The 50,203-nt window shown below is 72.2% G+C and carries 51 protein-coding genes; 20 read left to right on the plus strand and 31 right to left on the minus strand.

The features are described 5' to 3' along the window. Window positions 1-1,262, minus strand: a 1,262-nt coding sequence (locus R7226_RS15775) for a glycoside hydrolase family 43 protein (protein WP_318598144.1), incomplete at its 3' end; no start/stop codon positions are given. 67 nt (window positions 1,263-1,329) lie between these two features. Beyond that, a complete protein-coding gene (locus R7226_RS15780; protein ID WP_318598145.1) occupies window positions 1,330-2,157 on the minus strand; it encodes a class I SAM-dependent methyltransferase in 828 nt (275 codons plus the stop codon). Between the two features lie 173 nt (window positions 2,158-2,330). On the opposite strand from R7226_RS15780, the gene R7226_RS15785 reads away from it, so the two are divergent. Beyond that, window positions 2,331-2,867, plus strand: a complete 537-nt coding sequence (locus R7226_RS15785; protein WP_318598146.1) for a hypothetical protein — start codon at window positions 2,331-2,333, stop codon at window positions 2,865-2,867. Window positions 2,868-3,000: 133 nt separating this feature from the next. Then, window positions 3,001-3,426, plus strand: a complete 426-nt coding sequence (locus tag R7226_RS15790; RefSeq protein WP_318598147.1) for a hypothetical protein — start codon at window positions 3,001-3,003, stop codon at window positions 3,424-3,426. Between the two features lie 8 nt (window positions 3,427-3,434). Here the strand turns inward: R7226_RS15790 and R7226_RS15795 are convergent, their stop codons facing one another. Continuing rightward, window positions 3,435-4,037, minus strand: coding sequence for a DUF1707 SHOCT-like domain-containing protein (locus R7226_RS15795; RefSeq protein ID WP_318598148.1), 603 nt, complete (start codon window positions 4,035-4,037; stop codon window positions 3,435-3,437). A gap of 77 nt (window positions 4,038-4,114) precedes the next feature. On the opposite strand from R7226_RS15795, the gene R7226_RS15800 reads away from it, so the two are divergent. From R7226_RS15800 to R7226_RS15815, 4 genes are all read left to right on the plus strand, one after another. Next, complete coding sequence (locus R7226_RS15800; protein WP_318598150.1) at window positions 4,115-4,624, plus strand: OsmC family protein; 510 nt, start codon at window positions 4,115-4,117, stop codon at window positions 4,622-4,624. A gap of 101 nt (window positions 4,625-4,725) precedes the next feature. Further along, window positions 4,726-6,054 (plus strand): calcium-binding protein, encoded by a 1,329-nt coding sequence (locus tag R7226_RS15805; protein WP_318598151.1) that lies wholly within the window; start codon window positions 4,726-4,728, stop codon window positions 6,052-6,054. Window positions 6,055-6,168: 114 nt separating this feature from the next. Beyond that, the gene (locus tag R7226_RS15810; protein WP_318598152.1) at window positions 6,169-7,530 is read left to right on the plus strand and encodes a hypothetical protein; all 1,362 of its coding nucleotides are present in this window, start codon (window positions 6,169-6,171) and stop codon (window positions 7,528-7,530) included. 82 nt (window positions 7,531-7,612) lie between these two features. After that, window positions 7,613-8,524 (plus strand): alpha/beta fold hydrolase, encoded by a 912-nt coding sequence (locus R7226_RS15815; protein WP_318598153.1) that lies wholly within the window; start codon window positions 7,613-7,615, stop codon window positions 8,522-8,524. On the opposite strand, the gene R7226_RS15820 is transcribed toward R7226_RS15815, so the two are convergent. From R7226_RS15820 to R7226_RS15830, 3 genes are all read right to left on the minus strand, one after another. After that, the gene (locus R7226_RS15820) at window positions 8,478-10,250 is read right to left on the minus strand and encodes a hypothetical protein (RefSeq protein ID WP_318598154.1); all 1,773 of its coding nucleotides are present in this window, start codon (window positions 10,248-10,250) and stop codon (window positions 8,478-8,480) included. The genes R7226_RS15815 and R7226_RS15820 overlap by 47 nt on opposite strands. Window positions 10,251-10,335: 85 nt before the next feature. Then, window positions 10,336-12,201 (minus strand): translational GTPase TypA, encoded by a 1,866-nt coding sequence (typA, locus tag R7226_RS15825; protein ID WP_318598155.1) that lies wholly within the window; start codon window positions 12,199-12,201, stop codon window positions 10,336-10,338. A gap of 258 nt (window positions 12,202-12,459) precedes the next feature. Then, window positions 12,460-13,191, minus strand: a complete 732-nt coding sequence (locus R7226_RS15830) for a potassium channel family protein (RefSeq protein WP_318598156.1) — start codon at window positions 13,189-13,191, stop codon at window positions 12,460-12,462. A 40-nt stretch (window positions 13,192-13,231) separates the two neighbouring features. On the opposite strand from R7226_RS15830, the gene R7226_RS15835 reads away from it, so the two are divergent. Together R7226_RS15835 and R7226_RS15840 are read left to right on the plus strand one after the other, a co-directional pair. Then, window positions 13,232-13,726, plus strand: coding sequence for a flavin reductase family protein (locus R7226_RS15835; protein WP_318598157.1), 495 nt, complete (start codon window positions 13,232-13,234; stop codon window positions 13,724-13,726). A gap of 138 nt (window positions 13,727-13,864) precedes the next feature. Then, window positions 13,865-14,419: a hypothetical protein gene (locus R7226_RS15840; protein ID WP_318598158.1), complete on the plus strand. Its 555-nt coding sequence runs from the start codon at window positions 13,865-13,867 to the stop codon at window positions 14,417-14,419. On the opposite strand, the gene R7226_RS15845 is transcribed toward R7226_RS15840, so the two are convergent. After that, window positions 14,420-16,888 carry a methyl-accepting chemotaxis protein gene (locus R7226_RS15845; RefSeq protein ID WP_318598159.1) on the minus strand — a complete coding sequence of 823 codons (2,469 nt, stop codon included), beginning with the start codon at window positions 16,886-16,888 and terminating at the stop codon, window positions 14,420-14,422. It abuts the gene before it with no gap. Window positions 16,889-17,146: 258 nt separating this feature from the next. Here R7226_RS15845 and R7226_RS15850 point away from each other — a divergent pair, with 258 nt between their 5' ends. The 3 genes from R7226_RS15850 to R7226_RS15860 are packed head-to-tail and all read left to right on the plus strand — an operon-like array spanning window position 17,147 to window position 19,839. Further along, window positions 17,147-18,025 carry an ABC transporter substrate-binding protein gene (locus R7226_RS15850; RefSeq protein ID WP_318598160.1) on the plus strand — a complete coding sequence of 293 codons (879 nt, stop codon included), beginning with the start codon at window positions 17,147-17,149 and terminating at the stop codon, window positions 18,023-18,025. A 21-nt stretch (window positions 18,026-18,046) separates the two neighbouring features. Then, entirely contained in the window at window positions 18,047-19,066 is a 1,020-nt protein-coding gene (locus R7226_RS15855; protein WP_404827858.1) for an amino acid ABC transporter permease, read from the plus strand. A gap of 20 nt (window positions 19,067-19,086) precedes the next feature. Further along, entirely contained in the window at window positions 19,087-19,839 is a 753-nt protein-coding gene (locus R7226_RS15860) for an amino acid ABC transporter ATP-binding protein (RefSeq protein WP_404827859.1), read from the plus strand. Window positions 19,840-19,865: 26 nt separating this feature from the next. On the opposite strand, the gene R7226_RS15865 is transcribed toward R7226_RS15860, so the two are convergent. After that, on the minus strand, window positions 19,866-20,198 hold the full coding sequence (locus tag R7226_RS15865; RefSeq protein ID WP_318598163.1) for an SHOCT domain-containing protein: 333 nt from the start codon (window positions 20,196-20,198) through the stop codon (window positions 19,866-19,868). 262 nt (window positions 20,199-20,460) lie between these two features. Between R7226_RS15865 and R7226_RS15870 the strand changes: the two genes are divergently transcribed. Continuing rightward, entirely contained in the window at window positions 20,461-21,054 is a 594-nt protein-coding gene (locus R7226_RS15870) for a PadR family transcriptional regulator (RefSeq protein ID WP_318598164.1), read from the plus strand. Between the two features lie 43 nt (window positions 21,055-21,097). Here R7226_RS15870 and R7226_RS15875 read toward each other — a convergent pair whose 3' ends face one another. The 5 genes from R7226_RS15875 to R7226_RS15895 form a co-directional block, all read right to left on the minus strand. After that, a complete protein-coding gene (locus R7226_RS15875) occupies window positions 21,098-21,571 on the minus strand; it encodes a nucleoside deaminase (protein ID WP_318598165.1) in 474 nt (157 codons plus the stop codon). Window positions 21,572-21,667: 96 nt separating this feature from the next. Continuing rightward, window positions 21,668-22,672, minus strand: a complete 1,005-nt coding sequence (locus tag R7226_RS15880; RefSeq protein ID WP_318598167.1) for a hypothetical protein — start codon at window positions 22,670-22,672, stop codon at window positions 21,668-21,670. A 70-nt stretch (window positions 22,673-22,742) separates the two neighbouring features. Further along, window positions 22,743-23,825, minus strand: coding sequence for a flippase-like domain-containing protein (locus R7226_RS15885; RefSeq protein WP_318598168.1), 1,083 nt, complete (start codon window positions 23,823-23,825; stop codon window positions 22,743-22,745). Window positions 23,826-23,915: 90 nt separating this feature from the next. Next, complete coding sequence (locus R7226_RS15890; RefSeq protein WP_318598170.1) at window positions 23,916-24,851, minus strand: hypothetical protein; 936 nt, start codon at window positions 24,849-24,851, stop codon at window positions 23,916-23,918. After that, window positions 24,848-25,516 carry an RNA polymerase sigma factor gene (locus R7226_RS15895; RefSeq protein WP_318598171.1) on the minus strand — a complete coding sequence of 223 codons (669 nt, stop codon included), beginning with the start codon at window positions 25,514-25,516 and terminating at the stop codon, window positions 24,848-24,850. Before R7226_RS15895 ends, R7226_RS15890 begins: the two co-directional genes overlap by 4 nt. A 167-nt stretch (window positions 25,517-25,683) precedes the next feature. On the opposite strand from R7226_RS15895, the gene R7226_RS15900 reads away from it, so the two are divergent. Then, window positions 25,684-26,670, plus strand: a complete 987-nt coding sequence (locus tag R7226_RS15900; RefSeq protein ID WP_318598173.1) for a zinc-binding dehydrogenase — start codon at window positions 25,684-25,686, stop codon at window positions 26,668-26,670. A 51-nt stretch (window positions 26,671-26,721) separates the two neighbouring features. Here the strand turns inward: R7226_RS15900 and R7226_RS15905 are convergent, their stop codons facing one another. The 7 genes from R7226_RS15905 to R7226_RS15935 all read right to left on the minus strand — a co-directional run bounded on the left by R7226_RS15905 (window position 26,722) and on the right by R7226_RS15935 (window position 33,584). Further along, complete coding sequence (locus R7226_RS15905; protein WP_318598174.1) at window positions 26,722-27,597, minus strand: amidohydrolase family protein; 876 nt, start codon at window positions 27,595-27,597, stop codon at window positions 26,722-26,724. Beyond that, window positions 27,594-29,171, minus strand: a complete 1,578-nt coding sequence (locus tag R7226_RS15910) for a class I adenylate-forming enzyme family protein (protein ID WP_318598175.1) — start codon at window positions 29,169-29,171, stop codon at window positions 27,594-27,596. Before R7226_RS15910 ends, R7226_RS15905 begins: the two co-directional genes overlap by 4 nt. Window positions 29,172-29,259: 88 nt before the next feature. Continuing rightward, complete coding sequence (locus R7226_RS15915) at window positions 29,260-30,300, minus strand: phosphotransferase family protein (protein ID WP_318598176.1); 1,041 nt, start codon at window positions 30,298-30,300, stop codon at window positions 29,260-29,262. Next, on the minus strand, window positions 30,297-31,112 hold the full coding sequence (locus R7226_RS15920; protein WP_318598177.1) for an SDR family oxidoreductase: 816 nt from the start codon (window positions 31,110-31,112) through the stop codon (window positions 30,297-30,299). The genes R7226_RS15915 and R7226_RS15920 overlap by 4 nt, the downstream gene beginning before the upstream one ends. Then, complete coding sequence (locus tag R7226_RS15925) at window positions 31,109-32,335, minus strand: acyl-CoA dehydrogenase family protein (RefSeq protein ID WP_318598178.1); 1,227 nt, start codon at window positions 32,333-32,335, stop codon at window positions 31,109-31,111. The genes R7226_RS15920 and R7226_RS15925 overlap by 4 nt, the downstream gene beginning before the upstream one ends. Beyond that, the gene (locus R7226_RS15930; protein ID WP_318598179.1) at window positions 32,332-33,210 is read right to left on the minus strand and encodes an enoyl-CoA hydratase-related protein; all 879 of its coding nucleotides are present in this window, start codon (window positions 33,208-33,210) and stop codon (window positions 32,332-32,334) included. The genes R7226_RS15925 and R7226_RS15930 overlap by 4 nt, the downstream gene beginning before the upstream one ends. Then, a complete protein-coding gene (locus R7226_RS15935; protein WP_318598180.1) occupies window positions 33,207-33,584 on the minus strand; it encodes a RidA family protein in 378 nt (125 codons plus the stop codon). Before R7226_RS15935 ends, R7226_RS15930 begins: the two co-directional genes overlap by 4 nt. A 154-nt stretch (window positions 33,585-33,738) precedes the next feature. Here R7226_RS15935 and R7226_RS15940 point away from each other — a divergent pair, with 154 nt between their 5' ends. Genes R7226_RS15940 through R7226_RS15950 form a run of 3 tightly spaced genes read left to right on the plus strand, consistent with a single transcriptional unit; the run spans window position 33,739 to window position 36,369 of the window. Continuing rightward, a complete protein-coding gene (locus R7226_RS15940; RefSeq protein WP_318598181.1) occupies window positions 33,739-34,539 on the plus strand; it encodes an enoyl-CoA hydratase/isomerase family protein in 801 nt (266 codons plus the stop codon). Between the two features lie 46 nt (window positions 34,540-34,585). Further along, entirely contained in the window at window positions 34,586-35,590 is a 1,005-nt protein-coding gene (locus R7226_RS15945) for an arginase family protein (RefSeq protein ID WP_318598182.1), read from the plus strand. Continuing rightward, complete coding sequence (locus R7226_RS15950; RefSeq protein WP_318598183.1) at window positions 35,587-36,369, plus strand: SDR family NAD(P)-dependent oxidoreductase; 783 nt, start codon at window positions 35,587-35,589, stop codon at window positions 36,367-36,369. Before R7226_RS15945 ends, R7226_RS15950 begins: the two co-directional genes overlap by 4 nt. Before the next feature lie 80 nt (window positions 36,370-36,449). Here the strand turns inward: R7226_RS15950 and R7226_RS15955 are convergent, their stop codons facing one another. The 9 genes from R7226_RS15955 to R7226_RS15995 form a co-directional block, all read right to left on the minus strand. Continuing rightward, entirely contained in the window at window positions 36,450-37,250 is an 801-nt protein-coding gene (locus R7226_RS15955; protein WP_318598184.1) for a DUF1828 domain-containing protein, read from the minus strand. Further along, window positions 37,247-37,723 (minus strand): hypothetical protein, encoded by a 477-nt coding sequence (locus R7226_RS15960; RefSeq protein ID WP_318598185.1) that lies wholly within the window; start codon window positions 37,721-37,723, stop codon window positions 37,247-37,249. Before R7226_RS15960 ends, R7226_RS15955 begins: the two co-directional genes overlap by 4 nt. Before the next feature lie 103 nt (window positions 37,724-37,826). Beyond that, entirely contained in the window at window positions 37,827-39,032 is a 1,206-nt protein-coding gene (locus tag R7226_RS15965) for an MFS transporter (RefSeq protein WP_318598186.1), read from the minus strand. Window positions 39,033-39,099: 67 nt separating this feature from the next. Next, window positions 39,100-40,323 carry a formamidase gene (gene fmdA, locus R7226_RS15970; protein WP_318598187.1) on the minus strand — a complete coding sequence of 408 codons (1,224 nt, stop codon included), beginning with the start codon at window positions 40,321-40,323 and terminating at the stop codon, window positions 39,100-39,102. A gap of 120 nt (window positions 40,324-40,443) precedes the next feature. Next, a complete protein-coding gene (locus tag R7226_RS15975) occupies window positions 40,444-41,199 on the minus strand; it encodes a creatininase family protein (protein ID WP_318598188.1) in 756 nt (251 codons plus the stop codon). Window positions 41,200-41,253: 54 nt separating this feature from the next. Beyond that, complete coding sequence (locus R7226_RS15980; protein WP_318598189.1) at window positions 41,254-42,111, minus strand: ABC transporter permease; 858 nt, start codon at window positions 42,109-42,111, stop codon at window positions 41,254-41,256. Continuing rightward, a complete protein-coding gene (locus tag R7226_RS15985; RefSeq protein ID WP_318598190.1) occupies window positions 42,108-42,947 on the minus strand; it encodes an ABC transporter ATP-binding protein in 840 nt (279 codons plus the stop codon). Before R7226_RS15985 ends, R7226_RS15980 begins: the two co-directional genes overlap by 4 nt. Beyond that, window positions 42,947-44,062 (minus strand): ABC transporter substrate-binding protein, encoded by a 1,116-nt coding sequence (locus R7226_RS15990; RefSeq protein WP_318598191.1) that lies wholly within the window; start codon window positions 44,060-44,062, stop codon window positions 42,947-42,949. Before R7226_RS15990 ends, R7226_RS15985 begins: the two co-directional genes overlap by 1 nt. Before the next feature lie 192 nt (window positions 44,063-44,254). After that, the gene (locus tag R7226_RS15995) at window positions 44,255-44,971 is read right to left on the minus strand and encodes a TetR/AcrR family transcriptional regulator (protein ID WP_318598192.1); all 717 of its coding nucleotides are present in this window, start codon (window positions 44,969-44,971) and stop codon (window positions 44,255-44,257) included. A 105-nt stretch (window positions 44,972-45,076) separates the two neighbouring features. On the opposite strand from R7226_RS15995, the gene fabG reads away from it, so the two are divergent. Genes fabG through R7226_RS16015 form a run of 4 tightly spaced genes read left to right on the plus strand, consistent with a single transcriptional unit; the run spans window position 45,077 to window position 48,727 of the window. Continuing rightward, window positions 45,077-45,838 (plus strand): 3-oxoacyl-ACP reductase FabG, encoded by a 762-nt coding sequence (gene fabG, locus R7226_RS16000; RefSeq protein ID WP_318598193.1) that lies wholly within the window; start codon window positions 45,077-45,079, stop codon window positions 45,836-45,838. Beyond that, entirely contained in the window at window positions 45,838-47,007 is a 1,170-nt protein-coding gene (locus R7226_RS16005; RefSeq protein ID WP_318598194.1) for an acyl-CoA dehydrogenase family protein, read from the plus strand. Before fabG ends, R7226_RS16005 begins: the two co-directional genes overlap by 1 nt. Beyond that, complete coding sequence (locus R7226_RS16010) at window positions 47,004-47,543, plus strand: MaoC family dehydratase (protein WP_318598195.1); 540 nt, start codon at window positions 47,004-47,006, stop codon at window positions 47,541-47,543. Before R7226_RS16005 ends, R7226_RS16010 begins: the two co-directional genes overlap by 4 nt. Then, complete coding sequence (locus tag R7226_RS16015; protein WP_318598196.1) at window positions 47,540-48,727, plus strand: acyl-CoA dehydrogenase family protein; 1,188 nt, start codon at window positions 47,540-47,542, stop codon at window positions 48,725-48,727. Before R7226_RS16010 ends, R7226_RS16015 begins: the two co-directional genes overlap by 4 nt. 76 nt (window positions 48,728-48,803) lie before the next feature. Here R7226_RS16015 and R7226_RS16020 read toward each other — a convergent pair whose 3' ends face one another. Next, window positions 48,804-49,604 (minus strand): SDR family NAD(P)-dependent oxidoreductase, encoded by an 801-nt coding sequence (locus R7226_RS16020; RefSeq protein WP_318598197.1) that lies wholly within the window; start codon window positions 49,602-49,604, stop codon window positions 48,804-48,806. Further along, window positions 49,601-50,203 (minus strand): SDR family NAD(P)-dependent oxidoreductase (locus R7226_RS16025; protein WP_318598198.1); only part of this gene is annotated, 603 nt, incomplete at its 5' end. The genes R7226_RS16020 and R7226_RS16025, both read right to left, overlap by 4 nt.

Genomic DNA, 50,203 nt, shown 5'->3' on the forward strand with positions numbered 1-50,203 from the left:
CGCAGGTGCAGCTCGTACCGCCCCGCGCGCGGCAGCCGCACCCGCAGCGGCGGCAGCGCGCGCGTGCCGCGTCCGGCGCGGTCGCCGCGCCCGCCGCGCTCGCCCACCCGCACGACGACCCCTCTGTACCCGACCATCCGGCGATCGCTCACGACCCGCGCCCGCGCAACACCGCCGAGGGCCCGCTCCACCTGCACCGCGACGGTGCCGTCGCCGCCGGGCGCGGCGAGATCGGCGTCGAGCGCGACCGGTCTGCCGAAGCGCGGCGTGTCGTCGTCGTTCCACCGAAACGGCTGCGCGCGGGTCGTGCGCAGGCCGCCGGTGAAGCAGCCTCTCTCGTCCTCGGTCGCGTGGTAGACCATCCACGCCTCGCGCCCGTCGGGCGAGCGGAAGAAGGAGCCGTGACCTGGCCCGAAGACGCCGGCCGACGGCGCCGCCGCGAAGACCGGCCGCGGGCTCTTCGCCGCCTGCCAGGTCGCCGGGTCGAGCAGGTCGGCGGTGCGCGGGACGGTCAGGCGGCCGAGCGTGTAGGCGCCGGTCCCGCACCAGCTGGCCGAGTAGACCACGTGCAGGCTGTCGTTCCGCAGCAGCACCTGCGGCCCCTCGTTGATCGGGAACGAGACGCGCTCCCATGGCAGCGTCGGCCGCGAGATCTCGACCGGCTCGCCCGCGACCGTCCACGGGTCCGACAGCGGCGCGACGAACAGCGCCGTCGAGATCGGCGAGGCGCCGCCGGAGTAGATCAGGTGCAGCCGGCCGCCGACCGACGCGATCGTCCCGTCGATCGCGAACGGCTGCGGCAGCCGCAGCCGCGCCTTGAAGCGGTACGGCCCGTCGGGGTCGTCGGCAGCGCTCTCCAGCACGTACATGCGATGGCTGCTGCCGTCGCGCTCGTTGGCGGCGTAGTAGACGTACCAGCGCGGCCCGGCGGGGCCATCGAGGCGGTGGATCTCCGGCGCCCACAGCGCGCAGCAGCGGTCGGCCGGCTCGGGCCGCCCGGCCGGCGGCCACAGCCGCCGCGGCTCCGCCGCCGCCAGCCCGGCGAGCGTGCGCGCGCTGCGCAGCTCGATGTGGTCGGTGCTCGTGTACGTCAGCCAGTAGCGGCCGTCGTGGCGGAAGATCCACGGGTCCGGCGTGTCGTCGCCGGCGGCCGTCTCGGGGACGACGGGGTTGCGGAACGACGTGCCGGGGGCGGCGGACACCGCGGGCGCTGCCGCGAGCAGCAGCGCGAACGCGGCGAGGAGGAGCGAGAGGCGGCGCATGGCGCGCACGCTACGGCGCGCGCGCCAAGTCTGTCAAGGGCTCTTTCCAGAATCAGCCACCACGTGCTCAGGTGCGCGTGCCGACCGCCAGCAGGTACTCCAGCTCGAACCGCGCCGGACCACCCTCAGCTCCGCGGTTCCACTCCTGCACGAACCGCGAGAAGGTCGCCGCGAACTCATCCTCGCGGCCGTTTCTGCGCGCGTTCGCCTCGGCCGCGATCGTCGGCCCGTAGTACCCGCGGAAATGGCCGGCGAACTCCTCCGGCTGCTCGAACGCGTCGACTTCCAGCAGCCCGTGCGCCAGCGATCCGAACGTCACCCTGTCGCCGAACAGCTCGCGCAGGTGAGCCTCGCTGCCCCACAGCGGCGGCGGCTGCGCACCGGGCGGCGGGGGCGGCGCGAACGGGCCGATCGTCTTCAGCAGGTTGCCGATCTGCCCCTCCGGCGTCCAGCTCAACAGGCCGATCGTCCCGCCCGGCCGGCAGACCCGCACCAGCTCGCTCGCCGACCGCTCGTGGTGCGGCGCGAACATCACGCCGATCGCGGAGATCACGACGTCGAAGGAGCCGTCGGCGAACGGCAGCCGCTCGGCGTCGGCCTCGACCCAATCCAGATCCGCCCCGAGCGCCTCGGCCCGTGCGCGCCCGGCCTCCAGCAGCTCCGGCGTCAAGTCGCTGGCGGTCACTCTCGCGCCGGCCAGCGCCGCCGGAATCGCCGCGTTGCCGGTGCCGGCGGCGACGTCGAGCACGTCCATCCCCGGCCCGATCCCACAGGCCTCGACCAGCCGCGGCCCGAGCGGCGTCAGGAAGGTCTCGACCATCGCGGGGTAGTCGCCTGACGCCCACATCTTGCGGTGACGGCCCTTCAGCTCACTGTCCACATCGGTCGACGCCATCAGCGTCTCCTCTCGGTCGTGTCGTGATTCCCAGTGCGACGATGCGTGCTCTTGTGGTGTTTCGAACCGTATCCGTTGCGCCAAGCGCAAGCCGGTATGAAGTGCGCGAGCCGGCCGTAATGTCGCCGAGCGTGCCGGCAGAGAACGGGCGTACCCCACGAGAAAGGGCCTCCATGGTCTCCCGTCTGTTCCTCGCCGGCGCCTGCGCGCTCGGGCTCGCAGCCACATCGGCCGGCTCGGCCGTCGCCGACGTCGGACCCGTCCCAACGGCCAGACCGCAGCTGTACATCCCCGCCTCGGTCCAGGTCTGGAGCCCGGCCGGCCTCGTGCGCACGATCGACTGCCCCACGCTGACGGCCGATCCGACTTGTGACCCGGGCCAGTGGCCGGCCAACATCGACGTGCACGTCAACGGCGACGGCGGCTATCGCCTGCTGGCCAGAAACGGCAGCTGGTTCCAGCTGGGCGGCAACCAGGCGACGGTCGACGCGATCGACGCGGCCGACGCCGCCGGCGGCCCCGGCGCCGCGAAGGTCGTGGGCGGCCTCGAGGAACTCGACCCGTGGACGCCGTCGGGCGCGGCCGCTGGCGCGAGAGCGGCGAAGCAGGCGAAGAGAGCGGCCAGAAGAGCGGCGAAGAGAAGCGGCAAGAGAGCGGCGAAGAGAGGCGGCGCGACCGTCGCGCGCGGCAACGGCGGCGCGCAGGGCTGACGCGAGGGATCCCACGGGTCGGCGGAGGGGCAATGCGCGCCGACCCGGGGGCCCGTCGCGGGAGAACCACCCGCGACCGAACGCTCCGCGCTGGTCTTGGACCGGTGCAAACACCCGGAAGAAAGGGGCCATCATGGTCTTCCGTCTGTTCCTCGCGGGCGCCTGCGCGCTCGCACTGGCAACCGCGTCCGCCGGCTCGGCGCTCGCCGACGTCGCACCGCCCACGCGGGCCGCGTCGGCCGAGTTGACGCTCTCCATCCCCGCCGCCGTCCAGGTCTGGACCCCGGCCGGCTTCGTCTACACGATTCCCTGTCGCAGACTGTCGACGCACCCGGCCTGCGATCCCGGCCAGTGGCCGGGCAACACCCGCCTCCTCCTGAAGGAGTACGGCGGCTATCGGTTCCTCGCCAGAAGCGGCCGCTGGTTCGAGTACGGCGGCACCGAGGCGACCGTCGAGACGATCGAGCGCGTCGACGCCGAGGGCGGCCCGGGCGCGACCGACGTGATCCAGGACCCGTCCGAGCTCGACCCCTGGGACCCGCGCGGCGCGGTTCGCTGAGGCGTCGCTCAGCGCGACAGCAGCGCCTGCGCGAGCCGCTCGCGCAGGCGTCTGGCGCGCACGCGCACGTCGCCGACGACCGTGCTGCCGGTCAGCACGATCCGCGGCGCGCCGGCCGGCGCCTGCATCCCGGCGTCCTGCTTCACCTCGCCGAGGAAGGTGCGGCTGCGGACCTCGACGATGACGCCCTCGGGCACCAGCAGCTCGACGTCGCCGACAACGGTGCCGGCGTCGATCGTGATCTCGCCGGCCGGCACGCGCGCCTCGCGCAGGTCGAGCTTGATGTCGCCGAAGACGGTGCGCCATCTGCTCGACGCCGGCAGCTGCCAGGCGCCCGCGCGGCGGTGGTCGCCGAAGACCGACGAGGTGCTCACCGGCGCCGTCACGACCGTCGCGCCGGCCGCGCCGCCGCCGCTCGCCGCCAGCTCGCCGGCCGGCGGCAGGTCGCCCGTCAGCCGCGCCAGCTCGCCGCGCGTGCGCGCGCCGCTGGCGGCCTCGATCCGGTCGCTCAGCTCCTCCAGCGTCAAGCGCCCCTCGCCGGCCGCGCTGCGCAGCCGCTCGACCGTCTGCTCGCGCTCGGCGTCGGAGGCGCGGACCTCGGGCTCGCTCATCCCGCCGACACTAGCGCGCCGCCGGCGCGCCCGATGTGCGGCTGGCCGCACCCGAGCTGGCGGCGTACGCTGCGCGGATGGACAGAGATCAGCTGCGCAGCGTGCAGGGCCCGCTGAAGGAGCGCTACCGCGACGAGCCGGAGGCGGCGGTCGTGACGCTGTCGGCCAGCGGGCAGCTCGGCGAGGGCGTCTCGTGCTCGGTCGACAGCGGCCGCGCGCTCGCGGCCGCCGGCCTCCATCCCGCCAGCGGCGGCGACGGCACGCTGCTGTGCTCGGGCGACATGCTGCTGGAGGCGCTCGTCGCCTGCGCGGGCGTGACGCTGCGCGCGGTCGCGACCTCGCTCGGGATCGCGGTCGAGGGCGGCACGGTGCGCGCGGAGGGCGAGCTGGACTTTCGCGGCACGCTCGCCGTCGACCGCGACGCGCCGGTCGGCTTCCGCGCGATCCGGCTCGAGTTCGCGCTCGACAGCGACGCCGACGCGGAGCAGGTGGCGACGCTGCTGAAGCTGACCGAGCGCTACTGCGTCGTGCTGCAGACGATCGCGAGCGGCGTCAGGCCGACCGCGACGATCGCGACGAACGTTTGAGCCGCCGCGCGGCGACGCGCTGACACCCTCCCCCATTGGTCAGGGACCCGCCTCCCATTCGGCCGATGTCGCGTCTCACCGGCAGCCGTAGCGTCGGAGGCATGAGACTGCACAGACCCGTCATCGTCCTCGCTGCCGCGCTGGCACTCGCGGCCACGGGCGCCGGCAGCGCGCAGGCCGCGCAGCTGGTGCGCGAGGGCTCGACGCTGATCCTCCGCGGCGCCCCCGGCGAGAGAAACTACTTCGGCGTCGGCGACGACCAGTTCACGACGACGAGAATCCACTTCAGCGATCGCGGCGGCTACCCGATCACCGCCGATCCCGCGCTCGGCTGCGAGTCCTCCTCGACCGGGTTCGGCGCCTTCAGCGACTGCCCCTACGCGGGCATCACCGAGGTGCGCCTGGAGGGCGCCGACGGCGACGACGAGCTCGACATCAGCTGGGACGAGCTGCCGACGACGATCAGATACGTCTTCGACGGCGGCCCCGGCAGAGATGACCTCGAAGGGCCGACCTGGCCGGTCTTCGGGATGACGCTGCTCGGCGGCGACGGTGACGACGACATCCGCGGCGGACAGGGCGACGACCAGCTCGACGGCGGCGCCGGCAACGACCTCGTCGACGGCAACGACGGCAACGACGGCGTGTTCGGCGGCGAGGGCGACGACACCGTCAGCGGCGGGCGCAGACTCAGCACCGACGTCGTCGACGGCGGGCCGGGCTACGACTCCAGCCTCGCCGACTGGTACGACCAGAACGCCGGTGACCTGCCGATCGTCGTCACGCTCGACGGCGTCGCCAACGACGGCCGCGCCGGCGAGAACGACAACGTGCTCGGGATCGAGAAGATCCGCACCGCCCTCATCGCGAGACTGGTCGCCGGCGCCGATCCGGTCGAGTTCGAGATCGAGAAGAGCATGTCGGGCGGCTCGACGCTGATCGGCAGCCCCGGCAACGACCGCCTCGCCGGCTACTCCGGCAACGACACGATCGACGGCCGCGGAGGCCGCGACGCGATCGCCGGCTACCTCGGCAACGACACGATCGAGGCGCGCGACGGCGCCGCCGACACGATCGACTGCGGCGACGGCGTCGACACCGTCTACGTCGACCCGATCGACGTCACGAGCAAGTGCGAGACGGTGATCGGCGCGGGCAGCCCGCCGCCCGACGTCAGACCCGGCGACAGAAACCCGCCGCCGAGAAGCGACAGAAGAGCCCCCAGAGCGCGCGCGGCCTGCCGCGTCCCGGCGATCAGACGCGGCAGCACCGTCGCCGCCGCGCGCAAGGCGCTGAAGCGCGCGAAGTGCGCGAGCCCGAAGCTGAAGAAGGTCCGCTCCGGTGTCCGCAGAGGCCGCGTCGTGAAGGTCACGCCGAAGGCCAGAAGCCGCACGAGAGCGGCCGTCACGATCTGGATCTCGCGCGGCTGAGCGGGCGCGTCCCCGTCATCGGCCGCAGGTAGCCGGGCGCTCTCCCATCGGTCGGGCCAGCCCGATGCCTTCGGCCGATGGTGGGGGCGCGAACGCGGCCGTAGCGTCGACGGCATGCATCTGCGCAAACCGCTTCTCGTCCTCAGCGCGGCCGTCGCGGTCGCCGCGGCCGGCGCCGGCAGCGCGCAGGCCACCCAGGTCGTGCGCGAGGGCACGGCCCTGGTCTTCCGCGCCGACCCGGGCGAGAGAAACCACCTCGGCCTCAACGACGACGCCTTCTCCACCACCCGCGTCACCTTCGGCGACCGCGGCCGCTACGGCATCACCGCCGATCCCGCGCTCGACTGCCAGGTCACGCAGACCGGCTTCGGCTCGTTCGCCACCTGCCCCTTCGCCGGCGTCACCGAGATCCGCCTCGAAGGCGGCGACGGCGACGACGAGCTGGACATCAGCTGGGACGAGCTGCCGACCGAGATCGCCTACGTGCTCGACGGCGGCCCCGGCAGAGACGACCTCGAAGGGCCGACGTGGCCGGGGCTCGGCGTCGCGCTGCTCGGCGGCGAGGGCGACGACGACGTCTACGGCGGTCAGGGACCCGACCTGCTCGACGGCGGTCCCGGCAACGACGTCGTCGACGGCAACGACGGCGACGACCTCGTCCATGGCGGCGATGGCGACGACACCGTCAGCGGCGGCCGCCGCTTCAGCAGCGACCTGATCGACGGCGGCCCCGGCTTCGACCAGAGCATCTCCGACTGGAACGACAACACGGCCGAGCCGCAGCCGATCGCCGTCTCGCTCGACGGCGTCGCCAACGACGGTCGCGACGACGAGAACGACAACGCGACCGGGATCGAGCGGATCCGCAGCGCGCAGGTCGCGCTGCTGGTCGCCGGCCCGACTCCGGTCGAGTTCGAGATCGAGAAGAGCCGCTGGGGCGACTCGAAGCTGATCGGCTCGCCCGGCGACGACCGCCTCGCCAGCTACATCGGCAACGACACGATCGACGGTCGCGGCGGCCGCGACGTGATCTTCAGCCACTCCGGCAACGACACGATCGAGGCGCGCGACGGCGCCGCCGACACGATCGACTGCAGCGAGGGCAGCGACACCGCCTACGTCGACCCGATCGACACCGTCAGCAACTGCGAGACGGTGATCGGCGGCCTGCCGCCCGAGAGAAGACCGGACACGAGAGCGCCGGACACCAGAGTGCCCGACACGAGAGTTCCGGACAGAAGAGGCGACACGCCGAGAAGAGACGGCGGCAGAGCCCGCGCCGCCTGCCGCGTCCCGGCGATCAGACGCGGCAGCACCGTCGCCGCCGCGCGCAAGGCGCTCGCCAAGGCGAGATGCGCGAGACCGAAGCTGAAGCAGGTCCGCTCCGGCGTTCGCAGAGGCCGCGTCGTGAAGGTCACGCCGAAGGCCAGAAGCCGCACCAGAGCGGCCGTCACGCTGTTCGTCTCGCGCGGCTGAGCCGACCCTGCCCCGCCGTCCCGCCCCCGCCGCCGCGCCGCCCGCCCCACCCGGGGCGGGCGGCGCCGGTAGGCTGGCGCGCATGAGCGAGCGCCTGTACGACGCCGGCCGCGGCGTGACGATCTGCGCCGAGGGCTTCGGCGACCCGGCCGACCCGCCCGTGCTGCTGGTGATGGGCCTCGGCATGCAGATGATCCGCTGGCACGAGTCGTTCATCGCCGACCTGACGCGCCGCGGCCTCTACGTGATCCGCTTCGACAACCGCGACAGCGGCCGCTCGACCTGCTTCCCGGAGATACCGCTGCCGACGCCGCCGCAACTGCTGCGCCGCCGCTTCGACGCGCGGCAGTACACGCTCGCGGAGATGGCGCAGGACACCATCGGGCTGCTCGACGCGCTCGGCTTGGAGCGCGTCCACGTCGTCGGCGCCTCAATGGGCGGGATGATCGCGCAGGTGCTGGCGATCGACCACCCGCGGCGGCTCCGCTCGCTGACGTCGATCATGTCGAGCCCGGGCAGCCGCTGGAACGGCCAGCCGGCGCTGAAGACCTATCCGATCCTGCTCAGAAGAGCCCCGAGCGGCCTCGACGGCTACCTCTCGCAGCAGGTCGCCGTGCAGCGCGCGATCGGCTCCCCCGGCGTCCCGCCCGACGATCCGATCTTCCTCGACATCGCGCGCCGCGCCTACGAGCGAAACCCCGACCCGACCGGCCGCGGCCGCCAGCTCGCGGCGATCCTCGCCTCCGGCGACCGCACGCGCGCGCTGCGCACCGTCGCAACCCCCTCACTCGTGATCCACGGCGCCGCCGACCGCATGATCGCGCTCTCCGGCGGCCGCGCGACGGCGCGCGCGATCCCCGGCGCCGAGCTGCACGTGGTGCCGGGGATGGGTCACGACCTGCCGCGCCAGAACTGGGACGAGGTGCTGGGCGCGATCGCCCACCACGTCAACGAGGTCGAGCGCGACCTCTCGCCACCGCTCTCGCGACGCTGAAGCGCACGCGCGCCGGCGCCGATCTGTTCGCCGCCGCGTCGGTCGCGACGACCGTCGCGCGGTAGGCGCCGGGCTTCAGCGCGCCGCTGCCGAGGCGGCCGCCGAAGGCGATCGAGACCGCCCCCGCGTTCAGCGCGACCGGCCTCAGCGCACCGGCCGCGACCCATCGCGCCGGCACCGCTCCACGGCCTCTGCGCGCTCTGATGGCGGGCACGCGCCGCTCGATCGCGATCCGCACGCTCGCGCGCTCGGAGAGCGTGAAGCGGAAGGCGACCGGGCGCGTGGCGGCCCCTCTGCGCGGCCGTCTTGTCACGAGCGCGAGCCCGGAGAGCTGCGGCGCGATGGTGTCCGGTCCGGGACCGCAGAAGCACTGCGGCGGGATCCGGGGCGGCGGGGGCGGCGGGAAGCAGTCGCAGCGGGGCGTCGGATCGGGCGGATCGAGGAGATCGGGGACGAATGCCCCGGCGTACGGCTCGTGATCGATGCGATCCTTGCCGTCGAGGTCGCGTCCGATGCCGTCCAGCAGCGCCCGGCCGCCGATCGCCGCCGCGGGCGAGCCGCCGCGGACGTGGAAGTCGCCTGCCCCGGCATCGAGGAACAGCGGGTCGCCGGAGCGGTTGCCCTCGGACAGGTCGAGCGTCCGTCTCGCGGTCACCGCCGGGTCGGTCGCATCGACGATCGCCGCCGCGCTCGTGTCGAGCAGCGAGTAGGAGATCTCCGTCGCCAGGTCACCGCCCCAGCTCTCCTGGCGCACGCTGACCGGGAAGCCCCACGCGATCACGTGGCGTGCCGTCAACCTGGTCGCGACCGGGCCGGGGTTGCCGCCGATCGCCAGCGCCGCGCTGCCGGTCTGCCCGCTGCCGACGACCGTCACGCGATCGAGCGTCAGCGCGGCCGGATCGGGCGCCCGCCCGGAGTGGACCGACACCGCGGCCGGCGCGTCGCCGTCGTCCGCCGGCAGCGCCCGCAGCAGCGCGTCGCTCAGCGTGAAGCTGCCGTCGCCGACGACGAGCGGCCGCTGCGCGGTGATCCGCAGGCGATCGGCCGTCACGAGCACCGGCGCGCCCGGGTCGTCGGTCTCCGGGTCACTGGAGAGCCCGTTCCGCGCCGTGATCGTGACGCCGGAGAGCGTCGCGGCTCCGCCGACCCGCAGCGCGTCGGCGTCGGCGTCCGGGTCGAAGTCGATCTCGACGTCCTGCAGCAGTCCTCTCCGCAGCAGGATCCCCTGCCCTTGGCCGTCGTCGGCTCCCGGACCGAAGGTCGCCCCGACCGCGTCGACGGTCACGCGGACGACCGCCGCGTCGTAGGCGTCGATCCCCTCCATCGTCGCCGGGCCGCTGGTGACCGCGGAGGCCAGCCGCACCGTCAGGTCGGAGAGGTGCGAGAAGCGCCCCTGGACGACCCGCCGCGTGGAGCCGTCGTCAGGCAGCGGGCTGGTCGTGAGGATCGTCTGGTCGCGGCCGGCGCCGCGCACCGCCGTGTCGGCGGCAGCGACGGTCAGCCCGTCGCTGCCGACGTCGAAGGTGCCGGCGGCGAGCGCGACGACGTCGGCGCCGGGCGCGGCGTCGGCGGCGTCGACCGCCTGCTGCGGCGTCGCGTACGCGGCGTCGCAGAGGCCGCCGTGGCCGAGCGGCGCGCAGAGGGTCGCGGCGCCGGCGCCGGCCGGCAGCGCGAGCAGTGAGACGACGGCCGCCGGCAGCGCGCGACGGGAGATCAGTTGGCGCATGGGCGTCACTCTAGGGCACCCCCGCCGCTGCCGGAACGGGGGTTTCCCCGAGCTTCACAGGCGCGGGCCCCAAGGGGCCCGCCCGCTATCTCGCCTCAGCCGCCGAGAGGCGGTCGCGGGCGCGACCGCGCGCCATCTTCTGGCGCGTCGTCTGGTCGAGGTAGACCTTGCGCATGCGCACGGCCGCCGGCGTCACCTCGACGCACTCGTCCTCGCGCACGAACTCCAGCGCCTGGTCGAGCGAGAGGATCTTCGGCGGCACCAGCCGCTCCAGCTCGTCAGCGGTCGAGGAGCGGATGTTGTTGAGCTTCTTCTCGCGCACGGCGTTGACGTCGAGGTCCTCCTGGCGCGCGTTCTCGCCGACGATCATGCCCTCATAGACCTCGACACCGGGCCCGACGAAGAGGATCCCGCGCTCCTGCAGGCCGAACAGCGCGAACGAGGCGACTCTGCCGGAGCGGTCGGCGACGAGCGAGCCGGAGGGGCGCGTGCGGATCTCGCCGTGCCACGGCTCCCAGCCCTCGAAGACGTGGTTGATGATCCCGGTGCCGCGCGTCTCCGTCAGGAACTCCGTGCGGAAGCCGATCAGGCCGCGGGCCGGCACGACGTAGTCCATCCGGACCCAGCCGGTGCCGTGGTTGATCATCTGCTCCATGCGGCCTCTGCGCAGCGCGAGCAGCTGGGTGACGACGCCGACGTAGTCCTCGGGGATGTCGATCGTCATCCGCTCCATCGGCTCGCACAGTCTGCCGTCGATCTCCTTCGTGACGACCTGCGGCTTGCCGACGGTCAGCTCGTAGCCCTCGCGCCGCATCAGCTCGACGAGCACGGCCAGCTGCAGCTCGCCGCGGCCCTGGACCTCCCACGTGTCCGGGCGCTCGGTCGGCAGCACGCGCAGCGACACGTTGCCGACCAGCTCGGCGTCGAGGCGGTTCTTGATCAGGCGGGCGGTGATCTTGTTGCCCTTCTCCTGACCGGCGAGCGGCGAGTTGTTGACGCCGATCGTGACCGACAGCGACGGGTCGTCGACGTGGATCACCGGCAGCGGGCGGGGATCCTCGGGGTCGGCGAGCGTCTCGCCGATCGTCACCTCGGCGAGGCCGGCGATCGCGATGATCTCGCCCGGCCCGGCCTCGTTCGCCTCGACGCGCTCGAGTGCGTCGGTGATGAAGAGGTCGGTGATTCTGACTCTCTCTATCGAGCCGTCGGTGCGGCACCAAGCGATCTGCTGGCCGCGTCTGATGACGCCGTGGCGCACGCGCGCCAGCGCGATGCGGCCGAGATAGGGAGATGCGTCGAGGTTCGTGACGAGCGCTTGAAGCGGGTGGTCTTCCTCGTATCTCGGCGCCGGGATGCGCTCGACGATCAGGTCCAGCAGCGGTCTCAGGTCTTCGCCGTCGACCGGGTTCTCGGGGTCGAAGTCGACCGACGCCCAGCCGTCCTTGGCGTTCGTGTAGACGATCGGGAACTCGATCTGCGACTCGTCGGCGTCGAGGTCGAGGAACAGCTCGTAGACCTCGTCGACGACCTCTCTGATGCGGGCGTCGGGGCGGTCGACCTTGTTGATCACGAGGATCACCGGCAGCCGCGCCTGCAGCGCCTTGCGCAGCACGAAGCGCGTCTGCGGCAGCGGGCCCTCGGAGGAGTCGACGAGCAGCAGCACGCCGTCGACCATTGTCAGACCGCGCTCCACCTCGCCGCCGAAGTCGGCGTGGCCGGGTGTGTCGATGATGTTGACCTTCACATCGCCGTACTGGACGGCGGTGTTCTTCGCGAGGATCGTGATGCCCTTCTCGCGTTCGAGGTCCATCGAGTCCATGACGCGCTCTGCGACGTCCTGGTTGGAGCGGAACGCGCCCGACTGCCACAGGAGCTTGTCGACGAGCGTCGTCTTCCCGTGGTCGACGTGGGCGACGATCGCGACGTTGCGGAGATCTGAACGAATAGCCATGGCGACCGGCCAGGATAGAGAGTCGGCGGCGGCCGCACCGATCCGCGGCGCGAACGGGCGCCCCGGTCCGCGCGCGGACCGGGCGGTGTGCGACCGCTCCGGGGCGGGCAGACCAACAGTGACCCCGGACGCTCCCATTGGGTTCATGAACGACGGCGGAGACGCCGGAACCGGAGCGCGAGGGTCATTGCGCGGGCGTGGTTGCGACGCCCGCGCTGCAGTTCCATGTTGCGAGCGCAGGCGGTGTCCGCAGTGCCTTCACCGTCTGCGCGTTCGCAGCGCCAGCTCGATCCGCTCCAGCCGCGCGGCGACCTCGCGCAGCTCGTGACGCAGCTCGTCCTCGCCGGCGTCGATCTCCTGGATGTCCTGGTCGACCTCGTGCGCGATGAAGCGCTCGGCGATCGCGCCGACCAGCAGCGTGCCGAAGCCGACGCCGACGACCATCACGAAGATGCCGATCGCTCTGCCGGCGACGGTCGTCGGATAGACGTCGCCGTAGCCGACCGTCGTCATCGTCTCGACCGCCCACCAGATCCCCTCCCACTCGCTCGCGCGGTGCTCGGCCGCGGCGAAGGCGGTGCCGCCGCCGATCAGCGTGAGGAAGGCGAGCAGCCCGCCGTAGCGGACGCCGTCGAGCGAGAAGACGCGGCGCGCCAGCGGCGCCAGGCGCAGCAGCCGCAGCACGCGCAGCAGCCGCAGCAGGCGCGCGGCGGCGAGGCTCGAGGGCAGCATCGGCGGGCTCAGCAGCGTCGCGGCGACGTCGATCGGGTGATCGCGCAGCCAGCGCTTCTTGTCGGGCACGATCGAGAGCATCACGACCAGCTCGAGCAGGAAGACGAGCCAGGTGCCCCAGTCGAGCACCGCCTCGACGGTGTCCCACGGCGCGCCGAGGTCGGCCTGGTCGAGCACCAGCATCGGGATCACCAGCACGGCCGCGATCAGCAGCGGGATCTCGAACCGCTTCGCCCAGCGTTCGCTGCGTTCGTCCACGGGGGCGTGTTCGACGCGGTCGCGGGTATCACCTCCAGCGATGTCCGAGCCGCTGCAGCGAACGTTCGCGCGCCTGTTCGCCGACGCCGACACGGCGATGTACATCGTCACCGCGGAGGGCGGCGGCGAGCGCGCCGGCTGCCTGATCGGCTTCGCGACGCAGACGTCGGTCTCGCCCCCGCGCTTCCTCGCCTGCCTCTCGCGCGAGAACCACACGTACAAGGTCGCCTGCCAGGCCGAGACGCTGATCGTGCACGTCGTCGATGAGGACGCCGCCGACCTCGCGGAGCTGTTCGGCGGCGCCAGCGGCGACGACCTCGACAAGTTCGCGCGGGTGGAATGGAGACGCGGGCCGCACGGCGCGCCGCGGCTGGAGCGGCTGGAGACGTGGTTCGCCGGACGGGTGCTGGAGCGGATCGCGCTCGGCGACCACGTCGGCTTCCTGCTGGAGCCGCTCGACGGCTCCGTCCACCGCGGCGCGAGACCGCTGCGCTTCCACCGCGCGCGGGCGATCGAGCCCGGCCACGCGCCCTGATCCCGCGTCCCCGCGGCGCGCGGACGGGGGATCCCCCTGACATGACCCTGGTCTTGCCCGGATCTGTCGTTTTGGGGATGACGCAGGCGTTTTCGGCGCCTACGATCGGCCGCCCCGCGACACAGGAAAAGGACCAGGATGGGACTCCTCGACAAGGCGGTCAAGCTCGCCTCGACCGCCAAGGACCAGTACGAAGAGCTGCGCAGCACGCGCGACGAGATGTCGGTCAAGCCCGTGGCCGTCAGCGCGCTCGACGAGCACCAGCAGAGCGTCCTGCGCCGGGCGATGGCGCACGGCGCGCCCGACCCCGCCGCGCTGCTCTCGCGCGCCGAGGCATCCCACGTGCTCGGCGTCGAGCTGGGCGAGGGCCGGCTGATCTACGACGACAGCTCGATCGGCCTCGAGTTCGCCGCCGCCGGCCGCCGTACCGACCGCTGGTCGGTCGGCGTCAGCGCCTGGCACGGCGACGGCGACGGCTTCTTCCCGCGCGAGCAGTACCAGTTCATCGCCGAGCACGTCGAGGGCGCGACGCTCGACGGCCTCGGCCAGGCGGCCGTCTGGAGCGGCAGCGTGCTGTACGTGCTCGCCGAGCCGCTGCTGTTCCACGTCGAGGTGCGCACGCCGGCCGGCAACGACCACCGGCCCGAGGCCTCCGCCGTCGCCCGCCGCGTGCTCGCGCGCGTCGAGGGCTGACTACGCCAGCGTGAAGCGGGCGGCGAGCTGCTGCAACGTCTCGGCGGTGCGGGCCAGCTCGGCCGCCGAGGCGGCGATCTCCTGCGTCGAGGCGCTCGTCTGCTGCGTCGAGGCGGAGACCTGCTCGGTCGCGGCCGAGGTCTCCTCCGCGATCGCCGCGACCGCGCGGATCTCGTCGCGCACGCGGCCGCCGGAGGACTCGATCAGGCGCACCGCCTGCTCGATCTCCGCGACGCGCCCGTGCACGTCCTCGACGCTCGCGCGGATGCGGCGGAAGCTCTCGCGCGCCTGACCGACCGTCTCGACGCCGGCCTCGGTGCGCGCGCCGCCCTCCTCGACGGCCGTCACCGCGGTGGCCGTGCCGCGGCTGATCTCGTCGATCAGCTCGGCGATCGAACCGGCCGCCTGGCGCGACTCCTCGGCCAGCTTGCGCACCTCCTCGGCGACGACCGCGAAGCCGCGCCCCTGCTCGCCGGCCCGCGCCGCCTCGATCGCGGCGTTCAGCGCCAGCAGGTTCGTCTGCTCCGCGATCCCGCCGATCGTCTCCACGATCGAGCCGATCCGCTCCGACTTCGCGCCCAGCTCGCGGATCGCGACGGTCGCGTCCTGCGAGGAGCTGCGCACTTGCTCCATCGCGCCGGTCGCCTGCTCGACGGCGTCGGCGCCCTCCTGCGCGAGCGTGCGCGCCTGCTCGACGGCGGCGTTGGTCGCCTGCGCGCTGGCGGTCGAGCTGGCGACCGCCTCGAACACCTCTCTGTTGGCGGCGCGGGTCGTGCCGACCGTCGTCACCTGGCGCTCGGCGCCCTGCGCGACCTCGGCGATCGCGCCGGCGATCTCGTTGACGGCGCGACCGGCCTCCTCGGAGGTCGAGGCCATCTGGCGCGAGGCGGCCGAGACCTCACCGGAGGTGCGCGTGATCTCGTCGAGCATCCCCGACAGCTGGCGGCGCATCGCCTCGTAGCTGACGACCGAGGAGCCGGCCCGCTCCAGCATCCCGTCGAAGATCTCCGCCAGCCGCCCGGCCTCGCGGCCCACGGGTATGTCGAGCGGCGTCGTCGAGACCTCGGCGGCGCGCGTGAGGTCGCCGTCGGCCATCGCTCTGAGGCCGTCGTCGAGCTGCGCGAGGTCGCGCTGCTCGAGGCTGTCCATCCGCGCCGTCAGCGCCTCCAGGCAGGACTGCTCGCCGAGCGCGGCGCGCAGCTCGCTCGACATGTGGTCGAAGGCGTGGCCGAGCACGTCCTGGTCGGAGGCCGGTCTGACGCGCTCGGAGAGGTCCCCGCCGGCCATCTGGTCGGCGACGCCGGCGAGCCGCCGCAGGTAGGCGACCATCTCGCCGAAGGCGTCGGCCATCTGCCCCAGCTCATCGCGCGAGCGGACGGGCACGTCGATGTCGAGGTCGCCGCGGCTGATCTGCTCGGCGGCCGCGGCCGCCTCGCGGATCGGGCGCGACAGCCGCGCGGCGATCAGCCACACGACCAGCGCGCACAGCAGCAGCGCGACCAGGCCGCCGATCAGCAGCAGCGTGCGCAGCGAATGCGCCTGCGCGAGGATCTCGTCCTTCGGCGCGACGGTCACGAAGCCCCAGCCGCCGGTCGCGACCGGCGCGGTGAACATCACGACCTGCTCGCCGGTGCGCGGGTCGGTCGTCTCGATCCGCGCCCGTCTGCCGGCGGCGACCGCCGCCTGCACCCGCGCGAGGTCTGAGTTGCCGTTTCTCTCGCCCCACTCCGCGAGCGTCGTCGCGCCGATCAGTCTCGCGTTCGGGTGCGAGACGAACGTGCCTCTGGAGGAGACGACGAAGGCGTAGCCGCTGTCGAGGAATCTGACGCCGCCGATCGCTCTGTCGAGGTCGGTCAGCAGCATGTCGACCGAGGCCGAGCCGACGAATCTGCCGTCGCGCAGGACCGGCGAGGCGTACGAGGTGATCAGCACGCCCTCGAACAGGTACGGCTCGACGACGCCGTCTCTGAGCGTGTCGCGCGGCATCGTCCAGTACGCCTCGTTCTCGTCGAGCACGGGGCTGAGCTGGATTCTGCCGGTGAGGCGGTCCCAGTACGGCGCGAAGCGGCCGTCTCTGGTGGAGGCCGGCGCGTCGCGGTTGGCGGCGTCGGCGCCGTCGAAGGCGTCCGCGACATAGGCGAGGTAGGCGCCGCCGATGCCGGGATTGCGCTCGAGGATCTGCTTCAGCTGCGCGATCACCTCGGCCCGGTCACCGGAGCGGTTGGCCGAGCCGAGCGTCGCGATCGAGCGCGCAAGCGCCGCGTTCGCGCTCGCCTGCGCCTCGAACGCGTTCGCCTCGCGCCCGGCCAGCTCGGCGGCGGTCTCGTAGACCGCCTCCTGCTGGGAGTCGGTCACGCGCTGCACGGCGATCAGCGTGAGGCCGCCGATCGCGAGCGCGACGACGGGCAGGATCGTGGCGAGCAGCTTGGCGCGAACCGAGCGCGGGGCGACCTTCGACAGACCTCTCATGGACGCGTTGATCGGCGGCGCGAGCGTTCGCTTGAACGCGTCAGTTCGGAGGATCAACACACTGAATCAGCGCCGATTCCTAACCGACTGCTAACACTCGATGTGGTCGAGGGGATTGCGCAGTACACGTGGCGGAAATGGAACCTCCGAGGTGCGACTTCCGTCAGATGTACGGTGGTCGTGAGAGGTGCAGCATGTCGGTCCCCATCGACCCGTGAGGTATGCATGAAGCTGTCGTTTTCGCGGCCGTTCACTCTGTTGGCCGCGGTTCTCCTGATCGCCTTCGCCGCGTTCGCCGCCGGTTGCGGCTCCGATGACGACGACGGTGGCAGCGCGTCGACGTCGGCGCCGGCGCCGGCCGCCACCGGCGAGGCTCCCGCCACCGGATCGATCGCCGTCCCCGACGAGATCAGAAGCAAGGGCACGCTGGTCGTCGCCACCGATCCGACCTACGCGCCGAACGAATTCGTCGACAGAGACGGCAGAACGATCGTCGGCATGGACATCGACCTGATCAACGCGATCGCCGAGCATCTCGGTCTCAGAGCCGAGGTCCAGAAGGCGACCTTCGACGCGATCATCCCCGGCCTCGCCGCGAGAAGATTCGACGTCGGCATCTCGTCGTTCACCGACACGAGAGAGCGTGAGCAGACGGTCGACTTCGTCACCTACTTCAGCGCCGGCACCTCCTTCTACATCAGAAGAGGCGGCCCGGACATCGCGACGCTCGAAGACGTCTGCGGCGAGAAGGTCGCCGTCGAGAAGGGCACGACGCAGGCCGACGACGTCAGAAGACAGAACGAGAGCTGCGACACGCCCGCCGAGCTGCAGGTCTATCCCGACCAGAACGGCGCCAACCTGGCGATCCAGAGCGGCCGCGCCGACGTCGGCATGGCCGACTCGCCGGTCGCCGCGTACATCGTGCAGCAGTCGGGCGGCACGTTCGAGCTCGACGGCGAGCCCTACGGCACCGCCCCGTACGGGATCGCGCTGCCGAAGGAGAGCGGCCTCGCCGAGCCGGTCCTGGAGGCCGTCAGAGCGATGATCGCCGATGGCACCTACGACGAGATCCTCAGAAGATGGGGCGTCGAGCAGGGCGCGATCGACGATCCGAGAATCAACGGCGCGATCAACTAGAGCGAACCACCGGAGCTGAACCTGTCCACGTCAGATCCCGAGCCCGCCGGCGGCACACCGGCGGGCTCGGCCGCACCCACCGCGGGGCCGCCGCCGGAAGCGATCACGGCGATCCCCGTCCGTCACTACGGCCGCTGGATCACGGCGTTCGTGGTGCTGCTGGTCGTCGCCTCGCTCGTCCGCTCGGTCGTCACCAACGAGCGCTTCGAGTGGGACGTCGTCGGCGACTACCTCTTCAACGACCGCATCCTCGACGGGCTCGTGCTGACGCTTCAGCTGACCGTCGCGGCGATGGCCGCCGGCGTCCTGATCGGCGTCCTGCTGGCCGTCATGCGGCTCTCCCCCAACCCGCTCGTCTCCGGTGCCAGCGGCTTCTACATCTGGCTCTTCCGCGGCACGCCGGTGCTCGTCCAGCTGCTGTTCTGGAACTTCATAGCGGCGCTCTACCCGACGATCGACCTGGGGATCCCGTTCCTCGCGCCCGATCTCATAAGCCTCGACGCCAACACGGCGATCACGCCGTTCATCGTCGCGCTGCTCGGCCTCGGCCTCAACGAGGGCGCCTACATGGCCGAGATCGTCCGCGCCGGCGTGCTGTCGGTGCCGGAGGGCCAGGGCCACGCCGCGCAGGCGCTCGGGATGACGCGGCTGCAGACGATGCGGCGGATCGTGCTGCCGCAGGCGATGCGCGTGATCATCCCGCCGACCGGCAACGAGACGATCTCGATGTTGAAGACGACCTCGCTGGTGTCGGTGATCGCCTACGCCGACCTGCTCTACGCCGCGCAGCTGATCTACTCGGAGAACTACAGAACGATCCCGCTGCTGATCGTGGCGTCGATCTGGTACCTCGTGATGACGACGATCCTGTCGATCGGCCAGTACTACCTGGAGCGCCGCTACGGCCGCGGCAGCGCCCGCGAGCTGCCGCTGACGCCGTGGCAGCGCGTCAAGCGCGTGCTCGTGCCGCAGCATGCCGAGCCGGCGACGATCCCCCAGCGGGCGCCTGAGAGCGGCGCCGGAGGAGGTGGCGGCGCATGAGCGCGACGACGAGACCGCCGATGGTCCTCGCCGAATCGGTGCACAAGCGGTTCGGCCGCCTGGAGGTGCTCCAGGGCGTCTCGCTGACGGTCCAGCCGGGCGAGGTGACGTGCATCATCGGCCCGTCGGGGTCGGGCAAGTCGACCTTCCTGCGCTGCGTCAACCACCTCGAGCAGATCGACGCCGGCCGCCTCTCGGTCGACGGCGAGCTGGTCGGCTACCGCCAGCAGGGCGACAAGCTCTACGAGCTGAGAGAGGGCGAGGTCGCGCGCAAGCGGGCCGACATCGGGATGGTCTTCCAGCACTTCAACCTGTTCGGCCACATGACGGCGCTGCAGAACGTCTGCGAGGCGCCGGTGCAGGTGAAGGGGGTCGGGCGCAGACAAGCACGCGAGCACGGCGCTGCGCTGCTGGAGCGGGTCGGGCTCGGCGACAAGCTCGGCGCCTACCCGTCGCAGCTCTCCGGCGGGCAGCAGCAGCGCGTCGCGATCGCCCGCGCGCTGGCGATGAGACCGAAGCTGATGCTGTTCGACGAGCCGACCTCGGCGCTCGACCCGGAGCTGGTCGGCGACGTGCTGAAGGTGATGCGCGAGCTCGCCGAGGAAGGCATGACGATGCTCGTCGTGACGCACGAGATGGGCTTCGCGCGCGAGGTCGCCGACACCGTCGTCTTCATGGACGGCGGCACGATCGTCGAGGCCGGCACGCCCGCCCAGCTGCTCGCCAACCCGCGCGAGCCGCGCACGCGCGACTTCCTCTCGAAGGTGCTGTAGAACGCGGGGCGCGCTCGGCGGCGGCTTCAGCCGTCGCCGAGGATGCGGCGCTTCTGCTCGGCGAACTCGGCCTCGGTCAGCACGCCCTGCTCACGCAGGCGCTGGAGCCGTTCGAGGCGTGAGAGCGTCTCCTCGGCGTCGTCGGCGGCGGCCGGCGGCGTCATGAAGGCCGCGTCGAACAGCGGCGCGATACCGGAGGCGTCACCGGCCGCGAGCTGGTCGAGGTCGATCCCCAGCGCGCGCAGCTTCGCGCGCTGCTCGTCGCTGACGTTCGAGATGTCGCCGACGATCTCGACCGACGTGCCGCCGACGACGGTCTCGGGCGTCTGCCCACGGCGCAGCTTGTCGAACAGGCCCACGGCGCGATCCTATCGACCGCGCCGGGCAGTGTTCCACCGTTTCGGCCCGCTCCGATCGACCGGTTTTCCCTTCTGCCGATAGGCTCGCGTGGTTACCCCTTTCGACCGGTCATCTAACCCACCCCTAGCCACGACTACTGTGCACACGCGCTCCTCAGCTCTGAATAGCTGCGCATGAACGTCCACGGTCGCCTAGGATCACGCCCGTGCCGCCATCGGGGGAAAGCCGGTCGATCGCCGTCAGGAGGGTCGGGCGATGTCGATGAAGTTCGCAGTGCTTGGAATGCTGATCGAGCGCCGAGGCTATGGATACGACCTCGCCAACCGGCTCCAGAGCCGGCTCGGGCCGGGCTTCAGAGCCGCCTTCGGGGCCGTCTACGTGTCGCTCGACCAGCTCGCCAAGGAGCAGCTCGTCGCCGAGGCCAAGCGGGTCCAGGTCGGGCGCCAGGTGAAGGTCTACTACGAGGCGACGCCCGCGGGCATCGAGCGCTTCGACGCCTGGATGCGCGAGGCCCCCAGCCGCGAGCCGCTGCGCGGCGAGCTGTACCTGAAGCTCGCCGTCGCCCACGGCAGCCACCTGTCGATGCTGCGCGACGAGCTGGAGCGGCTAGAGCGCGAGTGCCTGCGCGACCTCGAAGCGCAGACGAGCGCGATCGACCAGCTCGACCCCGGCGCCCCCGGCGTGCGCTGGGACGACGCCGTCCGCTGGCTGGCGGACGCCGCCGTCGTCGAGCGGCTCCATGGCGACCTGCGCTGGATCCGCATGGCCATCCGGATGATCGCCAGCGTCGCCGACGACGGCACCGTGCCACAGGCCGCGATGGCGCAGGCAGCGGCGCTCGCGTCGGCGGCGTAGCGCTCACGCGACGCGACGGCGTGTGCGCGGCGCGGCGTAGCGGTCACGCCCAGTAGCCGGCGTGCGCGGCGCGCGCCTCCTGCTCCAGCAGCGGGCCGCGCACCGCGACCGGCCGCGAGGCGCGCGCGAAGACCTCACGCGCCGGCAGCGCGAGCTGTGCATGGCGCGAGCCCTGCAGCTCCGCGAGCGTGGTGCCGCTGAGCGCGAAGACGAGCGTGCCGAGGCCGGCCCAGACGAGCGCCGCCGAGCACATCGCGCAGTTCTCGCAGCTCGTGTACATGGTCGTCAGGCGCGCGACCTCGGGGTCGAGGTGGCGCCCGGCCCAGACGGCCAGCTTCAGCTCCGGATGGGCGCTGAGGTCGCGGTCGGTCACGACCGTGTTGCGCGCCTCCGCCAGCAGCACGCCGCCCGCGCCGACCAACAGCGAGCCGAACGGCTCGTCACCGCCGGCGCGCGCCTGCTCGGCGAGCGTGATCGCCCGGCGCAGCCAGCGCACGTCGTTGTCGCGCGCAGTCACTGCGCTGCTGGTACCCCGCGCGGCCGGCGACGAACCGGTCTCCGGCGCTTTGGCTCAGCGCGTCGCGTCGTCGAGCCGGTCGTCCGGCCCCCACGGCTAGCGCGTCGCGTCGTCGAGCCGGTGCTGCGCGATGTAGGCGGCGATCAGCGCCTGCGCCGCCGCGGTCGCGAGCCGGTCCTCCAACATCGGCACGCCCGGCGCGTCGGCGGCGTCGCGCAGCTCGTCGAGCCACAGCGCGGCGAAGCTGAGCGCGACCGAGCGCACGAGCGTCAGCGTGCCGCGCTCGTCGAAGCTGGTCGGGTCGGCGGCGAGACCGCCGACGGTCACCTTCTCGGCCGCCAGGTCGAGCACCCCGCGCCAGCGCTCGGCGTGGTCCTCGCGCTGCTCGTAGAGGTCGTGCGCGCAGACGATCGCCGCCGCCACCTCCAGCCACAGCGCGCGCAGCCACGGCAGCTCCTCCGCCCCCTGCGGGTGCTGGAGGATCTGCTCGATCTGCCAGGTCGCCTGCTCGACGTGAGCGAGCGTCGCGCCCGGCTGCTCGTAGACACCGACGCCGAAGTCGGGCGAGCGAGCGCCGAGCAGCCCCGCGGCCTCCTCCAGCAGCGGCGTCAGCGCCGCGCGCGCCGCGATCGCCTCCTCCAGGCTGGTCGTGCCGGCGAGCTGGTGGATCGCGACCAGCTCGGCGACCGACAGCGCGACCGTGTGCGCGCCGATCACCGCGTCGGGGCCGATCGCGGCGGAGAACATCGCCACGCGCGCGTCCAGCTCGGCCGGGCGCGGGCGCGGGCTGGCGCTGCCGAGGCGGCGGTCGCGCTCCCAGCGCCGCAGCGGCCGCTCCAGGCGGCGCAGCCAGGCGTAGTCGCGCAGGTCGGCGTCGCGCTCGGCGTTGACGGTGCGCGCGACGGTCAGCAGCCGCGCGATCAGCGCGACGCGCTGGTCGGCGTCGCCGTTGAAGGTGAGGTCGACCACGTCGCCGAGGTACTGCTCCAACTGCTCGCCCGAGATCCCCGGCGCGGGCGGAGCGGTCTGCTCCATCGCGTCGGCGATAGCGCGCAGCAGCGCCTCTATCTGCTGGTCTGTCGTCGTGAGGTCGGGGGGCAACTCTGATGGGGTCCGCACAGCGATCCTCAGCGGATGATGACCGCTCTGCCGGCTGGCCAGTCGCGCGGCCTCAACAGGGGGTGAAGATGTCCTCGTGATCGCGCGCCAGCGTGCGGCGCAGCGACACGAACGCGAACGCGCCACCGATCAGCGGCAGCCAGAAGAGGATCACGCGATAGACCAGCACCGCGGCGGCCGTCGCGGCGGCCGGCGCGCCGAAGACGATCAGCGTGCCGATCAGGCCGCCGTCGATCCCGCCGATGCCACCGGGGATCGGCAGCAGCCCGCCGAGCTGCCCGATCAGGTAGCCGAGCAGGATGATCGAGATGTCGATGTTCGCGCCGAAGGCGTGGAAGGTCGCCCACAGGACGGCGTTGTCCCACGCCCAGTAGCCGAGCGCGCCGACGATCACGAGCGGATCGCCGCCCTTGACGATCTCGACCGACTCGCGCGTGCCGGCGATCACGCTGCGACGGGCGGCCGCGATCCCGCGCTTCAGTCTCGACGCCTCCGGCGGCGCCGGCCGGCCCTCGCCGAGGCGCGGCAGCAGCAGGATCGCGCTGATCACCAGCAGCGACAGCGCGGCCGGGAAGGCCGTCAGCCACAGCGACAGGTCGGGGCCGAAGAGGCCGAGCGCGACCGCGATGCCGATCACCGCGACGGCGACGAAGTTGACGCTGCTCTTGATCAGGAAGAACGCAACCGAGCGACGTGCGACGCGCTCGGGCGACATCCCGCCCTGCACGAGCGCCCACGCGCCGAGCGCGAGGCCGGCGGCGCCGCTGGCCGGGACGATCGAGCCCATCGCCAGCTCCGACCAGCCGATCTGCGACGCCGTCTTCCACGGCATCTGCCGGCAGAAGACCGGCCGGAACATCAGCACGTAGGAGATGCACGACAGCAGCTCGAACCCGACCGCGACCGCGATCCACGCGGGCTTGGCGTCGCCGAGGTGTCTGCGCACCTCGCCGAGGCCCGGCGCCAGCAGCGCGACCAGCACCAGGACGCCGATGATCGCCGCGACCTGGATCGCGTGGCGGATCAGCCGGCGCGGCTCGAACTCGCTCGGCAGGGCCGTGCGTTGGCGCGAGTCGCGCGCGGTGCCGTGTGTGGTCGACGTCGCCAGTTCGGTGGGGGGAGGCGGCGGAGTCACGCATAAATTGTTGCACGCGCATACAAATCGCTGTCAGCGCGCTGCCTGCCGGCGGCCGGCCGCGGTCACGCGCCCTCCCACATGGCGCGCTCACCCGGTCGGCCCGCGGACCTTCAGCCGCGCGCGGTTCTCCTCGGTGTCGGCCAGCACCTGCCGCTTCAGGATCCGCTCCTCGAAGAAGCTCTCGTACGGCACGCCGTCGACGTCGCTGTCGCCCCAGGAGTGCTGCGTCTGCTTCAACGGCGCATAGGTGGCAGCATCGACGAACAGCTGCTTGTAGCCGTGATGGGGCGGCTGGTCGATGCTGTCGACTCTGAGCAGATAGGCGCGGCGGCCGTCGACTTCGGCCTCGCCCACCAGCGCGACGTGCCGCCCTCTGCCCGCCTGGGCGCGGCGCAGGATCTGCGCGGCGCGCAGCGACATCGAGTCGGCGACCATGCGCGAGCGGCGTCTGGTCAGCTCCCACTCTGGCGACCTGGGGTTCCGCGCCGCCCACTCGTCGGTCCACCAGTCGCCGTCGGCGCGGTAGGACGCGGTGTCGATGGGCGGCGGATAGTCCCCGTTCGTCTTCGTGATCCGCGAACGGAACTCCAGCACGCGGCCCCGTCTGTCGAGCCGGATCCACTGCGTCCGCCGCTGCTCGACGACGCCGTACAGTCTGCCGTCGGAGTAGCTGATGTGGCTGACGTCGCTCGTGACCTGGAGGATCTTGCCGTCGGGCAGGTCGGAGGCGTGAGCGGCCTGCGCGATCACACGCTCGACGCCGGGCAGCGCGGCCGTCACCGGCCCGCCGCCGCCTCCACCCGAGAGCCCGATCGCGAGCGCCCCGAGGAAGGCCGCGAGCCCGCCGCCGACCCCCGTGCGGGCATGGCGGCGCGCCTGGCGCCGGCGGCGGGCGGCGGTCACGCTGTCGCGGTCGCGCCGGCCCTGCTGCTCGTCGCTCGGCTGAGCGGCGCGATCGCCGGCCTGCGCCGCGGCGGGATCGGCCGCGCGCAGACGCACCATCAGGTCGTCGGTCTCGCTCATCGCGACACCTCCAGGTTCGGGATGGCGGCCATTGGCGGCGCGGGTTGCGCGATCTGCGGCGCGGTCTGCGCGATGGCGGGCGCGGCCTGCGCGACGTGGTGCGCATCGTGCTCGGAACGCGGCGCGAGCGGCGCGGCGGCCTCCTGCCCCTCCCCCGCCTCCAGCTCGGCCAGCGTCTTGCGCAGCCGCAGCCGCGCACGCGACAGCCGTACCGCGAACGTCGCGCGGGTGCAGCCGGCGGCGCGAGCGGCGTCGGCGTGCTCCAGCCCCTCCCATGCGACCAGCCGGATCGCCTCGCGCTCCTGCTCGGTCAGCGTCGCGAAGGCGCGCGCCAGCGATGGATCGCCGTGGACCTGCTCGGCCGGGTCCGACCCCGCCTCGGTCGTGCTGCCGGCGACCTTCTGGAGCAGCGCGCTGCGGCGCGCGTGGCTGCGGCGATGGCCGTGCACCACCCGCCGCGCGACCGCGTACAGCCACGGCAGCGGATCGGCCTCGCGCGGCAGCTTGCGCCACGCGATCGCGAACGTCTCGGCGACGACGTCGTCGACAGCGTCGGGCTCGACGCGCCGCGCGGCATAGGCGCGGATCGCCGGCGCATGCTGGTCGTAGACGGCCCAGCGGCCGGCATCCGAGCGGCGCGCTGGGGTGCGGTTGAGGAGCGTCACAGAGGCCTTCTGCCGGCGGGCCGGGCGAAATTACGTCGCCGACCCCCCGTGCGCACCCGGGGTTTCCCGCGTCAGCGCGTGAGGGGGTCGCACCCCGCGCCGCCGCACCCGGCCGTCTCGGCGCCACCCCTTGACTTCAACCACGCTTGAAGACATACGGTGGCGCGATGCACGCCATCCGCCTCCATGCCTTCGGCCCGCCCGAGAACCTCCGCTACGAATCGCTCGCCGATCCCGAGCCCGGCTTCGGCGAGGTCCGCGTCGCCGTCGGCGGCGCCGGGGTCCACCTGCTCGACACCAGCCTGCGCGCCGGCACGGTCGGCCCGCCGCTGCCGCTGCCGGCCCTCCCCCACGTGCCCGGGCGCGAGGTCGCGGGCGTCGTCGAGCAGCTCGGCGACGGCGTCGCGCGCGAGTGGCTCGGCCGCCGCGTCGTCGCCCACCTCGGCCGCGAGCCGCGCCACGGCGGCTACGCCAGCGCGACCGTCGCAGCGGCCGACGCGCTCCACGCGCTCCCCGACGCGCTCGACGACGCTCACGCCGTCGCGATGATCGGCACCGGCCGCACGGCGCTGGCGATCCTCGAGGTCGCGCAGCTGCGAGCCGACGACGTGGTGCTCGTGACCGCCGCCGCCGGCGGTCTCGGCAGCCTGCTCGTGCAGGCCGGCCTGCGCGCCGACGCGCTCGTCGTCGCCGTCGCGGGCGGCGCCGAGAAGGTCGCGCGAGCGGAGCGGCAGGGCGCCGCGATCGCCGTCGACTACACGCAGCCCGACTGGGCCGACCAGGTCCGCGAGCAGCTCGGCGACTTCGAGCTGACCGTGGTCTTCGACGGCGTCGGCGGCACGCTCGGCAAGACCGCGATGGGGCTGCTCGCCCCCGGCGGACGCCACATCCTCTTCGGCTACTCCTCAGGCACGCCGACCGAGGTCACGACCGCCGACCTCTACAGAGGCGGCCTGACCGTCAGCTCAGCGGTCGGACCGGCGATCGCCAGACGCCCCGGCGGCCTGCGCGGCCTCGAACGCGACGCGCTCGCCGCCGCCGCGCGCGGCGAGCTGATCCCGGCGGTGCAGACCTTCCCGCTCAGCGAGGCCGCCGCCGCGCACGCCGCTCTGGAGGCCCGCGCGACGGCCGGGAAGGTGGTGCTGGTGCCGTGAACAGGGTCGATCTCGGGGCGATATCCGCCCCGAGATTGCACCTGTTCGCCGCTACGCGGCCACCTCGCGCGACATCACGCGGTCGAGCAGGCGCTCGGCGTTGCCGCCGAGGTAGGCCTCCAGCGAGCGCTCGCGCAGGCCGAGCAGCCTTACCTCTTCGAGCACACGGTCGTATCTCATCATCGGCCAGTCGGTGCCGAAGAGGATCTTCTCGTGCAGGACCTTGTCCATGAACTTCGGCATGTCGCCCCAGCCGCCGCCGCTGCCCTCGGCGATGTACTTGGGCGCGATCGCGCCGAACTCGAGGTAGACGTTTCTGTGCTTCCACGCGACCGCGACCATCTCGTGCACCCACGGCCAGCCGCCGTGGTGGCAGACCATCATCAGGTCGGGGAAGTGACAGGCGACCTGGTCGAACAGGAACGGGCGCTCGTGGCGCAGCGGGCCGTGCGAGGAGAAGTTGATCCCCGTGTGCAGCCCGATCGGGATGCCGAGCCGCGAGCAGGTCGCATAGACCGGGTAGCAGCGCGCGTCGATCGGCGATATGTCGAGGAAGCCGGGCTCGAAGATGATCCCGCGCAGCCCGAGGTCGTGGTAGCAGCGCTCGATCTCGGCGACGGCCTCCATCGGTCTGCGCGGGTCGACGAGCCCCCAGCCGGCGACGAACTCCTCCGGGTACGCCTGCAGCAGCTCGTACACGCGGTCGTTCCACTGCGACGGCAGGCCGAACTCGTGCTCGGCCTGCAGGATGCTGGGGCCGACGCCGGCGGCGCGCTTCTCCGCCAGCAGCTGCTCCAGCGTCGCCGCTGAGGCGCCGCCGTTGCCGTAGACCTCGCCGTAGCGGGCGTACTCCGGCGGCAGCTCCGGATACGACGAGCTGTCGTCGTCGCGGACCGGGACCTTGATGCGGATGTCGATGATCTTCATCGGGCGCTCCCTGCGCTCGCGGCCTCACGGTCCCAGGCATCGGCGGGGACCTCGCCGCGCGGCAGCTGCTGCTTGGCGACGCGCATCGACGGCGTGCGCGGGAAGTCCTCCGCGCGCAGCAGCAGATAGCGCGGCACCTTGTGCTTCGCCAGCCGCTCCGCGGCGTGGTCGACCAGCGCGACCCGCAGCGCGTCGAGATCGCCGGCGGCGGCCGCCTCGGGCGCGAGGTAGACGTGCGCCAGCACCTCCTCGCCGCGCAGCGTGTCGGCGACCGGCACGACGGCCGCGTCGATCACCGCCGGGTGGCTGCGCAGCACCTCCTCGACCTCGCCGGCGGAGATGTTCTCGCCGGCGCGGCGGACGATGTCCTTCTTGCGCCCGAGAAAGGTGAACCAGCCATCGGCGTCGACCTGCATCAGGTCGCCGGTGCGGAACCAGCCGTCGGGGTCGACCGCCTCGGCGGTCGCCTCGGGCCGGTTGAGGTAGCCGGACATGATGAACGGCGCGCGCACGAACAGCTCACCGGGCGTGCCGGCGGGGACCTCGCTGCCGTCCTCCGCGAGCAGTCTCGTCTCGACGTCGGTGCGGGCCGTGCCCATGATGCCGCTGCCGGTCATCCGCTCGGCGTCGGCGAGCGGCGTGGCGATCAGGCCGCCGGTCTCGGTCAGACCGTAGGTGTCGGTCCACGGCATGCCCCAGCGGTCGGTCATCTCGCGGTGCAGCGCGGCGTCGATCGCGACCTGGATGCCGTAGCGGACTCTGTGCGAGCGCTCCAGCTCCGAGGGCGGCGCCGACAGCAGCAGCGCCGGGATCGAGCCGATCGTGAACAGCTGCGTGACGTCGTTGTCGTTGACGACTCTCCAGAAGCGCGAGACGCTGAAGCGGCGCATCACGACCAGCCCGACGCCGGCTTCGAGCGACGTCAGCAGCTGCCACGACGGGTCGTTGTAGAAGAACTTCAGGCAGCAGAGGATGCGGTCGCCGGTCTCGAGGCCGCGCTCGTGGCGGTAGCCGTCGACCAGCCGGCGCCAGTAGCGGTGGTCGACCATGCAGCCCTTCGGGGCGCCGGTCGTGCCGGAGGTGTAGTAGACGTTGGTGATCGCGGCCGGGTCGAGGTCAAGCCCGGCGAACGTCAGCGGCTCCGCGCCGCTGTAGGCGTCGAGGCCGCCTGGCTCACCGTCGGCGACGGCGATCCGCTCGCGCAGCGCCGGCAGCTCGGAATCGAGCCGCGCGAGCCGCGCGATCGCGTCGCCGTCGCCGATGAAGGCGACCGCGCCGGAGTCGGTCAGGACGTGCGTGAGGTCGTGGTCGCCGGCCTCCGGGTTGAGCGCGACGAAGACGCCGCCGACGGCCGCGGTGGCGAACCACGCGACCATGAACTCGGTCCGGTTGGCCATCATCGCGGCGACCATCTCACCGGGTCTGACGACCCCTCTGAGGTAGCCGGCGAAGCGCTCGGCGCGCGCGAGCAGCTCCCCGCGCGAGACGGTCAGGCCGTCCTCGAAGATCAGCGCGGGCCCATCCGGATCGGTCGCGCCCGCACGGGCGACCAGCTCGACGATCGTGTCGCTCATGCCGCCCCTTGCCGCGTTGCCTTCATGCCAAGCTCCCATCTAACTAACGATCATTCGTAAGCATGCCGAAGCGCGTCCAGCGTGTCAATCAGATCCCGGCCGCGTCCGCGACCTGGCGCGCCCGTTCCAGCAGGTCGTCGACGACCTGCACCGTGCCCTCGCCGCTCGGGTTGCGCGGGTCCTGCAAGGCCCGTCGCGCGACCCCTTCGAGGATCACCGCGACCTTCCACAGCGCCAGCGCGTGCCAGAACGGCACGGCGCTCACGTCGCGCCCGGAGGCCGTCGCGTAGGCGTCGAGCAGCTGCTCGCGGCGCGCGAAGCCCGGCAGCGTCGAGACGCCGCGCGGCACGCGCGGGCTGTCGCCGGCCTGCGGCCAGTAGGCCAGCAGCGTGCCGACGTCGGCGAGCGGGTCGCCGAGCGTGCACAGCTCCCAGTCGAGCAGCGCCATCACCGCCCCGCCGGCGGGATCGAGGATCGCGTTGCGCAGATGCACGTCGCCGTGGACGAGCGTGACCTCGTGCTGCGCCGGGATCGCGGCGTGCAGCCGCTCGGCCAGCTGCTCCACCTGCGGCGCCTCGCGCGTCGCCGAGCGCTCCCACTGCGCTCGCCAGCGGCGCAGCTGCCGCTCGGCGTACGGACCGTGACTGGCCAGCTCCACCAGCCCGACCGCCTCCAGGTCGACCGCGTGGACGGCGACGAGCGCGTCGACCAGCGCCGACCCGGCGCGGGCTCGCCACGACTCCGCGGCCGCCTGCGCGACCTCCTCGCGGTCGAGCACGATCCCGTCGACGAACTCCAGCAGCAGCAGCGGCACGTCGCTGACGGCGCTGTCGCGGCAGAGCCCGAGCACCGCCGGCGTCGGGACCGGGGTCGGCTGCAGCGCGGCCATGATGCGGTGCTCGCGCGCGACGTCGTGGGCGCTCGGCAGCAATCTGCCGAGCGGCGGGCGGCGCAGGACCCAGCGGCGGCCGTCGGCGTCGGTGACGCCGAAGATCAGGTTCGAGCGGCCGTCGCCGATCCGCTCGAAGGAGAGCGGAGCGCGCGCGCCGAGCCCGAGCGTCTCGATCCAGCGCGTGACGGCGGCTTCGTTCAGCGCTTCGGCGGTGGCGCCCGGTGCCGGCGCGCTCATGGCGCGGCCTCGGACGCGGGAGCCGGCGCGGGCGGCGCCGCGCTGTCGTACGCCGCCGCTCTGGGCCGGATCGGCTGGCCGAGCACCTGGCCGCCGTCGACGACCAAGGTCTCGCCGGTGATCCAGCTCGCCTCCGGCCCCGCGAGGAAGCGGACCGCGGAGGCGACGTCGGGCGGCTCGCCGATGCGGCCGAGCGCCGTCCGCCCCGCCACCTCCTCCTCGTGGTTCTGCCACAGCGTCTCCGCCAGCTTCGTGCGCACGACGCCGGGCGCGACCGCGTTGACGCGCACGCGCGGGCCAAGCTCCATCGCGAGCTGGCGCGTCTGGTGGATCAGCGCCGCCTTCGTGACGCCGTAGACGCCGGTGCCGGCGCTCGTCTTCAGCCCGTTGATCGAGGCGACGTTGACGATCGCGCCGCCGTGCTCGCTCATCCACGCGCGCGCCGCGAGCCCGCTCCACAGCAGCGGCGCCCACAGGTTGACCTCGACCGTCTTCATGAAGCGCGCGCGGTCGACCTCGCAGATCGGCCCGTACGCCGGGTTGGTGCCGGCGTTGTTGACGAGCACGTCGAGGCGGCCGGTCCGCTCCAACGCGAACTCGACGCAGGCGCGGGCGGCCTCCTCGTCGGCGGCGTGCGCGCCGACGCCGAGCGCGCCGCGCCCGAGCTGCGACGCGGCCGCGACGGCCGCCTCCTCCGTGCGCGCCGTCACGATCACGGTCGCGCCGGCCTCAGCCAGCGCGTCGGCGACGGCGAGGCCGATCCCGCGCGAGGCGCCGGTGACGATCGCGGTGCGGCCTTCGAGGGGGCTCATGCCGGCGCCCAGCGCTTCAGCTCGACGCGCGCGATCGTGCGCTTGTGGACCTCGTCGGGCCCGTCGGCGAGCCGCAGCACGCGCACGTGCTGGTACATCGCCGCCAGCGGCGTGTCCTGGCTGACGCCGGCGCCGCCGTGCACCTGGATCGCGCGGTCGAGGATCAGCTGCACGGCGTTGGCGGCCGCGATCTTGATCGCCGCGATCTCGACGCGCGCGCCCTTGTTGCCGACCGTGTCCATCAGCCACGCCGCCTTCAACGTCAGCAGCCGCACCATCTCGATCTCGATCCGCGCCTCGGCGATCCAGTCGCGGATGTTGTCGCGCTGCGCCAGCGGCTTGCCGAAGGTCGTGCGCGCGTGGGCGCGTCTGCAGAGCAGCTCCAGCGCCCGCTCGGCGACGCCGACGGTGCGCATGCTGTGGTGGATCCGCCCCGGGCCCAGGCGCGCCTGCCCGATCAGGAAGCCGTCGCCCTCCTCGGCGAGCAGGTTCGAGACCGGGACGCGCACGTTCGCGAACTCGATCTCCGGATGGCCGCCGTGGTCCTCGTAGCCGAAGACCTTCATCGAGCGCACGATCCGCACGCCGGGCGTGTCGATCGGGACCAGCACCATCGACTGCTGCCGGTGGATCGGCACGTCGGCACCGTCGGGCGCCGTCTTACCCATCACGATCAGGATTCTGCAGTTCGGGTGCATCGCGTTGGTCGTCCACCACTTGCGCCCGTTGAGCACGTAGTGGTCGCCGTCGCGGGCGATCGAGAGCTGGATGTTGGTCGCGTCGGAAGAGGCGACGTCGGGCTCGGTCATGCCGAAGCCGGAGCGGATCTCGCCGGCCAGCAGCGGCTTCAGCCACTGCTGCTTCTGCTCCGGCGTGGCGAACAGCGCCAGCGTCTCCATGTTGCCGGTGTCGGGCGCGTTGCAGTTGCACGCCTCGCTCGCGATCCGGCTGCGGCCGAGGATCTCGGCCAGCGGCGCGTACTCGACGTTCGTCAGACCGGGAGCGCCCTCGGCCGCGTGGGCCGGCGGCAGGAAGAGGTTCCAGAGGCCGCGCTCGCGCGCCGCCGCCTTCAGCTCCTCCATGATCGGCGGGTGGAAGTGCGGGTCGCCCGCCTCCTCGACCTGCGCGCGGAAGGTCTCCTCGGCCGGGTAGACCTGCTCGTCCATGAACGCGAGCAGCGCCGCTCTCAGCTCGGCGCCGCGCTCGCTCTGCCCGAGGTTCATGCGGGCGCTCCGGCGGCCGCGGGCGCGTCGCTCGTCGTCGCGTCGCGCTCCGCGCGCGGCGCCAGCGGCGCGAAGGCCGGCGGGCGCTTCTCGACGTAGCTGGCGACGCCCTCTCTCACGTCGGTGCGCTCGAACGACTCCAGCATCAGCGCGTCGGACTCGGCGACGGCCGTCTGGAAGTCAGTGTCCATGTGACGCAGCACCTGCTGCTTCATCGCGGCCATCGACCAGGGGGAGCAGTTGGCGGCGAGGTCGGCGGCGTAGGCGACGGCGGCGTCGAGCACGTCGTCACGGTCGGCGACGAAGTCGACGAGGCCGATCCGCTCGGCCTCCTCGCCGAGGATCACGCGGCTGGAGAGCAGCAGGTCGAGCGCGCGGCTGGGCCCGACCAGGCGCGGCAGGATCCACGAGAGGCCGTACTCGGCGATCAGGCCGCGCTTGGCGAAGGCGGTCGTCAGCTTCGCCTCACGCGCGCAGAAGCGCACGTCGCAGAAGAGCGCTTCGATCAGGCCGAGGCCGGCGGCGGCGCCGTTGATCGCCGCGATCGTCGGCTTGCCGACGGCGCGCGGGAAGTTGCGCGGCCGCGGGCGGACGCTGCGGCCGGCCGCTCTCTCGATTCTCTGCAGGCCGCCCATGTCGGCGCCGGCGCAGAAGCCCCGGCCGGCCCCGGTCACGACGATCGCGCGCACCTCGGGGTCGTCCTCGGCCTGGTCGAGCAGCTCGAAGTAGCGGTTCTCGAGGTCGTTGTTCCAGGCGTTGAGGCGGTCGGGCCGGTTGAAGGTGAGGACCAGGACGGCGCCGCGGCGCTCGGCCAGGACGAGGTCGTCGGTGCTCTGCTCGGCGGGCGCGGCGCCGGTCTGCTCGGCGGCGCTCATGCCGGGATCTCCGCGACGGCCTCGATCTCGACGACCCACTCCTCGTTCCAGATGCCGCAGATGACCACCGTCAGCGCCGGCTTGTGGTCGCCGAAGACCTCGCCGCGCACCTGGCTGAACGCCGCTCTGTGGGCGTGGTCGCTGAGGTAGACGCGCAGATGCACGACGTCGGAGAGCGTCGCGTTGACGGTCGACAGCACGTTGGCGACGTTGCGGAAGGTCGTCCGCAGCTGCTCGACGGGATCGCTGGAGACGGTCGTGCCGTCGGGCAGCTTCGGCACCTGGCCGCTGACGAACAGGAGCGGGCCGCTGGTCTGGACGCCGTGCGTGTGCGCGGGCGCCTGGGGATGGTCCGTGGGCGTGTGGAACTGCATGTGACCGAGGTCCTCTCTCCCGGCGGGAACGCCCGCGGAGGCGCTTGGCGACCACGGGCAACAGGGTTCGCTGGGCATACTAACCAACGTTCGCTAGTATCGCGAGTCGTCAGCTGTCGACGGCGTGCCGCAGGCACGCAAGGGAGCACGAGAGATGTCCGTCCGCTTCGAGACCCGCGACGCGATCGCGCGCATCACGATCGACCGCCCAGAGAAGCTCAACGCGATGGACTCGGCGACCTACGCCGCGCTCGACGCGGCCTTCGCGCGGCTCGACGACGACCCCGCGCTGCGCGTCGGGATCGTCACCGGCGCCGGCGACCGCGCCTTCTCCGCCGGCGCCGACCTGAAGCAGATGCACGCGCCCGACGCCGTCAAGAAGGGCTTCGGCCCATGGCGGCCGGACGGCTTTTCGTTCGGCCGCACGCCGCGCAAGCCGCTGATCGCCGCGATCCACGGCTACGCGCTCGCCGGCGGACTGGAGCTGGCACTCACCTGCGACATCCGAATCGCGTCCTCAGCGGCGAGATTTGGCGCGCCGGAGGTCAAGTGGGCGCTGCTCGACGGCCTCGGCGCGCTGCGCCTGCCGTCGATCGTGGGTATGTCCGACGCGATGCTGCTGCTGCTGACCGCCGACTTCATCGACGCCGACGAGGCGCTGCGGATCGGGCTCGTCTCGCGCGTGGTCGAACCGGACGCGCTGCTGAGCGAGGCGGAGGCGATCGCCGACCGGATCGCCGCCAACCACCCGACCGCGGTCCAGATGACGAAGGAGCTGGCGCTGCGCGCCGGCCGCCCCGGCGACGAGGACGCGCTCCGCCTCTACCGCTCCTACTTCGCGATCCTCGAGCAGACATCCGATCAACCCGACGCGATCCGCGGCTTCACCGAACGGCCGCGCGACGGCGACGCGGCCGCGACCAGCGGCGCGACCTCCGCCACCGCCCGCACCTGAACCACCCACTTCTACTAACGACTGTTAACTAGCACTGGAGTCACGAATGGGCCAGCCCTCCCCGGCCGTCACCGGCGACACCTTCCTGCGCTCCCCGCGCGCGACCGCTGCCGAGCTGTCGCCCGGCGACGTGGGCGTGATCGGCGTCGGCCACGAGCTGACGAAGATCTCCCGCCCCGGTACCGCCTACGGTCCGCGCGCGATCCGCGAGGCGTCGATCATGGCCGACTGGGGCGGCGAGCTGTACGCCGCGCCCGACCTCGGCAACGGCTTCGTCGACATCGTGCAGAGAACGGCGTACCGCTACGCGCGCAGAGGGATCTACGACCTCGGCGACGTGCCGCTCGGCCCCGATCTGTCGATCAACCGCGAGCGGATCCGCGCGGCGGTCGGCGCGATCGCGAAGGCCGGCGCGATGCCGATGACGCTCGGCGGCGACCACTTCCTCACGCACCCGACGGTCGAGGGCGTCGTCGACTCCGATCCCGGCACGCTGGCGTTCCTGTCGGTCGACATGCACATGGACCTCGCGCTGGAGGTGCCGGAGTTCGGCACCCACAACGGCGGCACGTACCTGCGGCGGCTGATCGTCGAGGGCAAGCTCGACCCCGCGCGCGTCGTGATCTTCGGCACCGAGCCGCGCGTCTTCCGCGAGGAGTGGGAGTTCGTGCTCGCCAACGGGATCACCGTGATCCCGGCGGCGTCGGTCTTCGAGCACGGCGTCGACGCGACGCTCGCACCGGCGCTGGAGAAGGCGCTCGACGGCGCCGACGGCCTCTACGCGACGCTCGACATCGACGCCGGCGCCCGCTCGCTCGTGCCCGGCACCGGCAACCAGACCGGCGCGATCGGCCTCACCCCCACCCACCTGCTGCAGATCTGCTCGCTGATCTCGAGACTGCCGTTGAAGGGCGTCGACCTGACAGAGCTGTCGCCGCCGCTGGACCCGTCGGGCTCGACCGCAGGCCTCGCCGCCGCGATGCTGCTGACGGTCCTGCGCCCGCGGCTGTACGAGCCGATGGAGTACCCGGCCGAGCCGGCGGGCGCGTGAGCGCCGTGCCCGCGGACGGGCCGGCCGGCGGCGCCCTGTTCGACGACCTGCGCGGCCGCCGCGTCTTCATCACCGGCGCCGGCAGCGGCATCGGCCTGGCGGTCGCGCAGCGCTTCGCCGACCACGGCGCCGTCGTCGGCGCGACCGTGCTGCCGGGCGACGAGGCCGGCCGCGCGGCGCTGGCCGAGGTCGGCGGGGACGTTCACGTGCTCGACGCCGACGTGACCGACGCCGAGCAGGTCGAGGCGGCGGTGGCGACGTTCGTCGAGGCCGCCGGCGGGGCGGTCGAGGTGCTCGTCTCCAACGCCGGCATCGGCCAGTCGGCGCCGTTCCTGGAGCTGACGAACGCCGACTGGGAGCGGATGCTGAAGGTCCACGTCGGCGGCGCGGTCAACACGACGCGCGCGGTGCTGCCGGGGATGCTGGAGGCCGGCTGGGGCCGCGTCCTCTACACCGCCTCGGAGCTGGTCACGATCGGCTTCGAGAACCTGACGCACTACTGCGCCGCGAAGGGCGCGCTCGCCTCGATGACGCGCGCGCTGGCACGCGAGGTCGGCCCCAGCGGGATCACGGTCAACTGCGTCGCCCCCGGCCCGACGATGACGCCGATGTTCGTGAAGTCGGAGGCCGAGAACAACGACGCCTACCGCAACACGATCCCGATGCGGACCTTCGGCGACCCCGACAACGTCGCCTGGACGTGGCTGTTCCTCGCGACCGACGCCGGCCGCTGGTACACCGGCCAGATGGTCGCGCCCAACGGCGGCGTGGCGATGTAGCGAGGTGCCGCGCGCATTCGCGCGCGGACCGCTGCAAGATCGGGTCCCCGGGCGGGAGACCCGATCTTGCGCTCGTCGGCCTACTCGGCGTCAGCGAGGCGCTTGAAGAGCGCGTGCTGCTCGCGCAAGTAGCCGACGATCGCCTGCTCTCTGCTGGACAACGTCGCAAACTGCTTGTCGAACGCGTCGCTGAGCCACGCGACGTGCCGGCGCGGAAGTCTCGTCTGATCGCGCTCGATCGCGACCAGATGCAGGCGCCGTTCCCACGCGAGGTGCTGCTTGGCGACGACGAGCGCGCTGGCAGCGTTCTCCTCGGTCGCGACGTCGAAGATCGCGATCGGCCGTTCGGTCCCGTTCAGGACATAGGGGATCGGGTACAGACCGTCGTCGTCACGTTCGCGGTCGACCCAGTCCGTCTCGATCTCGTCCGCGAACGCCTCCACGAGCACCCGCCGCACATCGTCCCTGAACGTCGAGCGGACGCGTTCCTGGTCGAGATTCCGCAGCTCGCTGATCTCGATCAGCCCTTGGACGAACGCGAAGAACGCGGTCGGCAAATCCCTCCACGGCACGACCGTGACCAGCTCGCCGTCGCGATCCTCGATGCCATGTCGGCACCGGATCCGCTCGAACGTCTCTGCCCGTGCTCCGCTCTGGAGGCGGTCGACGTCGGTGTGGTAGCCGAGATGCATCAGCGTGTGAGCGTGATCGGTGATCTCGACGGTGCCGCCGTCGCGGTCACGCACGAAGATGACGAAGCCGTCCCCGTCCGGGAAGTCGAACGGCACCACCACCTGCGCCTCATGTTGACTCACGGGATGGACGACGACGCCTGCGGAGAGCGCGGCGGTGAGCAGCGGTCTGAGATCGGCGATCGTCATGGCCAGAGCGAGCGTTGCGGCGGCGGTTCGAAACCGCCTGCGACCAGCATCGCATCAAGCGCGGTCGCGAGGTCGCTGAAGGCGGTGGTCGGTTCTGCGAAGCCGTCGATCGACAGCCCGGCGAGCTGGTATCGCTCGGTCGCGAAATGGATGTGGAACGCGTCACGATCGACCGTGTCGCGCTCGAGTTTGTTGCGATGCGGGTGTCCTCTGCCGTTATGACGGCGCAGGATGAGCTCGGTCCCGTGCGGAGGCAGGTAGGCGAGGATCACCGAGAAGTCGTAGGGCGAGAACACGCCCTGCCGCAGGTGGACGTCGAAGCGACTTCCGGACTCGCCGACGACCGATCTCGTCGTGCGTCGATGGCCGCGTACCGGCGCCGACCTGGCAAAGGCGTGCAGGAAGGCGACCGCGTCGAGTGCGGGCTTGCGTTCGTCGATCAGGCGCGCGATCTCCGCGTCGGTCAGCAGCATGGCGTCTCCACGTTCGCGCCATTCTGCCGACTACCTGCTCAGCATCAACCCGGTATTCCGTCCATAGCACCAACGTGGGCGATCGCCACGTCGAGCTGGCAACTCAGGCGGGGGCCGGGTCTGCGGCGGGGCGGGCGGCGCGTATGGCGGCGGCTGCCAGGAGGAGGCCGCAGGCGGCCAGGACCGCGCCGGCTCCCGCCGCGCTCGCGTCGCCGAGGCCGGCGTCGATCGCCAGGCCGCCGGCGAAGGGGCCCAAGGCGTTGCCGACGTTGAAGGCGGAGTGGACGGTCGCGGAGGCCATCGTCGGCGCCGCCGCGGCCATGTCGAGCAGCTGCGCCTGCAGGATCGGCACGGCGGTGAAGCCGACGACGCCGATCAGGAAGACGTTCACCACCGCCAGCGGCGGCACGTGCGCGGTCGCGACGAAGCAGGCGAGCACGACGCCGAGCAGCGCCAGCACCTGCGCCATCAGCACCGCGCTGTCGCGCGGGCTGTGGACGCGCAGCCGCTGCAGCCGCGCTGAGAGCAGGTTGCCGACCGTCATCCCGAGGCCGAAGACCGACAGGCCCCAGATCGCCGACCCCTTCGGGAAGCCGGCGTCGTTCTGGAGGATCGGCGCGACGTAGCCGATCGCGGCGAAGATCCCGGCAAAGCCGACGACGGCGATCGACAGCGACAGCAGCACTCTCGGCTTGACCAGCACGGAGATCTCGCGCTTCAGCGTCACGCCCTCCGGCCGCGGCAGCCGCGGCATCGTCGCGACCAGCGCCAGCAGGCCGATCAGGCCGAGCACCGTCACGAGCACGAAGGCCGCGCGCCAGCCGAGCTGCTGGCCGACGAGCGTGGAGGCCGGCGCGCCGACGAAGCTCGACAGCGTCAGCCCGAGGAAGGCGAGCGAGATCGCCTGCGCCCGCCGCGCCGGCGCGACCAGCTGCGCGGCGACGACGGCGCTCAGTCCGAAGACCGCGCCGTGCGGCAGCGCGGTGATCACGCGCGCGACGAACAGCGTCCCGAACGACGGCGCCAGGGCGCTGGCGATGTTGCCGAGCACGAACAGCGTCATCAGCGCGATCAGCAGCGCTCGTCGCGGCATGCGCGCGCCGAGCGCGATCATCAGCGGGGCGCCGACGACGACGCCGAGCGCGTACGCCGAGACGAGATGGCCGGCCATCGGTGTCGAGATGTCGAGCGCGTCGGAGACCTCGGGCAGCAGCCCGATCGCGACGAACTCGGTCGTTCCGATCGCGAACGAACAGATCGCGAAGGCGAAGACGACCAGGGGAAAGCGGAAGCGACCAGGCTCGGGCACGACGCGGGACGGTAGCGGCCCGCGTCGGTGCCCGCTGGGACGCCGATCACACAGCGGCGCGCCGCCGCTACCCCGCCAGCGCCACCTGACCGCTGCCGATCGTCGGGATCCCGCCGACGCCCGGGTTCACGTCGCCGTCGAAGATCGAAGTCGGGATGAAGACCGTGCAGCAGGCGTTGGGCGTGTCGACGATCCCGGAGATCCGCCCCTCGACCGGCGCCGTGCCGAGGATGATGTAGACCTGCTCGCGCGTGAAGCCGAAGCGCGACAGGTACTCGATCGCGTTGAGGCAGGCGCGGCGGTAGGCGACGTGGGCGTCAAGGTAGAGCTGCTCGCCCGTGTGCTCGTCGACCGAGATCCCCTGGAAGGCGAGGTAGTCGTCGAAGTGCGGCTCCAGCGGCGAGGGCTTGAAGATCGGGTTGACGATCCCGTACTTCGCGACGCCGCCCTTGATCAGCTCGACCGACATGTCGACGTAGCCGGCCATCTCGATCGCGCCGCAGAAGGTGATCTCGCCATCGCCCTGGGAGAAGTGCAGGTCGCCGATCGAGAGGTTGGCGCCGTCGACGTAGACCGGCAGGTAGACGGTCGAGCCGCGCGAGAGGTTCTTGATGTCGCAGTTGCCGCCGTGCTCGCGCGGCGGCACGGTGCGGGCGCCCTCGCGCGCGACGCGGTCGAAGTCGGCGCCCGTCAGCGAACCGAGCGCGGCCAGCTCCGGGTTCGGCGCCTGCGCCAGCGCCGGCACGCGGCCAGGGTCGGTGTCGATCAGCGCCTGCTCGCGCTTGTTCCAGGTGCCGAGCAGGTCGTGCGACGGCGCGCAGCCGATCAGGCCCGGGTGGATGATCCCGGGGAAGCGGACGCCGGGCACGTGGCGCGATCTCGCGTAGGCGCCCTCGAATCTCCAGACGGCCTTCAGCGCGTCCGGGAAGTGCTCGGTCAGGAAGCCGCCGCCGTTCTCTCTCGCGAAGACGCCGGTGAAGCCCCACTCGTCGCGCTGCAGCGGCCCGACGTCGAGCAGGTCGACCTTCAGCAGGTCGCCCGGCTCGGCGCCCTCGACGGCGACCGGGCCGGTCAGCACGTGGACGCGCTCCAGCCGCACGTCGCGGATGTCGTTGGCCGAGTCGTCGTCGGAGATCTGGCCGTCGGTCCAGTCCTTGCACTCCAGGCGGAAGACGTCGCCGGGCTTGACGCTGACCTGCGCCGGGATGTCCGGGTGCCAGCGGTTGTGAAGCGGGGCGTCCTGGTCCTCGGCGGGCTTTGAGAGGTCGACGCTGATGAGCGTTTCGGGCATCGATGAGTCCTTCCTCGATCGGAGCGGTGGCGACGGGAGGGTGTGGCCGTGGTGGAGGCTGGAGTCAGGCGGCGCGGCGCGCCGAGGCGCGCCGCGCCGAGGCGCGCCGCGCGGGACGGGCTAGCGGCGCGTCGAGAACTCGGTCTCGATCGCGCCCGCGAGGCCCGGCACGACGTCGTCGAGCAGCAGGTTGCCGATCTCGGCGGTGGCGTTTCTCGGCGACGTGAACGAGCCGGTCGGCGAGACGGCGCCGTCAGGCTGCGGGATCACGTCGTACTTCAGCGACGGCAGCTGCGCCTGCACGTCGCCGAACGGCTTCACGCGGTCGGCCTGCAGCGCCAGCATCACCGACGTCTCGATCAGGCCGGCATGCTCGAAGTGGCCGGGCACGGGACCGTCGACGTAGATCTTCTTCGCCGTCTCCGGCTTGCAGAAGCTGCCGGGCGAGTCGAGCGCGATCACCTTCGCGTCGGTGCCGGCGAGCGAGACCGCCTCGCGCGCGGCGTCGTAGAGGACGACGCCGTTCTCGGTGTGCCAGCTCAGCATCAGCAGGTTGGTGACGCCGCGCTGGAGCAGGTTGAGGACGATCCCGCGCACGACGTCGAAGTAGACGCCGAGCGGGATCTCCGCGCCGAGCGGGAAGACAGGCCCGCCCCCGCTGCGGGGCCGGGAGGGGGCTCCGTAGCTGAGGGCGGGCAGCGAGAGCGCGCCGGAGAGGGAGGCGGCGCGGTCCGCCACGGCCTGCACGCAGACCGTGTCGGTGTCGAACGGCAGGTGGGGACCGTGCTGCTCGAGCGAGCCGAACGGCAGCAGCACCGGCGTGTTGGCGCCGAGGGCGGCGTCGACGTCGGGCCAGCTCAAGTCGTCGAGCTTCATCGGATGGGTCCCTTCTGACGTTCGTACATTGCGGGGTGAATTCAGTGCTCGTGCTCAGCGCTCGCGCGAGGCGTGCGCCCACGGGGTCAGCTTGCGCTCGGCGAGCGAGGCGAGGCCGAACAGCGACAGGCCGATCACGGTGATGATCACGACCGAGCCGAAGACGACCTCGGTGTTGTAGTCGGAGTTGGCGCGCAGCATCAGCGCGCCGAGACCTCTGTCGGAGCCGGTCCACTCGGCGATCACGGCGGCGACCGCGGCGTAGGAGCTGGCGATCTTCAGGCCGCCGAAGAAGTACGGCAGCATCGCCGGCACGCGCACCTTCCAGAACAGCGTCCAGGAGGAGGCGCCGAGGCTGCGCCCGAAGACGAGCACCTCGGAGCTGACCGACGAGAGGCCCTGGATCGTCGCGACCGTGACCGGGAAGAAGATGATCTGCACGACGATCACGATCTTCGGCGCGATCCCGAAGCCGAGCCACAGCACGAGGATCGGCGCCAGCGCCAGCACCGGCAGCGACTGCGAGCCGACGACGAGCGGGTAGAGCGCGACGCGCAGCACTCTCTGGAGCGCGATCGCGATCCCCAGCAGCACGCCGAGCGTGATGCCGATCACGATGCCGATGACGATCTCGGTCAACGTCACCTTGGCGTTGTCCCAGTACATCGCGCGGTCGACCCAGAGGCTCTCGGCGACGGTCGTCGGTGCCGGCAGCGTCAGCTCGTCCATGATCCCGGTCGCGCTGATGAACTGCCAGACGCCGAGCAGCAGCAGGATCACCGCGAGCGGCGCGAGGAAGGTCACGCGCAGGAAGAAGGGGCGGCCGCGCGGTGCTCTCCTGCTCGTCCGCGGAGCGGCCGGCGCGGTGCCTGAAGCGGTCTGGGGATCAGACCTCTGCGAGACGGCGCTCATGCGACCAGCTCCTCTCTCGCCGCGACGGCCGGGTTGCCGTGCAGCAGGTGCATGATCCGCGCCCGCATGCTGATGTAGTCCGGGCTGACCATCAGCGCCTCGGCGTTGCGCGGGCGCTCCAGGCCGACCTCGATCTCCTCGCAGATGCGCGCGGGGCGCGGGGTCAGGACGATCACGCGGTCGCCGAGCAGCAGCGCCTCGTCGACGTCGTGGGTGATGAAGATGACGGTGCGGTGGTCGTCGTCCCACCGTCTCAGCAGGAACTCCTGCATTCTCAGACGCGTGAGCGCGTCGAGCGCGCCGAACGGCTCGTCCAGCAGCAGGACGGGCCGGTCGGTCGCGTAGGTGCGCATCAGCGCGACGCGCTGACGCATGCCGCCCGACAGCTCGTACGGGCGGCGCTTGTCGAAGCCTTCGAGACCGAACTCCGCGAGCGACTCGCGCAGCCCGGCCTCGGCCTCCTTCTTGCTCGCGCCGAGGAACTCGCGGCCGAGCGAGACGTTGCCGAGCACGTCGCGCCAGTCGAGCAGCGCGTCGCGCTGGAACATGTACGCGGTGTACGGATTGACGCCCGTCAACGGCTCGCCGTTGACGCGCACGCCCCCCGGCATCGCAGGCGTCAGTCCGGAGGCGACGTTGAAGAGCGTCGACTTGCCGCAGCCGGACGGTCCGACGATGGTGACGAACTCACCGGCCTTGACCTCAAGGCTGAAATCGCGCACGGTCTCGACGGCGTCCTCCCCTTCGCCGTACGCGAAGGAGAGGTGGTCGAACGCGAACGATCTGAACTCAGCCTCTGTCCCCGTGCTGCGCGCGCGACGCCAGGGGGCGGCCATCAGCCCGTCACCTGCGCAAGCGGCTCGTCTCTGTAGCGGTCGTTCGCGCACGGCTCCGTGATCTTCGGCTCCGGCAGGAACTCGTTGGTCATCAGGTCCTCCACGGGGTACGGCGCGTCGATCGCCTCGGCGTCGGCGGCCAGCTGGATCAGCTGTCTGTACTGGTCCGGGTCGCTGTAGAGCAGGCCCTCTCTCTCGGAGTACGGACCGCAGAAGGTCGGCGCGCTCGCCTCCCACTGCGCGAGGTCCGATCTCGGGTCGAGGTCGGGGTAGCGCTCAGCCCAGATCGCGGCGGCGGCTCTGGGGTCGTCCATCGACCAGGCGAGCGACTCGGCGATCCCTCTCAGGAACGATCTGACCAGCTCCGGGTTCTCCTCGATCATCTTGTCCGTGGTGAGGATCTGGATCGGGTCGTACGGGCACGAATCGGGCGCGAACGAGAGGATTCTGATCGGCTTGTCCGGCTCCTTGGCGAGCGCGATCGCGGCCTCGTAGTGGGAGCCGTTGACGCCGGCGAACTTGCCGGCCAGCAGCGGCGGGACGAGGTTGAAGCCCGGGTCGACGATCTTGACGTCGTCCTTTGTCATCCCCTGCGTCTGCAGCGTGCGCTCGAAGCAGACCTCGTTGTACGTCGAGGAGCCGACGCCGACGGTCTTGCCCTTCAGCTCCTGGAAGTCGCTGATCTCGTCGGACTGGACCATCAGACCGACGTCGAGCAGCTCCAGCGTGCCGATCACCTTTATGCCGGCGCCCTCGCCCTTGGCGATCGCGGGGCCGATGCTGAGCTGGAGGCCGAAGTCGGTTCTGCCGGCCTGCAGCGCCTTGATGGGCGTGGCGGAGTCGTCCGGGAACTGGAACTCCGGATCGATCCCGTTTCTGGCGAAATAGCCCTCTTCCTTGCCTGCGATCGCCCAGATCTGCGAGGCGTTGGCGGCCCACTCGAGCATGAACTTGACGTCTCTCGTCTCCGGCGCCGCGGCCGTGGTGCCGGTCGAGCCGGCCGCGGCGGAGGTCGAGGAGGAGTCGTCATCGGAGCTTCCGCAGCCGACGGCGGCGAGAGCGCCGACGAGCCCGAGCACTCCGAGGCTACGACGGAACGTGGCGGTGCGACGCAACTGATCCTCCTTCGAGCGAGCCTCTCCGAAACGATGTCGACGAGGCTAACTAACAATCGTTCGTGAGTACCCTCCCACGCTCTTCGAGACTCGTCAAGGTGCGGAATGTCGAAAGACGATTCGCCACCCGTCGAAGCCCTCGCACGCGAGCGCATCGCGCACAGGTCCGATCGAACCCGGCCCGTCTCCGTGCTACGCGGCAGGCGCGGGCGGCGGCGTGCCAAGTCCGTCGAGGAAGCGCTCCAGCAGCAGGTCGAGCGCGGCGCGGTCGATCGCCGCGCGCCGTTCAGGAATCCTGCCGGCGTCGCGCAGCGCGGGGAAACGGTCGGCGACCTGCGGGCCGTCGGCGTCGAAGCCGCCGGCGAACGAGCCGACCGCCGCGCCGAGCACCGCGTAGCGCACGGCGGCCGCGATCCGCGTCGCCCGCGACGGCGACCAGCCGGCGTCGAGCAGGCCGCGATAGACCTGCTCCGCACGCCGCAGCGAAGCGTCGATGCGCCCGAAATTCGCCGCCACGTAAGGGACCAGGTTCGGGTGCGCGGCGAGCGCGTCGTAGTAGGACCAGGCCCAGCGGCGCAGCGCGTCCGGCCACGGCAGCGTGTCGAAGCCGGAGGCGTCGACGCCCGAGACGACGCGATCGGCGACCAGCCCCAGCAGCGCGTCCTTGGAGCGCACATGGTTGTACAGCGACGGCGCCCGGACGCCGAGCCGCTCGGCGATCGCGCGCATCGTGACCGCCTCCTCACCGCCGGCGTCGAGCAGCGCGAGCGCCGCCACGGCGATCCGCTCGCGGCCGAGCGGGGCCGGCCGCGAAGCCGCGGAGGTCGTCGTGGCCGACGACGCAGGCGTCGTCGCGGGCGCGGCGGCGGGGCCGTGCCCGTCGTCCGCCGCGGTCTCCTCCGGGCTCATCTCGTCATTGTGGCTGAAATGGCGAATGAACGTCGTTAGTCTATTCCGTCACGAACGATGTTAGCCTTGCATGAACGTTCGTTAGCTCGATCAGGAGGAGTTCTGATGTCACAACGTTTCAGCGGCCAGGTCGCGGTCGTGACCGGCGCCGCGGGCGGGATCGGCGCGGCCGTCGCGCAGCGGCTCGCGGACGAGGGCGCGACCGTCGCGGTGCTCGACCGCGACGAGGCCGGCGCCGGCGCGACCGCCGACCGCATCGAGGCCGGCGGCGGCGCGGCCGTCGCCTACGCCGTCGACGTCTCCGTCGCCGAAGAGGTCGACCGCGCGATCGGCGACGTCGCCGCGCGCAACGGCCGCCTCGACGTGCTCGTCAACAACGCCGGTGTCACACGCGACAACCTGCTCTTCAAGATGAGCGACGACGAGTGGGACAGCGTCATCGACGTCAACCTCAAGAGCGTCTTCCTCTGCGCCCGCGCCGCCCAGCGCGTGATGGTCCCCGCCAAGAGCGGCAAGATCGTCTCGCTCTCCAGCCGCTCGGCGCTCGGCAACCGCGGCCAGGCCAACTACGCCGCCGCGAAGGCCGGCATCCAGGGCCTGACCGCGACGCTCGCGCAGGAGCTGGGGCCGTTCGGCATCAACGCCAACGCCGTCGCCCCCGGCTTCGTCGCGACCGAGATGACCGACCTGACGGCCCGTCGCCAGGGGATGGAGCCAGAGGAGTTCCAGGCGAGAGTCGCGCAGGCGATCCCGCTGCGGCGCGTCGCCTTCCCGGCCGACATCGCCGCCGTCGTCGCCTTCCTCGCCAGCGAGGACGCGCGCCACGTGACCGGCCAGACGCTCTACGTGACCGGAGGGCAGCGCTGATGGACCTCGGACTGACGGACGTCCAGCGCGACATACGCGACACCGCCCGCTCCTTCATCGCGAAGGAGGTGATGCCGCTGGAGCCCGAGGTGCTGCAGCGCGAGCGGCGCGGCGAGAAGGGAATCACGCGCGCCGAGCTGCGCGACCTCCAGGCGCGGGCGCGCAGATTCGGCTTCTGGGGCATAGGAACGCCGGCCGAGCACGGCGGCGCCGACCTGCCGCCCGTGACGCAGTCGCTGATCTGGACCGAGGTCGGCCGCACCTACGTGCCGTTCCTGTTCGGCGGCGAGGCCGACAACATCCTGTACAAGGCCAGTCCCGAGCAGCAGGAGGAGTTCCTGCGGCCGACGATCGAGGGCGACCGCATCTCCTGCTTCGCGATCACCGAGCCGGAGGCCGGCTCCGACGCGACCGCGATCCGCATGCGCGCCGTGCGCGACGGCGACGACTGGGTCCTCAACGGCGAGAAGACCTTCATCACCGGCGGCGTCGAGGCCGACTTCGCGATCGTCGTCGCGGTGACGGATGCTGAACTCGGGCACCGCGGCGGCCACACGGCCTTCCTGGTCGACCGCTCGATGGGCTGGACGGCCGACCCGATCCACACGATGGGTCCCTCCACCCCGGCCTCGATGGGCTTCGTCGACGTGCGCGTGCCGAACCGCAACGTGCTCGGCGAGGTCGGCGAGGGCTTCAGATTGGCGATGGAGTGGATCGGCCGCGGCCGCTACGTGATCCCCTCGCGCGCGATCGGCGCGACCGAGCGGCTGCTCGGCATGGCCGTCGAGTACGCCAACGAGCGCAAGACGTTCGGCAAGACGATCGGCGAGCACCAGATGATCCAGACGATGATCGCCGACTGCGAGCTCGACCTGGAGCAGGCGCGCTGGCTCGTGCTCGTCGCCGCCTGGACGCTCGAGCAGGGCCGCGGCGCGCGCCACGAGGCGGCGCTGGCGAAGCTCGGCGGCGCGACCGCCGCCAACCGCGTCGTCGACCGCGTGATGCAGATCCACGGCGGCATGGGCTACACGAGCGAGCTGCCGATCGAGCGCTGGTACCGCGAGGCGCGCCTGTGGCGGATCTACGAGGGCACCGACGAGATCCAGCGCCGCACGATCGCGCGCGACCTGCTCGCCGGGCGGCGCCGCATCGGGGGGCATCTCGCATGAGCGGCCCCGTCCCCACGCCGGACGCCCCCGTCCCCACGCCGGACGCCCCCACCCCCGCGCGAGACGCCTCCCCCCGCGTCGTGCGCGGCTTCGACGAGCTGCGCGCGCTCGCCGGGCAGCCGCTCGGCTCCAGCGACTGGCTGACCGTCGACCAGGAGCGGATCGACGCCTTCGCGCGCGTCACCGAGGACGAGCAGTGGATCCACGTCGACGTCGAGAGAGCGGCCGCCGGTCCGTTCGGCACGACGATCGCCCACGGGCACCTGACGACGTCACTGATCCCGCGCCTCGTGCGCGGCGCCTACCGCTTCGAGGGCGCCGACTCGCTCGTCAACTACGGCTCCGACAAGGTCCGTTTCCCCGCCCCGGTCCCGGCCGGCGCGCGCATCCGCGCCCACGTCGAGCTGATCGACGTGACCGACGTGCGCGGCGGCGTCCAGGCGCGCACCCGCGTCACCGTCGAGCGCGAGGGCGGCTCGAAGCCCGTCTGCGTCGCCGAGACCGTCACCCGCATGCTCGCAAAGGAATCCGCATGAGCGCCGTCGTACCCCGCACCCCGACCCTGCCCGCCAACGACATCCTCGGCCTCGACGCCGACCTGCTCGACGAGGAGCGGATGCTGCGCGACACCGTCCGCGCGTTCGTGCAGAGAGAGCTGCTGCCCGACGTGCCGCAGTGGTTCGAGGACGGCGAGCTGCCGCGCGAGCTGGCGCAGCGCTTCGGCGAGCTGGGGCTGCTCGGCATGCATCTGGAGGGCTACGGCTGCGCCGGCGCCTCGCCGACCGCCTACGGCCTCGTCTGCGCGGAGCTGGAGGCCGGCGACACCGGCCTGCGCTCGCTCGTGTCGGTGCAGGGCTCGCTGGTGATGTTCCCGATCCACCGCTTCGGCTCCGAGGAGCAGAAGCAGGAGTGGCTGCCGCGGATGGCGACCGGCGAGGCGCTCGGCTGCTTCGGCCTGACCGAGCCCGACGCCGGCTCCGACCCCGGCTCGATGCGCACGACCGCGCGCAGGGACGGCTCCGACTGGATCCTGAACGGCACGAAGATGTGGATCACGACCGGCTCGATCGCCGACGTCGCGATCGTCTGGGCGAAGACCGAGGACGGCATCCGCGGCTTCCTCGTGCCGAGAGGGACGCCGGGCTTCACGACGCAGGACATCCACCACAAGCTGTCGCTGCGCGCGTCGGTGACCTCGGAGCTTCTGCTGGACGACGTGCGGTTGCCGGCCTCAGCTGAGCTGCCGGGCGCGCGCGGGCTCGGCGGGCCGCTGACGGTGCTCGGCGAGGCGCGGCTGGGGATCGTCTTCGGCGCCAACGGCGCCGCGCGCGCCTGCCTGGAGGCAGCCGTCGAGTACGCCCGTACACGGATCCAGTTCGGCAAGCCGATCGGCTCCTTCCAGCTGACGCAGGCGAAGCTCGCCGAGATGGGCGCGAGAGTCGCCGCCGGCCAGCTGCTGGCGCTGCGGCTGGCGCGGATGAAGGAGGCCGGCACGCTGAAGCCCGAGCACGTCTCGCTCGGCAAGTACTCGAACGTGTCGGCGGCGCTGGCCGTCGCGCGCGAGGCGCGCACGATCATGGGCGCCAACGGGATCACGCTGGAGTACCCGGTGATGCGCCACGCCGCGAACCTCGAGACCGTGCTGACCTACGAGGGCACCCACGAGGTCCACTCCTTGGTCCTCGGCCGCGCCTTGACGGGGTTGAACGCCTTCTCGTAGCCGCGCCCCGTCGTGCCCGACCTCCGCAGGTCTACTACTGCTCAGCGGTAGTAGACCTGCGGTGCTCCCGGCTGAGCTACGCCCAGCCGAGCTGGGCGCCGCCGTTGGGCTGCAGCACCTGGCCGGCGTAGCCCTCGGCGGCCGGGCTGCCGAGGAAGGCGACCAGCGACGCGATCTCGGCCGGCTGGCCGACCCGCTTCAGCGCAGTCCTGCCGGCGTACATCTCGCGCAGCTCGTCGAGCGTCATGCCGGCGTCGGCGGCGTCGACCTCGATCTGCGGCGAGTCGATCACGCCGGGCGCGATCGCGTTGACGCGGATCCGCTCCGGCGCCAGCTCGCGGCCGAGTGCCTTCGTGAGGCTGATCGTGCCGGCCTTCGACGCCGAGTAGGCGGCCGCGCGCGGCCAGCCGGTGATCCCCCAGATCGACGTGATCACGACGATCGCGCCGCCGCCGGCGCGGCGCATCCCCGGCAGCACCGCCTGGATGCAGGCGTAGGTGCCGGTCAGGTTGACGTCGACCTGATCGAAGATCTCCGCCTCCTCCTGCTCGAGGAAGTCGCCCATCTGCTCCAGCGCCGCGTTGGCGACGAGCAGGTCGACCGGCCGGCTGAGCCGCTCCTCGGCGCGCGCGACGGCGGCCGCGATCGCGGCGTGGTCGCTGACGTCGGCGGGCGCCGTGATCCCACCCAGCTCGTTGGCGAGCTGGGTCAGGCGCGGCGTCTCGCGCAGGTCGTTGACGGCGACGGTCGCGCCGTCGGCGGCGAGCCGGCGGGCGGTCACCTCGCCGATCCCCTGCGCCGCGCCGGTCACGAGCGCGACGCGGCCGGCGAGCGGGCGGTCGGGCGTCGGGGTCGCGGCGGTCTCGAGCGCGTTCACAGGATCCGCCCCGCGCTCGGGCACAGCACCTGGCCGGCGAAGTAGTGCGGCTCGCGCGCGAGGAAGGCGACCGAGGCGGCGACCTGCTCCGGCGCGATCGCGCCCGGCGCGAGCGTGTTGACGGCGATCCCCTGCGGACCGTACTCGCGCGCGAGCGCCTTCACGAGGCCGATCACGGCGCCGTCGGCGGAGGCGCGATGGGCCTCCTGACGGCCGCCGTCGAGCGCGGCGGCGGAGGTGACGGCGACGATCTGGCCGCCGTTCCCGCTCGCCAGCATCCCCGGCAGCACGGCGCGAGCGCAGTGGACGGTCATCCGCAGCTGGTCGTCGAGTGCCTGGTTCCAGGTGGATGGGTCGATCGCGTCGAAGGCGAGCGACGGCTCGTCGGCCGCGGCGTCGCCGGTCGTCGTGACGAGCAGCTCGACCGCGCCGTGGACGCGCTCCAGCTCGGCGACGGCGGCGCGGACCTCGCCGCCGTCGGTGGCGTCGAGCGCGAGCGCGGCGCCGCTGCCGCGGCGGTCGGCGCCGGCGACGTGCCAGCCGGCGCTCGCCAGGGCGGCGCAGATCGCGCGACCGACGGGGCCGGCCGCGCCGCTGAC

Source organism: Conexibacter stalactiti, from assembly GCF_033542075.1.
In the GTDB taxonomy this organism is placed as follows: Bacteria; Actinomycetota; Thermoleophilia; order Solirubrobacterales; family Solirubrobacteraceae; genus Conexibacter; species Conexibacter stalactiti.

Excerpts from the sequence above, each read along its gene's own strand:
- R7226_RS15780 (WP_318598145.1), bottom strand. The coding sequence starts at position 2,157 with ATGGCGTCGACCGATGTGGACAGTGAGCTGAAGGGCCGTCACCGCAAG.
- R7226_RS15785 (WP_318598146.1), top strand. The coding sequence starts at position 2,331 with ATGGTCTCCCGTCTGTTCCTCGCCGGCGCCTGCGCGCTCGGGCTCGCA.
- R7226_RS15790 (WP_318598147.1), top strand. The coding sequence starts at position 3,001 with ATGGTCTTCCGTCTGTTCCTCGCGGGCGCCTGCGCGCTCGCACTGGCA.
- R7226_RS15795 (WP_318598148.1), bottom strand. The coding sequence starts at position 4,037 with ATGAGCGAGCCCGAGGTCCGCGCCTCCGACGCCGAGCGCGAGCAGACG.
- R7226_RS15800 (WP_318598150.1), top strand. The coding sequence starts at position 4,115 with ATGGACAGAGATCAGCTGCGCAGCGTGCAGGGCCCGCTGAAGGAGCGC.
- R7226_RS15805 (WP_318598151.1), top strand. The coding sequence starts at position 4,726 with ATGAGACTGCACAGACCCGTCATCGTCCTCGCTGCCGCGCTGGCACTC.
- R7226_RS15810 (WP_318598152.1), top strand. The coding sequence starts at position 6,169 with ATGCATCTGCGCAAACCGCTTCTCGTCCTCAGCGCGGCCGTCGCGGTC.
- R7226_RS15815 (WP_318598153.1), top strand. The coding sequence starts at position 7,613 with ATGAGCGAGCGCCTGTACGACGCCGGCCGCGGCGTGACGATCTGCGCC.
- R7226_RS15820 (WP_318598154.1), bottom strand. The coding sequence starts at position 10,250 with ATGCGCCAACTGATCTCCCGTCGCGCGCTGCCGGCGGCCGTCGTCTCA.
- typA (WP_318598155.1), bottom strand. The coding sequence starts at position 12,201 with ATGGCTATTCGTTCAGATCTCCGCAACGTCGCGATCGTCGCCCACGTC.
- R7226_RS15835 (WP_318598157.1), top strand. The coding sequence starts at position 13,232 with ATGTCCGAGCCGCTGCAGCGAACGTTCGCGCGCCTGTTCGCCGACGCC.
- R7226_RS15840 (WP_318598158.1), top strand. The coding sequence starts at position 13,865 with ATGGGACTCCTCGACAAGGCGGTCAAGCTCGCCTCGACCGCCAAGGAC.
- R7226_RS15845 (WP_318598159.1), bottom strand. The coding sequence starts at position 16,888 with ATGAGAGGTCTGTCGAAGGTCGCCCCGCGCTCGGTTCGCGCCAAGCTG.
- R7226_RS15860 (WP_404827859.1), top strand. The coding sequence starts at position 19,087 with ATGGTCCTCGCCGAATCGGTGCACAAGCGGTTCGGCCGCCTGGAGGTG.
- R7226_RS15870 (WP_318598164.1), top strand. The coding sequence starts at position 20,461 with ATGAAGTTCGCAGTGCTTGGAATGCTGATCGAGCGCCGAGGCTATGGA.
- R7226_RS15890 (WP_318598170.1), bottom strand. The coding sequence starts at position 24,851 with ATGAGCGAGACCGACGACCTGATGGTGCGTCTGCGCGCGGCCGATCCC.
- R7226_RS15900 (WP_318598173.1), top strand. The coding sequence starts at position 25,684 with ATGCACGCCATCCGCCTCCATGCCTTCGGCCCGCCCGAGAACCTCCGC.
- R7226_RS15905 (WP_318598174.1), bottom strand. The coding sequence starts at position 27,597 with ATGAAGATCATCGACATCCGCATCAAGGTCCCGGTCCGCGACGACGAC.
- R7226_RS15910 (WP_318598175.1), bottom strand. The coding sequence starts at position 29,171 with ATGAGCGACACGATCGTCGAGCTGGTCGCCCGTGCGGGCGCGACCGAT.
- R7226_RS15915 (WP_318598176.1), bottom strand. The coding sequence starts at position 30,300 with ATGAGCGCGCCGGCACCGGGCGCCACCGCCGAAGCGCTGAACGAAGCC.
- R7226_RS15920 (WP_318598177.1), bottom strand. The coding sequence starts at position 31,112 with ATGAGCCCCCTCGAAGGCCGCACCGCGATCGTCACCGGCGCCTCGCGC.
- R7226_RS15925 (WP_318598178.1), bottom strand. The coding sequence starts at position 32,335 with ATGAACCTCGGGCAGAGCGAGCGCGGCGCCGAGCTGAGAGCGGCGCTG.
- R7226_RS15930 (WP_318598179.1), bottom strand. The coding sequence starts at position 33,210 with ATGAGCGCCGCCGAGCAGACCGGCGCCGCGCCCGCCGAGCAGAGCACC.
- R7226_RS15935 (WP_318598180.1), bottom strand. The coding sequence starts at position 33,584 with ATGCAGTTCCACACGCCCACGGACCATCCCCAGGCGCCCGCGCACACG.
- R7226_RS15940 (WP_318598181.1), top strand. The coding sequence starts at position 33,739 with ATGTCCGTCCGCTTCGAGACCCGCGACGCGATCGCGCGCATCACGATC.
- R7226_RS15945 (WP_318598182.1), top strand. The coding sequence starts at position 34,586 with ATGGGCCAGCCCTCCCCGGCCGTCACCGGCGACACCTTCCTGCGCTCC.
- R7226_RS15955 (WP_318598184.1), bottom strand. The coding sequence starts at position 37,250 with ATGACGATCGCCGATCTCAGACCGCTGCTCACCGCCGCGCTCTCCGCA.
- R7226_RS15960 (WP_318598185.1), bottom strand. The coding sequence starts at position 37,723 with ATGCTGCTGACCGACGCGGAGATCGCGCGCCTGATCGACGAACGCAAG.
- fmdA (WP_318598187.1), bottom strand. The coding sequence starts at position 40,323 with ATGCCCGAAACGCTCATCAGCGTCGACCTCTCAAAGCCCGCCGAGGAC.
- R7226_RS15975 (WP_318598188.1), bottom strand. The coding sequence starts at position 41,199 with ATGAAGCTCGACGACTTGAGCTGGCCCGACGTCGACGCCGCCCTCGGC.
- R7226_RS15980 (WP_318598189.1), bottom strand. The coding sequence starts at position 42,111 with ATGAGCGCCGTCTCGCAGAGGTCTGATCCCCAGACCGCTTCAGGCACC.
- R7226_RS15985 (WP_318598190.1), bottom strand. The coding sequence starts at position 42,947 with ATGGCCGCCCCCTGGCGTCGCGCGCGCAGCACGGGGACAGAGGCTGAG.
- R7226_RS15995 (WP_318598192.1), bottom strand. The coding sequence starts at position 44,971 with ATGAGCCCGGAGGAGACCGCGGCGGACGACGGGCACGGCCCCGCCGCC.
- fabG (WP_318598193.1), top strand. The coding sequence starts at position 45,077 with ATGTCACAACGTTTCAGCGGCCAGGTCGCGGTCGTGACCGGCGCCGCG.
- R7226_RS16005 (WP_318598194.1), top strand. The coding sequence starts at position 45,838 with ATGGACCTCGGACTGACGGACGTCCAGCGCGACATACGCGACACCGCC.
- R7226_RS16010 (WP_318598195.1), top strand. The coding sequence starts at position 47,004 with ATGAGCGGCCCCGTCCCCACGCCGGACGCCCCCGTCCCCACGCCGGAC.
- R7226_RS16015 (WP_318598196.1), top strand. The coding sequence starts at position 47,540 with ATGAGCGCCGTCGTACCCCGCACCCCGACCCTGCCCGCCAACGACATC.